This window comes from Microbacterium sp., from assembly GCF_047972865.1.
Lineage (GTDB): Bacteria > Actinomycetota > Actinomycetes > Actinomycetales > Microbacteriaceae > Microbacterium.
The window spans coordinates 1-42,643 of the sequence record NZ_JBKEAY010000084.1; the positions used below are offsets into that span (position 1 = coordinate 1).

At 69.0% G+C, this 42,643-nt stretch carries 35 protein-coding genes; 8 read left to right on the forward strand and 27 right to left on the reverse strand.

Annotated elements, in window-relative coordinates; genetic code table 11:
• Positions 1-1,210: S8 family serine peptidase (locus tag ACK5KK_RS05285; RefSeq protein WP_416889044.1), on the reverse strand; the 1,210-nt coding region annotated here is incomplete at its 3' end.
• 341 nt (positions 1,211-1,551) lie between these two features.
• Here ACK5KK_RS05285 and ACK5KK_RS05290 point away from each other — a divergent pair.
• A complete protein-coding gene (locus ACK5KK_RS05290) occupies positions 1,552-3,714 on the forward strand; it encodes a leucine-rich repeat domain-containing protein (protein ID WP_416889045.1) in 2,163 nt (720 codons plus the stop codon).
• A gap of 81 nt (positions 3,715-3,795) precedes the next feature.
• On the opposite strand, the gene ACK5KK_RS05295 is transcribed toward ACK5KK_RS05290, so the two are convergent.
• Positions 3,796-4,797, reverse strand: coding sequence for a glycerophosphodiester phosphodiesterase family protein (locus tag ACK5KK_RS05295; RefSeq protein ID WP_416889046.1), 1,002 nt, complete (start codon positions 4,795-4,797; stop codon positions 3,796-3,798).
• Positions 4,798-4,953: 156 nt separating this feature from the next.
• On the opposite strand from ACK5KK_RS05295, the gene ACK5KK_RS05300 reads away from it, so the two are divergent.
• The gene (locus tag ACK5KK_RS05300; RefSeq protein ID WP_416889047.1) at positions 4,954-5,844 is read left to right on the forward strand and encodes a Bax inhibitor-1/YccA family membrane protein; all 891 of its coding nucleotides are present in this window, start codon (positions 4,954-4,956) and stop codon (positions 5,842-5,844) included.
• Positions 5,845-5,912: 68 nt separating this feature from the next.
• On the opposite strand, the gene guaA is transcribed toward ACK5KK_RS05300, so the two are convergent.
• The 5 genes from guaA to guaB form a co-directional block, all read right to left on the reverse strand.
• Entirely contained in the window at positions 5,913-7,493 is a 1,581-nt protein-coding gene (guaA, locus tag ACK5KK_RS05305) for a glutamine-hydrolyzing GMP synthase (protein ID WP_416889048.1), read from the reverse strand.
• Positions 7,490-8,035 carry a DUF3817 domain-containing protein gene (locus ACK5KK_RS05310; protein ID WP_416889049.1) on the reverse strand — a complete coding sequence of 182 codons (546 nt, stop codon included), beginning with the start codon at positions 8,033-8,035 and terminating at the stop codon, positions 7,490-7,492. Before ACK5KK_RS05310 ends, guaA begins: the two co-directional genes overlap by 4 nt.
• Before the next feature lie 9 nt (positions 8,036-8,044).
• The gene (locus tag ACK5KK_RS05315; RefSeq protein ID WP_416889050.1) at positions 8,045-8,860 is read right to left on the reverse strand and encodes an SURF1 family protein; all 816 of its coding nucleotides are present in this window, start codon (positions 8,858-8,860) and stop codon (positions 8,045-8,047) included.
• Positions 8,857-9,978 carry a GuaB3 family IMP dehydrogenase-related protein gene (locus tag ACK5KK_RS05320; RefSeq protein WP_416889076.1) on the reverse strand — a complete coding sequence of 374 codons (1,122 nt, stop codon included), beginning with the start codon at positions 9,976-9,978 and terminating at the stop codon, positions 8,857-8,859. Before ACK5KK_RS05320 ends, ACK5KK_RS05315 begins: the two co-directional genes overlap by 4 nt.
• A 183-nt stretch (positions 9,979-10,161) precedes the next feature.
• Positions 10,162-11,664: an IMP dehydrogenase gene (guaB, locus tag ACK5KK_RS05325; RefSeq protein WP_416889051.1), complete on the reverse strand. Its 1,503-nt coding sequence runs from the start codon at positions 11,662-11,664 to the stop codon at positions 10,162-10,164.
• A gap of 265 nt (positions 11,665-11,929) precedes the next feature.
• Between guaB and ACK5KK_RS05330 the strand changes: the two genes are divergently transcribed.
• From ACK5KK_RS05330 to ACK5KK_RS05345, 4 genes are read left to right on the forward strand one after another with little or no spacing between them, the layout of a single operon-like run.
• Positions 11,930-13,171 (forward strand): branched-chain amino acid ABC transporter permease, encoded by a 1,242-nt coding sequence (locus ACK5KK_RS05330; RefSeq protein WP_416889077.1) that lies wholly within the window; start codon positions 11,930-11,932, stop codon positions 13,169-13,171.
• A 6-nt stretch (positions 13,172-13,177) separates the two neighbouring features.
• Positions 13,178-14,161 carry a branched-chain amino acid ABC transporter permease gene (locus tag ACK5KK_RS05335; protein ID WP_416889052.1) on the forward strand — a complete coding sequence of 328 codons (984 nt, stop codon included), beginning with the start codon at positions 13,178-13,180 and terminating at the stop codon, positions 14,159-14,161.
• Positions 14,151-15,143, forward strand: coding sequence for an ABC transporter ATP-binding protein (locus ACK5KK_RS05340; protein ID WP_416889053.1), 993 nt, complete (start codon positions 14,151-14,153; stop codon positions 15,141-15,143). The genes ACK5KK_RS05335 and ACK5KK_RS05340 overlap by 11 nt, the downstream gene beginning before the upstream one ends.
• Positions 15,140-15,871, forward strand: coding sequence for an ABC transporter ATP-binding protein (locus ACK5KK_RS05345; RefSeq protein ID WP_416889054.1), 732 nt, complete (start codon positions 15,140-15,142; stop codon positions 15,869-15,871). Before ACK5KK_RS05340 ends, ACK5KK_RS05345 begins: the two co-directional genes overlap by 4 nt.
• Before the next feature lie 74 nt (positions 15,872-15,945).
• On the opposite strand, the gene ACK5KK_RS05350 is transcribed toward ACK5KK_RS05345, so the two are convergent.
• From ACK5KK_RS05350 to groES, 3 genes are all read right to left on the reverse strand, one after another.
• Complete coding sequence (locus ACK5KK_RS05350; protein WP_416889055.1) at positions 15,946-17,298, reverse strand: ABC transporter substrate-binding protein; 1,353 nt, start codon at positions 17,296-17,298, stop codon at positions 15,946-15,948.
• Positions 17,299-17,442: 144 nt separating this feature from the next.
• Positions 17,443-18,372, reverse strand: a complete 930-nt coding sequence (rarD, locus tag ACK5KK_RS05355; protein WP_416889056.1) for an EamA family transporter RarD — start codon at positions 18,370-18,372, stop codon at positions 17,443-17,445.
• A 103-nt stretch (positions 18,373-18,475) separates the two neighbouring features.
• Positions 18,476-18,772 (reverse strand): co-chaperone GroES, encoded by a 297-nt coding sequence (groES, locus tag ACK5KK_RS05360; protein WP_416889057.1) that lies wholly within the window; start codon positions 18,770-18,772, stop codon positions 18,476-18,478.
• 171 nt (positions 18,773-18,943) lie between these two features.
• Between groES and ACK5KK_RS05365 the strand changes: the two genes are divergently transcribed.
• Positions 18,944-20,131, forward strand: a complete 1,188-nt coding sequence (locus ACK5KK_RS05365) for a THUMP-like domain-containing protein (protein WP_416889058.1) — start codon at positions 18,944-18,946, stop codon at positions 20,129-20,131.
• Positions 20,132-20,245: 114 nt separating this feature from the next.
• Here the strand turns inward: ACK5KK_RS05365 and ACK5KK_RS05370 are convergent, their stop codons facing one another.
• From ACK5KK_RS05370 to coaA, 9 genes are all read right to left on the reverse strand, one after another.
• Positions 20,246-20,671: a hypothetical protein gene (locus tag ACK5KK_RS05370; RefSeq protein ID WP_416889059.1), complete on the reverse strand. Its 426-nt coding sequence runs from the start codon at positions 20,669-20,671 to the stop codon at positions 20,246-20,248.
• Positions 20,668-21,723, reverse strand: coding sequence for a tRNA (adenosine(37)-N6)-threonylcarbamoyltransferase complex transferase subunit TsaD (gene tsaD, locus ACK5KK_RS05375; protein ID WP_416889060.1), 1,056 nt, complete (start codon positions 21,721-21,723; stop codon positions 20,668-20,670). Before tsaD ends, ACK5KK_RS05370 begins: the two co-directional genes overlap by 4 nt.
• Complete coding sequence (rimI, locus tag ACK5KK_RS05380; RefSeq protein ID WP_416889061.1) at positions 21,720-22,289, reverse strand: ribosomal protein S18-alanine N-acetyltransferase; 570 nt, start codon at positions 22,287-22,289, stop codon at positions 21,720-21,722. Before rimI ends, tsaD begins: the two co-directional genes overlap by 4 nt.
• Positions 22,286-22,939, reverse strand: coding sequence for a tRNA (adenosine(37)-N6)-threonylcarbamoyltransferase complex dimerization subunit type 1 TsaB (gene tsaB, locus ACK5KK_RS05385; RefSeq protein ID WP_416889062.1), 654 nt, complete (start codon positions 22,937-22,939; stop codon positions 22,286-22,288). The genes rimI and tsaB overlap by 4 nt, the downstream gene beginning before the upstream one ends.
• A gap of 61 nt (positions 22,940-23,000) precedes the next feature.
• Entirely contained in the window at positions 23,001-23,459 is a 459-nt protein-coding gene (gene tsaE, locus ACK5KK_RS05390) for a tRNA (adenosine(37)-N6)-threonylcarbamoyltransferase complex ATPase subunit type 1 TsaE (RefSeq protein WP_416889078.1), read from the reverse strand.
• A gap of 47 nt (positions 23,460-23,506) precedes the next feature.
• Positions 23,507-24,628, reverse strand: a complete 1,122-nt coding sequence (gene alr / locus ACK5KK_RS05395) for an alanine racemase (protein ID WP_416889063.1) — start codon at positions 24,626-24,628, stop codon at positions 23,507-23,509.
• On the reverse strand, positions 24,625-24,984 hold the full coding sequence (locus ACK5KK_RS05400) for a holo-ACP synthase (protein ID WP_416889064.1): 360 nt from the start codon (positions 24,982-24,984) through the stop codon (positions 24,625-24,627). The genes alr and ACK5KK_RS05400 overlap by 4 nt, the downstream gene beginning before the upstream one ends.
• Before the next feature lie 9 nt (positions 24,985-24,993).
• Complete coding sequence (gene glmS / locus ACK5KK_RS05405) at positions 24,994-26,844, reverse strand: glutamine--fructose-6-phosphate transaminase (isomerizing) (RefSeq protein WP_416889065.1); 1,851 nt, start codon at positions 26,842-26,844, stop codon at positions 24,994-24,996.
• A gap of 61 nt (positions 26,845-26,905) precedes the next feature.
• The gene (coaA, locus tag ACK5KK_RS05410) at positions 26,906-27,856 is read right to left on the reverse strand and encodes a type I pantothenate kinase (RefSeq protein WP_416889066.1); all 951 of its coding nucleotides are present in this window, start codon (positions 27,854-27,856) and stop codon (positions 26,906-26,908) included.
• Positions 27,857-27,898: 42 nt separating this feature from the next.
• Between coaA and ACK5KK_RS05415 the strand changes: the two genes are divergently transcribed.
• The gene (locus ACK5KK_RS05415) at positions 27,899-28,843 is read left to right on the forward strand and encodes a Ppx/GppA phosphatase family protein (protein ID WP_416889067.1); all 945 of its coding nucleotides are present in this window, start codon (positions 27,899-27,901) and stop codon (positions 28,841-28,843) included.
• A gap of 8 nt (positions 28,844-28,851) precedes the next feature.
• On the opposite strand, the gene glmM is transcribed toward ACK5KK_RS05415, so the two are convergent.
• From glmM to ACK5KK_RS05455, 8 genes are all read right to left on the reverse strand, one after another.
• Positions 28,852-30,195 carry a phosphoglucosamine mutase gene (gene glmM, locus ACK5KK_RS05420; RefSeq protein WP_416889068.1) on the reverse strand — a complete coding sequence of 448 codons (1,344 nt, stop codon included), beginning with the start codon at positions 30,193-30,195 and terminating at the stop codon, positions 28,852-28,854.
• A gap of 8 nt (positions 30,196-30,203) precedes the next feature.
• Complete coding sequence (rpsI, locus tag ACK5KK_RS05425) at positions 30,204-30,692, reverse strand: 30S ribosomal protein S9 (RefSeq protein ID WP_416889069.1); 489 nt, start codon at positions 30,690-30,692, stop codon at positions 30,204-30,206.
• Between the two features lie 31 nt (positions 30,693-30,723).
• Positions 30,724-31,170, reverse strand: coding sequence for a 50S ribosomal protein L13 (rplM, locus tag ACK5KK_RS05430; RefSeq protein WP_416889070.1), 447 nt, complete (start codon positions 31,168-31,170; stop codon positions 30,724-30,726).
• A 148-nt stretch (positions 31,171-31,318) separates the two neighbouring features.
• Positions 31,319-32,017: an endonuclease/exonuclease/phosphatase family protein gene (locus ACK5KK_RS05435; RefSeq protein WP_416889071.1), complete on the reverse strand. Its 699-nt coding sequence runs from the start codon at positions 32,015-32,017 to the stop codon at positions 31,319-31,321.
• Positions 32,018-32,029: 12 nt separating this feature from the next.
• Positions 32,030-32,911: a tRNA pseudouridine synthase A gene (locus ACK5KK_RS05440; RefSeq protein ID WP_416889072.1), complete on the reverse strand. Its 882-nt coding sequence runs from the start codon at positions 32,909-32,911 to the stop codon at positions 32,030-32,032.
• Entirely contained in the window at positions 32,908-33,795 is an 888-nt protein-coding gene (locus ACK5KK_RS05445; RefSeq protein WP_416889073.1) for a PfkB family carbohydrate kinase, read from the reverse strand. The genes ACK5KK_RS05440 and ACK5KK_RS05445 overlap by 4 nt, the downstream gene beginning before the upstream one ends.
• 26 nt (positions 33,796-33,821) lie before the next feature.
• The gene (locus ACK5KK_RS05450; protein WP_416889074.1) at positions 33,822-34,862 is read right to left on the reverse strand and encodes a GNAT family N-acetyltransferase; all 1,041 of its coding nucleotides are present in this window, start codon (positions 34,860-34,862) and stop codon (positions 33,822-33,824) included.
• Positions 34,863-35,494: 632 nt separating this feature from the next.
• Complete coding sequence (locus ACK5KK_RS05455) at positions 35,495-42,106, reverse strand: SdrD B-like domain-containing protein (protein WP_416889075.1); 6,612 nt, start codon at positions 42,104-42,106, stop codon at positions 35,495-35,497.
• Positions 42,107-42,643 lie beyond the last annotated feature (537 nt).

Consider the following 42,643-nt stretch of genomic DNA (forward strand, 5'->3'; position numbering starts at 1 on the left):
CGTTCGTCCCGTCCACAGAGATCTGCACGCCTGGGAAGCTGGGGCTGCTGTCGACGGCCGACACCGAGATCACACCTTCGCCTGTGCCGGGCGAGCCGGTGATGTAGGGCGAGGGTCCCGCGTTGCCGGCGGATGCGACGACGACGACGCCCGCGCCGACCGCGTTGGTGGCTGCGATCGCTTCGGGAGTGTCGGCGCGTCCGAACGTGGAGCCCAGCGACATGTTGATGACGTCCATGCCGTTCTCGACGGCCCAGTCGATCGCCGGCACCACCACGTCGGTGGTGCCGTCGCAACCGAAGACCCGCACGGCGTACAGATCGGCTTCCGGCGCGACGCCCGGGCCGACGATGAAGTCGTGCGATGCCGTCTCCGAGTCGTACGGCCCCTCGAACGTGGAGCCCGAGGAGAGGAGCACGCCGCTGCCGGCGGCAGTCCCTGCCACGTGTGTCCCGTGGCCTCCGCAGTCCAGCGGGTTGTCGTCCGGCACAGGCACCCGGCTGGTGGCGGATCCCCCGGCGTCGTAATCGTCGCCGACGAGGTCGATGCCGCCCTTGACTCGGGGAGCATCCGGACCGAACAGTGCGGGATCAGCCGGCTCGGTGGAGGTCCCGGCCGCCTTTTCGAACGCCGCGACGGTGCCCGGACCGCCGAAGTCGGCGTGGGTGTAGTCGATGCCCGAATCGATGATCGCGATCTTGGTGCCCGCTCCGGTGTAGCCGGTGTCTTCCCAGACCTGCGGCACGCCGAGGAACGGGACGGAGGTCGCGTTGTCCTGGGTGAACGTCGTCGCCGGGTGGATCGCGACCACGCCCGGGAGATCGGCGAGGGTGTCGATCGCCTCCGCCGGCACCGAGACCTGCATGCCGTTGTAGGCCGACTGCATTTGGGCCTGCACGTCGCCGCCGAGCGATTCGACCGTCTCGGCGATCGGCTGCTGGGATTGCTCGAGGTCACCACGGATCGCATCGCGCTCGGCCTGTGTGAGGTCACCGTCGGAATCTGCCTCCACGACCGCGACCGGATCGCCGGACAGCTCCACGATGACGTTCGTGTGACCATCGGAACCGACGACCATCGACTCGAACGACGAATCGATCGTCCCGCGTGAGGGTGACGTCGCGAACGACGAGGTCGGGTCATCGCTCTCGGTTGCAGCAAACGCCGCAGTCGCCGGGAGGGTGAGCGCGATCGCTCCCACCACTGCCATGGTTCTTCTAAGCACCTATGGGCCGCCTTTCGGTACGGGGAAGTGGTAACCCGCCCGAAACCAGACCGGACCCCCCTGTGTACTGGCCAGGTTATTCGCCCGCGCGGGGCGGGCATAAGAAGGGAGGGTGGGGATGAGAGGATCCTCATCTTGCCGCCACCCCACGAGAATCGGCATCGCGGTGAGCAAACGGGAGGCGATGTGTTAGGTTCGGGACGGGCCTGCGCGCGACTGTGAGCCACTTCACGAAGGCCGGACGCGCTGCGCACCGTGGGGGTGCACACAGCGGAACGTCATGTGGTGAAGCGCACAGTTCGACCTTGCTGGGGACAAGATTGGGGATGAGCAGCACGATGCTCGACATCGGAACGACCGACGACTCTGCACCGAACCGACGCCGGCGGACGCCGCCGATCGCACCGGTCGCCGCCGCTGCGGCCATCGCAGCGCTGACACTCGCACCGACACCCGCCTTCGCCGCGCCCGACGATGCGGTGGTCTTCGACGATGTGAACCTGAGGACGTGTGTCACGGAGTTATTGGGCGTTTCCCCGGAAGTGGACATCACCGAGGACGACATGGCGGAGCTGGACTTTCTGGATTGTCGAGGGAGGGGCGTGACCTCTCTGGAGGGGCTGCAGTACGGGACCTGGCTCTCCAGCATCCGCCTCGACGCGAACTCGATCAGGGACATCTCTCCGCTGTCCGGCCTCACCTTCGTCCACGTGCTCTCCCTCAGCCAGAACAGAATCTCCGATATCTCGTCGATCCCGAACGTCGCCGACATCCTGAACCTCGAATACAACCGGATCGAGGACATCTCGCCGCTCGCAGGCCAACGGATCGAGACACTGCGGCTGAACCACAACCACATCACGGATATCAGCGCCGTGGAAACGATGGGCGAGCTCGTCGAACTGCAGGTCAGCGACAACGACATCACCGACATCTCCCCGGTCACCGGCGCGACGCTGCTCGAAGAGCTGGACGCCGCCGGTAACCACATCACCGATCTCAGTTCGCTGGCGGACACCGTCGTGGGCAGCACGGTGGACCTCAGCCGGCAGGTCATCGACGGCGGTCCGCTCGTGGTCGATGTGCCCGCCCCGATCGTTCCGGTCACCGATCCGGCCGGTGCGCTCGTCCCGCTGACGGTCGCCGCTGGCGACGGTGTCCTGAGCGACGAAACGGTCACCTGGCCCGGTACGGCGGACCCGAGCTGGCTGAGGTGGGAGACGGAGGTCACCCTCGAAGCTGCCACCGGCACGTTCGGCGGACGGATCGAATATTGGCTCCCTGAGCCTGTCGGCGTGATCGTGGAGTTCGAAGATGCGAACCTGCAGGCGTGCGTCGCGGAGGCGTTGGGGATGCGCGCGGATGCCGACGTCACCGAGGAGGCGATGCAGAATCTGAGCTTCCTGTCGTGCGAAGACAGGGGCGTGGTTTCGCTGGAAGGTCTGCAGCATGCACGCTGGCTCTACAGCCTGAGCGTCGATGACAACGAGATCAGCGATCTCTCACCGCTGGCCAATCTCACGTTCGTCCACATCCTGACCATGAGCGGCAACCAGATCTCCGACCTGTCCGACCTCCCAGGAGGTCCCCTGGAGGTCTTGGACCTCTCAAACAACCTGATCGAGGACATCACGCTGCTGGCAGGCCGGTCACCCGAAACCCTGATGCTGAACAACAACCGACTCACCGACATCAGCGTGGTGGCGGAGATGGGCGGACTCAGTGCGTTGCTCGTCGACGACAACGAGATCACCGACATCTCTCCGGCCGCAGGACCGATGCTGCTGAACGTGCTCAGCGCCGCCGGCAACCGGATCACCGATCTCAGTTCGTTGGAAGACGTCTGGGTCACCACCAGGCTGAACCTCACCCGGCAACGCATCGACGGCGGGCCCGCCATCGTCGACGTGCCCACCGCGACGGTCTCGGTGACCGACGCCACCGGCACGGCCGTCCCCGTCGCGGTCCGCACCGGCAGCGGTACCGTCGGTGACGGAACGATCACCTGGCACGACACCACGAATCCGAGCGTGCTGAACTGGGCGACCGAGGTCACCCTCGATTCCGCCACGGGCACCTTCAGCGGACAGATCAGCTATGTCCCCGCCGCGGCCCCCGAACCCGGCGACGGCGACGGCGACGGCGACGGTAGCGGCAGCGGTAGCGGCGACGGCGACGGTAGCGGCGACGGCGACGGTAGCGGTCGCGGCGACGGCGACGGCGACGGCGACGGTAGCGGCGACGAAGCCGGCAGCGGAAGCGGTAGCGGCGACGAAGACGGAAGCGGTCGCGGCGCCGCAGCCGGCAGCGGCAGCGGGAAGCCGGCGACCGGGGCGGTTACCACCGCGACCAGTGTCACCGCGAACGCCGACGCGAGGCTCGCTGCGACCGGGAGCAGCGCTGCGCTGCCCATCGGCATCACCTCCGTCGCGGCACTCGCGATCCTCGTCGGCCTGGCCGTGACACGACGGCACCGCCGGCAGACCTGACGCCGACACGAATCATGACGATGGTGCCGCCCGCGACGGGCGGCACCATCGTCGTCCGTGCGCCCGTCGCCGGCGCTGCGGCTAGCGGAAGAACGCCGCCCCCAGGTCGGGATGGTCGACGAATACCCCGTCGACGGCGGCATCCGCGATGATCCGCCACTCCGCGAGGTAATCACCGAAAGCGGCGCGGTCCCTGCCCCGACGGAACTCCCCCACCAGGAACGCATTCTCCGGACGACATGTCCACGTATACACCACGAGCCCCCGCGCGTGGGCATCGGCGACGACCTCGGTCGGTCCGTGTGAACGACCGAGCCGATCCGGTGCGAGGATCATCTTCTTGTCCACGCTGATGCCGTCGACCTCACCGACCAGGCGGTCCAAGCCCTCCGGCGTCACGGCGTCGCGGTAGCTCGGCGCACGGCTCCCGTGCGCCGACACAAGATCGGCGGGACGCCCGTCGGATTCGAGGAGGTAGACGTACCGGCCCGCGACCTCGCGGGCGCGCAACTCGCGCAGCACCGTCGACTCGAACGACTCGAACGTGAGCGGGCCACCGGTCCAGCCGGCGTCCGCGATCTCGGATTCCAGGAGCGCTGCGACGTCGAATCCCCGCGATGCGAAATGCGTGGCGTGCTTGATCTCGAGCACCACCCCGACCTCGCGTCCACGATCCACGGACGCCGCGCGCACGAGATCGAGCACGTCGCGAAGCCTCAGCACCGGCTGCTCGTCGTCGAAACTGGCGCTCGCGGCACGCAGTCGTGGCAGCCGCTCCCGACACCGCAGCGTCGCCAGCTCCGTCCACGTGAAGTCCTCCGTGAACCATCCGGTGTGTTCGGTCCCGTCGATCGTCTTGGTCGTTCGCCGCGCCGCGAACTGCGGACGATCGGCGACATCGGTGGTGGCGGAGATCTCGTTCTCGTGCCGCACGACCGCGACGCCGTCACGGGAGAACACGACGTCGGGTTCCACGGCATCGACCCCGAGTTCGATGGCCAGCGTGTAGGAGGAACGGGAATGCTCGGGTCGGTACCCCGGTGCGCCGCGGTGGCCGATGATCAGCGGAGGGCGCGACGGCATGCCGTCAACGCTACCGGCAGTGCCGGGCTGCTGTTCGCGCGGGGCGGAACGAAGGTGAGCGCACTCTCAGGTGGAAACCAGCCCCACCGTTTCACCCGTCCGATAGCCTGGAAGGGCGCAGCACACCGCTGCCCCACGACTTGGAGTAGAGAGACCATGGCCTCTGGCAACTTCGCATTCAGCAACCCGGCGTTCCAGGAGCAGCGCCCCGGACTGACGCCGCCGGTCGCGCCCGGCGCGCAGACCCAGGCAGCGTCGGCCGCGCACCAGTCCGTCGACGCTGCCGCCAACGCACAGTTGGAGGGCATGTACACCGCGCCCCCGGCAAACGCCATTCAGACCGGTCGGATGACCGTCGAAGACACGGTGCTGAAAACCCTCGGCCTGTTCGCGATCCTGCTGGTGACCGCGGTCGTGGGCTGGATCTGGACGATGTCGCCGGTCGCGGCCACCGCTCAGCCGACGATCATGCCGTGGATCCTCGGAGCCCTGGGCGGGTTCGTTCTCGCGATGGTCGTCATCTTCACGTCGCGCAAGAAGGTCCGTCCCGGCCTGATCTTCGCCTACGCCGCGTTCGAGGGACTGTTCGTCGGCGGCATCTCGGCATACTTCGAGATGATCTGGCCCGGCATCGTGATCCAGGCCGCGATCGGTACGCTCTCGGTCGTGGGCGTGACCCTGGCACTGTTCGCCAGCGGCAAGGTGCGCGCCTCCAAGCGCGCCAACAAGATCTTCCTGATCGCGATGGTGGGCTACCTGGTGTTCGGCCTGGTGAACCTGGTCCTGATGTGGACCGGTGCCACCTCGGGCATGTTCGGTCTGTACAGCGCCACGATCGCCGGCATCCCGCTGGGCCTGATCATCGGCGTGCTGGTGGTCATCATGGCCGCGTACTCCCTGGTGCAGGACTTCGACCAGATCCAGACCGGCGTCCGCAACGGCGCACCCCGCCAGCTCGGCTGGATGGGCGGCTTCGGCATCATGGTCACCGTCGTGTGGCTGTACATCGAGATCCTGCGTATGATCGCGATCCTGCGCGGCAACTGACGCAACGCGAAAGGCCGCCCGGTACGCCGGGCGGCCTTTCGCGTGTCACCGCATCGCGTGCCGGCGCGTCACTCCCACTCGATGGTGCCGGGGGGCTTGGAGGTGACATCCAGGACGACCCGGTTCACATCGCGCACTTCGTTGGTGATGCGGCCGGAGATCTTCGACAGCACATCATAGGGCAGCCGGGTCCAGTCGGCGGTCATCGCGTCCTCGCTGGAGACGGGCCGCAGCACAATGGGATGCCCGTAGGTCCGGCCATCGCCCTGCACTCCCACCGACCGCACGTCGGCGAGCAGCACGACGGGACACTGCCAGATTTCGACATCCAGTCCGGCACGCGTCAGCTCTTCACGGGCGATCGCATCGGCCTCCTGCAGAATCTCGAGGCGGTCCGCGGTGACCTCGCCCACGATGCGAATACCCAATCCCGGCCCCGGGAACGGCTGCCGGGCGACGATCGCCTCGGGAAGCCCCAGGTCGCGACCGATCGCCCGCACCTCGTCCTTGAACAGGGTGCGCAGCGGCTCCACCAGGTCGAACTGCAGATCTTCGGGCAGCCCGCCCACGTTGTGGTGGCTCTTGATGTTGGCGGTGCCGGTGCCGCCACCGGACTCGACGACATCCGGATACAGCGTGCCCTGCACGAGGAACCGAACCGGCTCCCCCTCCGCCGCCGCCTCGGCGACGAGGTCCGCCTCGGCCTGCTCGAACACGCGGATGAACTCGCGCCCGATGATCTTGCGCTTCTGCTCGGGATCACTCACCCCGGCGAGCGCCGTGAGGAACCGCTCGCGGGCATCCACCGTCACCAAACGGACGCCGGTGGAAGCCACATAGTCCTGCTCCACCTGCTCCCGCTCGCCCTTGCGCAGCAGACCGTGGTCGACGAACACCGCGGTGAGCTGATCGCCCACGGCCTTGTGCACGAGCGCGGTCGACACCGCCGAGTCGACACCCCCCGACAGTGCCGAGATCACCCGTCCGGATCCGATCTGCGCACGAATCTTCGTCACCTGCTCGGCGATGACGTTGCCGCTGGTCCAGTCGCAAGCGAGCCCCGCCGCCTTATGGAGGAAGTTCTCCAGCACACGCTGGCCGAAATCGGAATGCTTGACCTCGGGATGCCACTGCACCCCGTAGAACACGCGCGCATCGTTGCCGAACGCGGCCACCGGCGTCGCCGCGGTGCGCGCGAGCACCTCGAACCCGGGCGGAGCCTCCGAGACCTGGTCGCCGTGGCTCATCCACACGTTCTGCTCGACCGGCTGGTCCCCGAGCAGGACCCCGCCGTGGATGACGGTGGCATCCGTGGCCCCGTACTCACGCAGCCCCGTGTTGGCGACGACACCGCCGAGCTGGCGGGCCATCACCTGGAAGCCGTAACAGATGCCGAGGGTCGGGATGCCGAGCTCCAGCACGCCGGGGTCGAGCGCCGGCGCTCCCGGCTCGTAGACCGAGGAAGGACCGCCCGACAAGATGATGGCGACCGGGTGGCGTGCCGCGATGTCGTCGGCGGAGGCGCTGTGCGGCACGATCTCGCTGTACACCCCGGCTTCTCGCACCCGCCGGGCGATGAGCTGCGCGTACTGCGCTCCGAAGTCGACGACGAGGACGGGCCGCTGTGCGGTCTCGGTCTGGCTTGTCACCGCTTGTTCTCCGTGGGGATCTCGTGGGTCAAAGATGAGCGGACGGCGTGTGAGTGGAGTTCCTCGCCCTCGCGTTCGGTGAGGTAGCCACGCACCTCACGGGCGACCCGGGCCTCCATCACGAAGGACAGGAAGGGGATCACGCCACCGAGGGCCAGCAGCAGGAACCGCGGGAAACGCCACCGCATGAGGCTCCACAGCCGGAAGCACGCGAACAGGTACACGACGTAGAACCAGCCGTGGACGACGAGGATCGCCAGCGAGATGTTCGCGCCGTCGCCCGCCGACGTCATCTCGCAGCCCATCCCGCCGGGAACGAACAACGAGTACCACTGGCAGTCGGCGTCGACGATCACCGGCGCGAACCACAGGAATCCGCCGGACCCGCCAGCGAACAGCTCGAGGTGGATCGGCGTGTACTTCAGGATCATCTCGGCGAGCAGCAGCAGCAGGCCGATACCGGTGATGATCGACGCGATCTGGTAGAACCTCAACGCCGATCGGATGGCCGGAAACGTTGCGAGTTTCGGCGAAGAGGGCATGCGCCCAGTCTAGTCGGCCGAATCCGGTCGCCCGTCCGAGAAGTCCTCGAGCTCCTTCTCCCAGGCATCCTTCGCCAGCCGGTACCACATGTAGAAGGCGAAGCCCGCGAAGATCACCCACTCCACGGCGTAGAAGATGTTGAGCCAGTTGATGCCGGATCCCTCCTCCGGCGCCGCCGCGACGATCGTCTGCAGTCCGGGCGTCTCGCCGACCGACACGAGGTACGGACGGTAGACGTCCAGCCCGTCGATGTCATGCCACCAGCCGAGCAGGGCCGCCGGCGACATCCGTGTCATCTCGGTGATCGGCGCGGCCGGCGACGGTACGGCCGGCCCCTCGTCGGCGATGAGTCGGCCGCGCAGGGTGACCTCCTGCGGCGGCGCGTCGTTGAGGGCGGATGCCGCGGCATCCGCGGCGGCGCGATCGGGCGTCCACCCCAGGGCGACGGCGAGCGAGGTCGGCTCGGCCGTGTCGGCCACGCGCAGCTGGCCGCTCACCCAGAAACCCTCGATGCCCTCGTTGAACCGCGACGAGACCACGAGGAAATCACCCGCGACGAACGTCCCGCTCGCCTCGACCCGCTGACCGACGAACGGCTCGGGCAAGTACTCCCCCGGCGCGGTGACCTCCGCGAGCGGCCGGACCGCTTCGGTCATGCCCGGCGGCGGCGGGTCGGTGTCGATCGCGTTGCCGAGCTGCCACTGCCCGAGCCACGCGAACACGCCCGCGACGACCATCGCCACGGCGAGCATCCCCAGCCACCAGGGACGCAGCATGACCTCGCGCAGGGTGGGCGGGAACTCCTCGCGCGCGGGCGCGGTCATCGACGACTGCGGTACGGCGCGACGACGACTTCGACCCGCTGGAACTCCTTGAGGTCGGAGTATCCCGTGGTCGCCATCGATTTGCGCAGCGCCCCCATGATGTTGGTGGTGCCGTCGGCGACCGGGGCCGGTCCGAACAGGACCTGCTCAAGCGGCACGACCTGGTCCACTTCGACGCGGCGCCCGCGCGGCAGCGACGGGTGGGTCGCCTCCGGACCCCAGTGGTAGCCGCGACCGGGGGCGTCGGTGGCGCGCGCGAGCGCGACGCCGAGCATGACGGCATCCGCCCCCATCGCCAGGGCCTTGACGATGTCCCCCGAGGTGCCCACCCCGCCGTCGGCGATCACGTGCACGTAGCGCCCGCCGGACTCGTCGAGGTAATCGCGGCGAGCGCCGGCGACGTCGGCGATCGCGGTGGCCATCGGCGCGTGGACGCCGAGGGTGACACGGGTCGTGGATGCCGCGCCGCCGCCGAAGCCGACCAGCACGCCGGCCGCACCGGTGCGCATGAGGTGCAGCGCGGCGGTGTACGTGGAGGCGCCGCCGACGATGACCGGCACGTCGAGATCGTAGATGAACTTCTTGAGGTTGAGCGGCTCGGCCACGCTCGACACGTGCTCGGCCGACACCGTCGTCCCCCGGATGACGAACAGGTCGACGCCGGCGGCGACGACGGTCTCGTTCAGCTCCTGGGTGCGTTGCGGGGTCAGGGCCCCCGCGACGGTGACGCCGGCATCGCGGATCTCGGCGAGCCGGTCGCGCACCAGTTCGGGCTTGATGGGCTCGGCGTACAGCTCCTGCATCCGCCGGGTCGCCTCGTCGGAGGGAAGCCCCGCGATCTCAGCCAGCATCGGCTCGGGGTCGTCGTACCGGGTCCACACCCCCTCGAGATCGAGTACGCCGAGGCCGCCGAGCCGCCCGAGGCGGATGGCGGTGCGCGGGCTCATGACGGAGTCCATTGGCGCTCCGAGCACGGGAATCTCGAAACCGAACGCGTCGATCGACCACGCCGTCGAGACGTCTTCGGGGTTGCGGGTGCGGCGCGAGGGAACCACGGCGATGTCGTCGAAGGCATACGCCCGTCGCGCGCGTTTGGCTCGACCCAACTCGATGTCCATACTCACCCGCCCAGCCTACCCGGCGCGCGCGTCGTGCTCGCCGCGCGCCCGCCCCGTCGCTGACTCGGGACTCGAGACGTTCGTCCCGGCCCGGCTGCACTGGCTGAAACGTCCGATGATGTCCCCAGCGTGGATCCTCGGTCGCCCGGTGGATCTGCTCATCGGCGACCGGCTGACAAAGGCCTACTTCTTGTAGTTCGGTGCCTCGACCACGATCTGCACGTCGTGCGGGTGCGACTCCTTCAGACCCGCCGAGGTGATGCGCACGAACTTGCCGCGCGACTTCAGTTCGTCGATCGTGCGCGCCCCGACGTAGAACATCGACTGACGCAGCCCGCCGACCAGCTGGTAGGCGACCGCCGACACCGGTCCGCGGTACGCGACCTGGCCCTCGATCCCCTCGGGGATGAGCTTGTCATCGCTGGGCACGTCGGCCTGGAAGTAGCGGTCCTTCGAGTACGACGTCTTCTTGCCGCGTGTCTGCAGGGCGCCCAGCGACCCCATGCCACGGTACAGCTTGAACTGCTTTCCGCCCTGGAACACCACCTCACCGGGCGACTCATCGGTGCCGGCCAGCAGCGACCCCAGCATCACCGTGTCCGCTCCGGCGACCAGCGCCTTGGCGATGTCGCCGGAGTACTGCAGACCACCGTCGGCGATGATGGGGATGCCGGCCACCCGCGCCGCGAGCGAAGCCTCATAGATCGCGGTGATCTGGGGCACGCCGACGCCAGCCACCACCCGCGTCGTGCAGATCGAGCCCGGCCCGACACCCACCTTCACGGCATCCACCCCGGCGTCGATGAGAGCCTGGGCCCCCTCGCGCGTGGCGACGTTGCCGCCGACGACGTCGATGTGCGCGAACGATTCGTCCGCCTTGAGGCGCCGGATGATGTCGATCACGCCGGCCGATTGCCCGTTCGCCGTGTCGACGACGAGGACGTCGACCCCGGCATCCCGCAACGCCTCGGCCCGCTCCCACGCGTCCCCGAAGAACCCGATCGCCGCGCCCACCCGGAGTCGGCCCTGGTCGTCCTTGGTCGCGAGCGGGTACTTCTCGCTCTTGTCGAAGTCCTTGATGGTGATGAGCCCCACCAGCTTGCCGTCGTCGTCGACGAGCGGCAGCTTCTCGACGCGGTGCTGCGCGAACAGCGCGATCACCTCGTTGGCGCCGATGCCCGCGCGCCCGGTAACGAGCCCCTCGCGGGTCATGACGTCGCGGACCTTCGTCGAGTGACGCTCAAATCCCGACACGAACCGCATGTCGCGGTTGGTCACAATGCCCACCAGCCGGTCGTCCTCGCCGATGACGGGGAGACCCGAGATGCGGTACTGCGCGCACAGCACGTCGACCTCGTCGATCGTCGCGTCGGGGGTCGTGGTGACCGGGTCGGTGATCATGCCCGACTCGCTGCGCTTGACGCGATCGACCATCGCGGCCTGGTCGGCGAGGGCGTGGTTGCGGTGGATGATGCCGATGCCGCCCTCCCGCGCGATCGCGATCGCGAGCCGCGCCTCGGTGACGGTGTCCATGGCGCTCGACAGCAACGGGAGCGCAACGGTGATGCGACGGGTGACCCGCGTCGACGTGTCGGCTTCGGAGGGGATGACATCGGTGTGCCCCGGCAGGAGCAGCACGTCATCGTACGTCAGCCCGACGAAACCGAACGGGTCATTGTGCTCCACGGGGCCTCCTACACAAGCGGACTCTGTAGATTCTAAGCTGTTCCGCTTTCCTCGAATTCCCCCACAAACCTGAACGAGCGGTTGCGCTCAGGAAACACTCAGGCAACAATCTGTGGATACGGTTGGTGGCGCCGAGGTTGCCACCTGTCCCGGCTCCGACTGCCTCACAAAGGAGGTGCCAGTGGCGATCACCCGAACGCCGCCCACTGACAGTCGAAGACGGCACACGCTCGTCGCCCTGTTTGCGAGTCTGTTCGCCGCCTTCATGCTGTTCGCCTTGGCCGCGCCGTCAGTGGCGACGACCGACGACACCGCACCGGAGGACCTGCCCTACACCATCCAGGGCAACGTCCGCACCGGTGGCCAGCCCGTCGTCGGCGCCACGGTCACCGTCACCGGCCCGGGCTACAATGCCGAGACGACCACCCAGGACAACGGCTCGTTCCGCCTGGGCGTACCCAACAAGGACGACACCTGGACGCTGGAGCTGGTCTCCGGTTCGCTGCCTGCCGGAGTCGAGGCTCCGTCGGACTTCTCATTCACGCGCGAGGTGACGTTCGGCCGCACCCACACCGCCACCTGGAACTTCACGCTCACCGCCGCGGAACGCACGACCACGAGTTTCGCCGATCAGTTCCTCGCGCGCGTCGTCAACGGGCTGAACTTCGGCCTGATGCTCGCCCTCGCGGCGATCGGCCTCTCGCTCGTGTTCGGCACCACCGGGCTGTCGAACTTCGCCCATGGTGAGATGGTGACGTTCGGCGCGTTGGTCGCGCTGCTGCTCACCGTCGGCCTCGACATGTCGATCTGGATCGCGCTCCCTGTGACGGTGATCGCCAGTGCGGCGTTCGGCTGGGGAATGGATGCCGGGCTCTGGCGCCCCTTGCGCCGCAAGGGGCTCGGGACCGTCCAGCTCATGATCGTCTCGATCGGGCTGTCGCTGGCGCTGCGCTACATCTTCCAGATGCTGATCGGCGGACGTACCCAGCAGCTTCCGGGTGCTGCCCCCGCCCTCATCCCCGGCCTCGGCCCCATTCGCTTGAGTGTGACTGACCTGCTCAGCATGTCGCTCTCGCTCGTGGTGATCCTGATCTTCGCCTGGTGGCTGATGCGCACGCGCATCGGACGGGCGACCCGTGCGGTGTCGGACAATCCGTCGCTGGCCGCAGCGAGCGGCATCGATGTCGATGCCGTCGTGCGCGTCGTCTGGATCGTCGCAGCGGCCTTGGCCGGGCTATCCGGCGTGCTGTGGGCGTACTTCCGCCCGGGCATCAAGTGGGACATGGGCACGAGCATCCTGCTGCTGATCTTCGCCGCCGTCACCCTCGGTGGCCTCGGCACCGCGTTCGGAGCCCTCATCGGCTCGCTGATCGTCGGCCTGCTCGTGGAGGTGTCCACCCTGTGGATCCCGTCCGACCTCAAGTACGTCGGCGCGCTGGTCGTGCTGATCGTCGTGCTGCTGTTCCGCCCACAGGGCATCCTCGGACGCCGAGAGCGAATCGGGTAGGTAACGATGAACGTCCTTCAAATCCTCTCCAACACACTGGGACAGATTCTCGCCCCGGCCACCCTCGGGTACGCGCTGGCGGCGATCGGCCTCTCGGTGCACTTCGGGTTCGCGGGCCTGCTCAACATGGGTGTCGCCGGCTTCATGGCGATCGGCGCCTACGGTTTCGCGATCTCCATCCTCACCTTCGGGGTGTCGTGGTGGCTCGCGGTACTCATCGGCCTGGTCGCCGCCGTCGGGTTCGCCCTCATCATGGGTATCCCCACGCTGCGCCTTCGCGGTGACTACCTCGCGATCGTCACGATCGCGGCCGCCGAGGTGCTCCGGCTGCTCTTCCTCACCTCCACCTGGCGCACCTACACCGGTTCGGCGGACGGCCTGTTCAACTTCCACACCGGTTTCCGCGGGGCGAACAACCCGATCCCGCCGGGTCGCTACGGTTTCGGGCCCTGGACCTACACGGCCAACCAGTGGTGGGTCATCATCATCGGACTGGTCACGATCGCCATCGCGATGCTGCTGGTGTGGCTGCTCATGCGCAGCCCGTGGGGCCGTGTGATCCGCGGCATCCGCGAAGACGAGGATGCCGTGCGGTCGCTCGGCAAGAACGTCTTCGCGTTCAAGATGCAGGCCCTGATCGTCGGTGGTGTCATCATCGCGGCGGGCGGAATCGTCACGGCGATGGGCACCAACGTGAATCCGAACGTGTACGTCACGTCGCAGACGTTCTTCGTGTGGACGGCGCTCCTCCTCGGCGGCGCGGCCACGATCTTCGGGCCGCTGCTGGGCGCCATCCTGTTCTGGGTGGTGCGAGCGTTCCTCTCCAACCTGTTGCCCGCCCTGGTGGACATCGGCTGGCTGCCGTTCCTGACCGCCGAGCAGGCGCAGCAGTTGGTCTTCGTGCTCGTCGGCCTGGCGCTCATGCTGCTGGTGATCTTCCGCCCGCAAGGCATCCTCGGGAGCAAGAAGGAGTTGACCTTTGTCCGCTGACGCCGCACCGCCGACCCCCCGCCCGAAGTCCACCGGACTGCACAAGGGCGAGGCAGGCCCCGGGTGCGCGAAGGTCGACCCCATCATCGTCGCCGACGGCGTCAAGCGCGAGTTCGGCGGGCTCGTCGCGGTGGATGTCGACCACCTCGAGATTCCGCGCGGTGCCATCACGGCGCTCATCGGTCCCAATGGCGCTGGCAAGACGACGCTGTTCAACCTGCTGACCGGTTTCGACAAGCCCAATGAGGGTTCGTGGTCGTTCGACGGCACCAACCTCGCCGGCATCCCCGCGTACAAGACGGCGCGAATGGGGCAGGTGCGCACGTTCCAGCTGACGAAGTCTCTGGGCCTGCTGACCGTGCTCGAAAACATGAAGCTCGGCGCCACCGGACAGAGCGGGGAGCACATCTTCTCCAGCATCCTGCCGTTCCTGTGGCGCGCCCAGGACAAGCAGATCGAGGTGAAAGCGCGCGATCTGCTCACCCGGTTCAAGCTCGACGCGAAGGAGAAGGACTTCGCCGCGTCACTCTCGGGCGGCCAACGCAAGCTGCTCGAGATGGCACGCGCGCTCATGAGCGACCCGACGCTGGTCATGCTCGACGAGCCGATGGCGGGCGTGAACCCGGCGCTGACGCAGTCGCTGCTCGACCACATCCTCGACCTGAAGGACGAGGGCATGACGGTGCTGTTCGTCGAGCACGACATGCACATGGTCCGTCATATCGCCGACTGGGTGGTCGTCATGGCCGAGGGGCGGGTCGTCGCCGAGGGGCCGCCGGAGACCGTGATGAAAGAACGGGCCGTCATCGACGCCTATCTCGGCGCACACCAGGACGTCGATCTGGGCGTCGTCACGGGGCGGTACGAGGGCGAACTGAACACGGCGGCCATCCAGATGGTGGGCGAGACCGAGGCGCTGGACAGCGCCATCGCCGCCGAGCAGCGCGAGCAGCGCAAGCAAGCGACGGAGGACGACGCGTGAGCGAGAAGAGCACGAACGTCGTCGAGCTCAACCAGGTGGTCGCCGGATACCTGCCGGGGGTCAACATCCTCAACGGCGCCAACCTGACCGCTGCCAAGGGTGAGCTGATCGGCATCATCGGCCCGAACGGCGCCGGCAAGTCCACGATGCTCAAGGCGATCTTCGGTCAGGTGAAGGTGCGCGAGGGCAGCGTCATCCTCAACGGGGAGGACATCACGGGGCTGAAGGCGAACAAGCTCGTCAGCAAGGGCGTCGGGATGGTGCCGCAGACCAACAACGTCTTTCCCAGCCTGACCATCGCCGAGAACCTGCAGATGGGCGCCTACCAGTCGCCGAGACTGTACGACGAGCGCGTCGGGTTCGTGACGTCGATCTTCCCCGAGCTGGGCAAGCGGCTGCAGCAGCGAGCCGGCTCGTTGTCGGGCGGCGAGCGGCAGATGGTCGCGATGAGCCGTGCCCTGATGATGGACCCGCACGTGCTGCTCCTGGACGAGCCGTCGGCCGGACTGTCACCGTCGCGGCAGGATGAGGCGTTCCTCCGGGTCTCCGAGATCAACAAGGCGGGGGTGACCACGATCATGGTGGAGCAGAACGCCCGGCGCTGCCTGCAGATCTGCGACCGCGGTTACGTTCTCGATCAGGGGCGGGATGCCTACACCGGCACCGGCCGCGAACTGCTCGAGGACCCGAACGTCATCGGCCTGTACCTGGGTACCCTCGGCGCCTGACCTCCTCGCGATTTCCGTGGCCGGGGGACGGCGAACGGCCCCGGTCCGAGGACCGGGGCCGTTCGTGCGGGGCATCAGCCGGCGTTCAGCCAGCTGTAGTTGTTGTCCTCGCCGTACTGGAAGATGCCGATGGTGGCCTCGGTCGGGTCGCCCACATCGTTGAACGTGATCGGCCCGGAGACGCCGTCGTAGTCGGCGGTCTCACCGGCGATGATGAGGTCGGCGCACTCGCTGTAGCTCGTGCACTTCGTGCCGCCGTCGCCGCCGGAGACCGACATCAGGTTCGCCGCCACGTCGGGGCCGGCCGTCGAACCGGCCTGCAGCGCCGCCAGCGCGAGCAGGATGACCGCGTCGTACGACTCGGGACCGTAGGTGAACTCGTTCAGCGGATCCTGGCCCTCGTCGGCCAGGAAGGCCTGCAGGTCGTTGCGGAACGTCTCGGTCTGCGCCGGGTCGACCGACGGGTACGTGCCCTTCGCGCCGGCGAGCGTGCCGGGGTCGAACTCGTCACCGAAGTTGGCGAGGTTGCCGTCGACGAAGTACAGCTTGCTGGCGTCGTAGCTGGCGACCAGCTCGGGAACCATCGTCTTGACCTCCTCGAACGTGATCAGCGCGATCGCGTCGGGGCTGGCGGCCAGAACGTCCTCGATCTGCGACGAGAAGTTCGTGTCACCGGTGTTGTACATCGTCGCGGCGACGATCTCACCGCCGGCTGCCTCGTAAGCGGCCTTGGTGAAGCACGCCAGGCCGGTGCCGTACGAGTCGTTCAGGATGATCATGCCCAGCGTCTCGGCGCCGTCACCGGCGATGAGGTTGCCGAGCACTTCGCCCTGCAGCGTGTCGGACGGTGCGGTGCGCCAGTACAGGCCCTTGTCCTCGTAGGTGGTGAACGCCGCGGAGGTGTTCGCCGGCGAGAACTGGATCGCGTTGTCCGCGATGACCTGGTCGATGAACTGCAGCGACGTGCCGGACGAGGCCGCACCGATGATCGCGGTCGCGCCTTCGCCGAGCAGACGCGGGATCTCGGTCTCGTAAGCCTTGTTGTCGGTGTCACCCGAGTCGCCCTGCTTGAGGTCGATCTGGACGCCCTGGTCGGCCTCGTTGACCTCGGCGGCCGCGGACTCGGTGCCCGCGATCTCGGGCGGGCCGAGGAAGGCGAGGTTGCCGGTCACGGGCAGCGCCGTGCCGATCGTGTAGGTCAGGTCGGTGCCCGGACCCGTGGAGGTCGAGGTGTACTCGGGGGTGTAGGCCGCGCCGGCCTCGGCCTCACAGTCGACCGGGAACTCGAAAGCCGAGGTGCTGGGCGCTGTCGTCGCCCCGCCTCCGCCCGTGTCTCCCGCGCAACCGGCCAAGACGAGGGCGCTGGCGCCGACCACCGCGAGTGCGCCGGTGACCTTGGCTGCGCGTGAACGTGTCAGAACGCTCATTGTTCTCCTTGCTGTTAGGGACGCGGCAGGCTCGGGTGCCGCGCCGGTTGCACCCAACCTACTTCCGATGGCGCTCCGCCGTGGTTGCGAAGTGTTAACGGTGTGTAACGCGACCGAATCGTTATCGAGCGCGGATGCCGGCGTTCACACGACCGGGCCGACCGGAGCTGTCCGCGCACGCCGCGCGAACCGCAGTGAATCCGCCGTCAGCAGAATCAGCGCCACCCACACCAGCGCGAACCCGATCCATCGCTCCAGCGGCATCGGTTCGCCGAGCACCCACACCCCGGTGACGAACTGCAGGATGGGCGCGACGAACTGCAGGATGCCGAGGAGGGTCAGCGGTGCGCGGCGCGCACCGGCGGCGAACAACAGCAGCGGAACGGCCGTCACGGCGCCCGCCGAAGCCAGCAGCACCGTGTGGAGCGGTCCCAGCCGTCCGAGGGTCAGCCCCGTGGTCGCCGCGACGATCGTCAGCTGCACCACCGCGACCGGCAGGAGCCAGAGCGATTCCAGGGTGAGCCCACTGACGGCATCCACCGACGGTCCGATCTTGTTCTTCACGAGCCCGTAGAAGGCGAAGCACGCGGCCAGGATCAGCGCGATCCAGGGGAACGTGCCGTAGCCGACCACGATCACCACGACCGCCGCGCCGGCAATGCCGATCGCGATCCACTGCAGCGCCCGGAGCCGTTCCCGCAGCACCAGCACCCCCAGCAGCACCGTGAAGATCGGGTTGATGAAGTAGCCCAGGCTCGCCTCGATCACCCGACCGGTGAGCGTGGCGATGAGGTAGGTCTGCCAGTTGACGTAGATGAGGCTCCCGGCCACGATCGTCCACGTCACCAGCCGCCGGCTGCGGAGGATCGCCCTCACGCGGCGCCACGTGCGCATGACGGTCAGCAGCAGCACACAGAACAGGAACGACAGGATGACTCGCCAGCCGACCACCTCCCACGAGCTCGTCGGGGCCAGCGACAGGAAGTAGATCGGGAGGAACCCCCACAGCACGTATGCCGCGAACGCGTACAGCCCGCCGACCGCGTGTTCACGGGCGGGGTCGGCGGCTGTCACAACTGTCAGCCTACGGGCTCGCGGGCCGGCCGGATCCGGCCCCGGAACACGACGAGGGGCTCGGATGCCGCGGCATCCGAGCCCCTCGTTCCCAACGCTGGTGTCAGCGGATGACGACCGCCAGGACGTCGCGGGCCGACAGGACGAGGAACTCGTCGGCGCCGAATTTGACCTCGGTCCCGCCGTACTTGCTGTACAGCACGCGGTCGCCGACGGCGACGTCGAGCGGCACGCGGTTGCCGTTGTCGTCGATGCGACCCGGGCCCACCGCGACGACCTCGCCCTCCTGGGGCTTCTCCTTCGCGGTGTCGGGAATGACCAGGCCACTCGCGGTGGTCTGCTCAGCCTCGACCTGCTTGATGACGATCCGGTCCTCGAGCGGCTTGATGGAAACCGACACGGCTTACCTCTTTCTTGTTCGTGCTTGGGGTTGTTGCTTGCGGGGGTCTTCGGAGAGACTCGTCAGCACTCTCACCCCGAGAGTGCTAACGCCAGTCTAGGGCGCCGCTGGCACTCACGCAACGCGAGTGCCAGTGCGCCTCGTCCCCGGCGCGCACCGTACGCTGGACGGGTGGAACGGAGTGCACTGGCGGTCTTGCTGACGCCGGAGGGGTTGCGCCTGGTCGACGGTGTCGGCGAGGTCGGCTCGACGGCCGACGTCGCCGGTCTGGTGACGCGGTTGCGCCGCGACGGCCACTCGCCCGATCTGGTCTCGGCCGTGATCTCCCAGGCGCGCCTGCGCACCAGGGCGGTCGCGAAGTTCGGGCCCTTCGCCCAGCGGATGCTGTTCACCCGCGCCGGTCTCGAGCAGGCCACGCGCCTGGAGGTGGCCGCCCTCCACGCGGCACGGTTCCGCGACGCAGGGCTGGCGCGGGTCGCCGACCTCGGCTGTGGCATCGGCGGCGACGCGATGGCGTTCGCCGGCATCGGCCTCGAGGTGACGGCGGTGGATGCCGACGAGGTGACCGCCGCGGTCGCCGCGTACAATCTGGCACCGTTCGGCGACACGGTTCGGGTGCGCCACGACACCGCCGAAGGCACCGACCTCGGCGACCGGGACGCGGTCTGGCTCGATCCGGCCCGCCGCGCCGCGGGACACGACGGCACGACCCGGCTGCGGCCGGAGGATTGGTCGCCGCCGTTGACGTGGGCCTTCCCGCTGTTGGCGCGGCTCCCCGGCGGGATGAAGCTCGGCCCCGCATTCGGGCGGGACGAGGTCCCCGAGGGGTTCGAGGCGCAGTGGGTCAGTGTCGACGGCTCCACCGTGGAGCTCGTGCTGTGGTCGGGCGTCCTGGCCCGGCCGGGCGTGACACGGGCCGCCCTCGTCATGCGCGACGGCGTCCGGCACGAGCGGACGGCGGTCGGTGACGCCGTCGACGCCGAGGTGCGGGAGCTGGGCGCGTTCGTGCATGAGCCGGCCGGATCGGTCATCCGCGCCCACCTGATCGGCGATGTCGCCCGCGAGCTGGATGCCGGGATGCTGGCCGAGCGGGTCGCCTATCTCACCGGCGACGCCGCCCTGACCAGCCCGTTCGTCCAGTCCTTCCGGGTGCGCGAGCGACTGCCCGCGGACGTCGCGCGGCTGTCGAAAGCGCTGCGAGAACGCGGCATCGGCACGCTGGAGATCAAAAAGCGCGGCGTCGACATCGACCCGGCAGCGCTGCGACCGCGGCTCAGGCTCCGCGGTGACGCGCACGCCACCCTCATCCTCACCCGCATCGACGGCGCACGGGTCGCGATCCTCGCCGATCGCGTGTGACGCGGGCACCGAGCCACCCCGGCACGCCGGTGACACCGAGCGGCGCACACGACGCCGGTCACACCATGCGGCCTACTCGAAGCCGCTCACACCAAGCGGCTCAGAGGAGACAGATCACACGAACAGGTCGCGCTGCGACCACGCCCACCACAGCCACCCGGCGCTGTACACGAGCGACAGCGCGCTCAGACACAGCGCCCACACCGCCACGCCGCGCGCCTCCCACGGGCGGCGCAGCGCGATGATCGCCAGCACGAGTCCGGCCACGCCGAGCGGAATCCCCCAGCCGACCACGAGTGACACCGCGAGCGCGACCACGGCGCACAGCAGCGCCCAGCCGGCCGCCCGCGGCAGCGGCGGCGGTGACGACGGCGCCCATTGCGCGTCGTCGTGGATGTCGGTGTGCACGGGTACGGTCACCGGCACCGGCGCGGTCAGCTCGCGCCGGTATCCGCCGCGGTGCGCGCCCGGCAGCGGCGCCGCCTCCTGGGGTGTCTCGAGGTCGTCCCCGCGCGGGGTGACAGCGCTCGGATCGGTCATGCGCGCACCGCCACCTGGATGTCGGTGACGGGCAGCGTCGAGTCGGCCCCGAAGTCGAAGGTGGATGCCGCGCGCCCCGCCATGATGAGTTCCGCCGCGAGTCCCGCGATCATGGCGCCGTTGTCGGTGCACAGCGACAGCGGCGGGATCCGCACCTCGACGCCCGCCGCCTCGGCGCGCGCGAGCGCGACCTCCCGCAGCCGTCGGTTGGCGATCACTCCCCCGCCCAGCAGCAGGCGCGGCACGCCGTGACGCGCGCACGCGTCGAGCGCCTTCGTGACCAGTACGTCGACCACCGCCTCGCGGAACGACGCGGCCACGTCCGGCACCGGCACCGGTTCGCCGGCCGCCTCGCGCTGCTCCACCCAGCGGGCGACGGCGGTCTTCAGACCCGAGAAGGAGAAGTCGTATCGATGGTCGGCCATGTCGGATGCCCGGGACAGCCCGCGCGGGAACCGGATGGCCTCGGGGTTGCCGGCAGCCGCGGCCCGGTCGATCTCGGGGCCGCCCGGATACGGCAGGCCGAGGATACGCGCGATCTTGTCGAACGCCTCGCCGGCGGCATCGTCCATCGTTTCGCCGAGCAGTTCCACGTCGGAGACGAGGTCACGCACCAGCAGGAGGGAGGTGTGGCCACCGCTGACCAGGAGCGCGACAGTGGGGTAGTCGACGGCCTCGCCGGTGAGGACGTCCGCGGCGAGGTGCCCGACGAGGTGGTTGACGGCGTACAGCGGCACGTCCAGCGAGACGGCGAGCGCTTTGGCGGCGCCGACACCGACCATGAGCGCCCCGGCCAGACCGGGCCCGCTCGTGACGGCCACGGCATCCACCTCGGCGAGCGTCACGCCCGCTTCGGTGACGGCGGACTCGATCGCCGGGTGCAGCGCTTCCAGGTGCGCGCGGGCGGCCACTTCGGGGACGACCCCGCCGTAGCGGGCGTGCTCGTCCATGGACGAGGCGATGACGTTCGCGAGCAGGGTGCGTCCGCGCACGATACCGATGCCGGTCTCGTCGCAGCTGGTCTCGATGCCGAGCACGAGCGGTTCACTCACGAGCGATCCTCCCCCAACGCCGCAGATTCGGACACCGGCGCCGGATTCGGGTGCCGAGGCGCGGACGGTCCGAATCCGGCGATATCCTCCGAATCCGAGAGCCGGTGCGACGCGGACCAGCCGACCAGATCCAGCCGCATCACGACCGCGTCGACGTCGTCGGGCTGGTAGTAGCGCGGGCGGTGGCCGACCTCGACGAATCCCTCCGAGGCGTAGAGCGCCCGGGCCACCGGGTTGTCGGCGCGCACCTCCAGGAAGGTCTCTCGCGCGCCGCGCTCGCGGGCGGTCCGCAGCAGTTCCCGCAGCAATGCGCGGCCCCGGCCGTGCCCGCGCACGTCCGCCGCGAGCGCGATGGTCTGGATGTCGGAGTCGGCGCTGCCCGCGACGACGCGCACGCCCCCGTATCCGACGACGGCGCCGCCCTCGATGTCGACGAGGTAGCGGCCGTGGGGCGAGGCCAGTTCGGCCGCCATCATCGCCTCGCTCCACGCGTCCGCGGGGAACGAGGAGCGTTCGAGTGTCATGATCGGGCCGAGGTCGGTGGCCGTCGCCGCGCGCAGCGTCACGTGCCGACCTTCTTCCTCGCCGACGGCAGCGACACGTCCGGCGCGCGCAGGTAGAGCGGTTCGGGACCGGTGAGGGTACGACCGGCGGCGATCGCCCGGGCGGCGGCGGCCGCGAGCATGGCCGCCGACACCGCGGTGACGTCACGGCGCGCGGCACCGGCGCGCGCCAGGACGGCGTCGAGATCCGCGCGCGGCGCGAGCGCGGCATCGGCCACCCGCACCGGCAGACCGTCGTCGTCGAGACCGGCGTAGACGGTGTAGGCCTCCTCACGGCGACGCGCATCGGTGACGACCGCGAAGCGCTCCGAGGGCGCGCGCGGATCGGCCCGAAGGATGCCGAGTGCCGCAGCATCGTGGCTCGGCACCGCGATCACGGGGACCCCGCGGCCCAGCGCGAAGGCGCGGGCGGCGGCGATCCCGACACGCAGCCCCGTGAAGGGGCCCGGGCCCATGCCCGATGCGACATGCGTCACGACGGCGGAACCTCCCGACGGCGCGACGGCCGCCTCGGCGAGCACATCGCGCAGCAGGTCGCCGATGACCTCAGCGTGCCCGAGGGGATTCGGGCTGGCGCGCTCGGCCAGCACGGTACCGCCGTCGCCGACCGCGGCGACGGCGGTACCCAGGGACGTATCGATGCCGACGATCACAGCATCCAGGGTAGCCGCGCCCGGCTGAACGCCGGCTCTCCACGGATGCCGCGGCCCGGTGTCAGGGGCGGCGCGTGAGGGTGACCCGGCGCGGGGAGCGGTCCTCCAGGTCCGACACGTCCAATTCGCCCGACGAGCCCGCAGCGTCCGACGCGTCCGACGGGCCAGTACCCGCCTCACGGTCGATGTCGACCTCCCACCAGGTCTCGACGAGCTCGTCGACCATGCCGCGGCCCCACTCGACGATCGTCACGGCGTGGTCGAGGTCGAGGTCGAGGTCGTCGAGCTCGACCGCCGACCCCAGCCGGTAGGCGTCGACGTGGATGAGCGCGGGCCCTCCCATCAGCGACGGGTGCGTGCGGGCGATCACGAACGTGGGGCTCTGCACCGGGCCGCGCACCCCGAGACCGGACGCGATCCCCCGCGTGAGGGTGGTCTTACCGGCCCCCAGCGGACCGTTCAGGACCACCAGGTCGCCGGCGCGCAGCTGCGCGCCCAGCCGCCGCCCGAGCGCTTCCATGTCGCCGGGCGTGGCGACCTCGCGCCGTCCGATCAGCTCGTCCGGGATCACGCCGCCGCCTCACGGCGCGGCACCCGCGGCCCGATGCGTGTCACGATCTCGTAGTTGATGGTGTCGGCCGCCTCCGCCCAGCCCTCCACGGGCGGTGCGCCGACGGCGGGGTCACCGAACAGCACGGCGTCATCGCCGACGGCCACCGGATGATCGCCGACGTCGACGACGAACTGGTCCATCGCGATCCGGCCGGCCACCCGGAACGTGCGACCCGCCAGCTGCACCGGACCGCGCCCGGAGGCGTTGCGCGGGATGCCGTCGGCGTACCCGAGCGGAATGAGCGCGAGCGTCGTCTCCTGCCCGGTGCGGTGCGCGTACCCGTACGACACCCCCTGCCCGGCGGGAACCCGCCGCACGGCGGCCACCGCTGCGTGCAGCGTCATCGCCGGGCGCAGCCCGAGGTCGGCGGACGTGCGATCGTCGAACGGCGAGAGCCCGTAGATCGAGATGCCGACCCGCACGCAGTCCAGGCGGGCCTCGGGCAGCGCGATCGCCGCGTGGGATGCGGCGATGTGGTGCAACCGCGGTCGCAGTCCCTGCGCGGCGGCGGCTTCCGAAGCGACGTGGAACCGCGTCAGCGCGCTGCGGTCGTCGGCCTCGCTGGTGTTGGAGAGGTGACTGAACAGCCCGATCACCTCGATGCGTCCGTCGCGTTCCAGGCGCGCCGCCTCGGCGAACGCCGCGCGGTAGTCGGCCGGGGCGATGCCGTTGCGCCCGAGACCGGTCTCGACTTTCAGGTGCACCCCGACCGCGCCCGTGCCGGCGGCCCCGGCGGCGGCGTGCAGTTGCGCGATGCTCGAGATCCCCAGTTCGACGCGCGCGGCGGCCGCTGCGGCGAACGAGGCCTCGGGCGGGTGCAGCCAGGCCAGCAGCGGCGCGTCGATCCCGGCGTCGCGCAACGCCAGCGCTTCGTCGACGTCGGCCACGGCCAGCCGGTCGGCGCCGCCTGCCAGGGCGGCCCGAGCCGATCGGATCGCGCCGTGACCGTAGCCGTCGGCCTTCACGACGGCGATGAGCTCGGCACCGGTCACCCGCCGCAGGTGACGCACGTTCGCCGTGATCGCGGACGTGTCGATGACCGCCTCGCGCATGTGACCGCCGGGGAGCGCGCTCATGCGTCCGGCCCCTCGGCGACCACGTACGCGGTGGCCAGCCCCGCGTCGTGCGAGAGCGACAGATGCACGGCGGTGATGCCGCGGCTGGCGACCACGGCCGCGGTCGATCCGGTGAGGGAGAACACGGGGCGCCCGCTGGCCGCGGAGGTGACCTCGATCTCGCGCCAGTGCACACCGTCGGATCCGCCCAGCGCCTTGATGAGCGCCTCTTTCGCGGCGTAGCGCGCCGCGAGCGAGCGGGGCTTGAGCGCGCGTTCAGCGGGCGAGAAGAGCCGTTCCCCCAGCCGCGGCGTGCGCGCCAGCGACCGCTCGAACCGAGGGATGTCGACGAGGTCGACGCCGATGCCGACGATCACGGGAGCGGGTCACTCCACCGTGACGGACTTGGCGAGGTTGCGCGGCTGGTCGACGTCCAGGCCCTTGGCGGTGGCTAGGCCCATCGCGAAGATGTGCAGCGGCACGACGGCCAGGAGCGGCTCGAACATGGCGCCCGCGAGCGGGATGCGCAGCACCTCGTCGGCGAACGGCAGCACGGCCGAGTCGCCCTCCTCCGCGATGATGATCACGCGGGCGCCGCGCGCGCGGATCTCCTGAATATTCGAGACGACCTTCTTCTGCAGCTCGGCGGAGTGGCGCGGCGACGGGACGATCACGAACACGGGCTGGCCCGGTTCGATCAGCGCGATGGGGCCGTGCTTGAGCTCGCCGGCCGCAAAGCCCTCCGCGTGGATGTAGGAGATCTCCTTGAGCTTCAGCGCGCCCTCCAGCGCGATCGGGTACCCCACGTGCCGCCCGAGGAACAACACCGAGCGGGTGTCGGCCATCCAGCCGGCGAACTCTTCGATGTGGGCCTGCTCGGCATCGAGGATGCGGGCGATCTTGTCGGGTACCTCTTCGAGCTCGCGCACGTGGAGGGCGGACTCCGTCTCGGACAATTCGCCGCGGATCCGGCCGACGTGCAGCGCCAGCAGGTACAGCGCGGTGATCTGCGCCACGAACGCCTTCGTGGAGGCCACCGCGACCTCGGGACCGGCGTGGGTGTAGACGATGGCATCCGACTCGCGGGGAATGGTCGCCCCCTGCGTGTTGCAGATCGACAGGGTCTTCGCGCCCCGTTCGCGCGCGTATTTGACCGCCATGAGCGTGTCCATCGTCTCGCCCGACTGGCTGATGGACACGACGAGGGTGTCGGTCCCGATCACCGGGTCGCGGTAGCGGAACTCGTGCGCCAGTTCGACGTCGACGGGGATGCGGGCCCACTGTTCCAGCGCGTACTTACCCACCATGCCGGCGTAGGCGGCGGTGCCGCACGCGATGACGATGATGCGGCGGACGTCGGCGAACAGCTCGTCGAGACCGTCGAGTTCGGGGATCACGACGGCGGCGTCCTTGAGCCGCCCGCGCAGGGTGTTGGCAACCGCGGCCGGCTCCTCGGAGACCTCCTTGGCCATGAACGAGGGCCAGCCGCCCTTCTCGGCGGCGGCGGCGTCCCACACCACCTCGAACGGCTCCACCTCGACCGGGGCGCCGGTGAAGTCGGTGACTTCTACTCCGCCCGGCGTGATCGCGACGATCTCATCCTGCCCGATGGCGAGCGCGTTGCGGGTGTGCTCGACGAAGGCGGCCACGTCGGAGCCGAGGAAGTTCTCCCCCTCGCCGAGGCCGATCACGAGCGGCGAATTGCGCCGCGCGCCCACGACGAGGCCGGGGTGGTCGCGGTGCATCGCCAGGAGTGTGAACGCGCCCTCCAGGCGGGCCACGACCGTGCGGAACGCCTCGGTGAGGTCTCTGCCGGCGGCATACTCGCGCCCGAGGAGCACGGCGGCGACCTCGGTGTCGGTCTCGCTGCGGAACGTGTAGCCCTGTGCGAGCAGTTCGTCCTTGAGCTCGGCGAAGTTCTCGATGATGCCGTTGTGGATGACGGCCAGCCCGTCGTCGTCGGCGAGGTGCGGGTGGGCGTTCGCGTCGGTGGGTCCACCGTGCGTGGCCCAGCGCGTGTGTCCGATGCCGGTCGTCCCGTCGGACATCGGGTGCGCCTCGAGGTCGTCGCGCAGCGTCTTCAGCTTGCCGGCGCGCTTGCGCATGGCGAGCCGCGACTCACCGTCGATCACCGCGATCCCGGCCGAGTCATACCCCCGGTACTCCAGCCGCGCCAACCCCGCCAGCAGAATGGCCTGGCTGTCCCGCGGTCCCACATACCCCACGATTCCGCACATGACCACCATCCTATGGCGGCGCCGACGGCTCCCGACGCACGCCCGGAACCGCGCCGCCGGGCTACAGTTTGCGCAGCAGGACGGTCTCCACGATGTGGTCGGCGCCCTTGCGCAGCACCAGGTTGGCCCGGTGCTGGGTCGGCTCGACGTTCTCGCGGAGGTTGGGCAGGTTGATGTCGTTCCAGAATCCCAGGGCCGTCGAGACGGCATCCTCGTCGGACAGGTCCGCGAACACGTTGAAGAAGGAGTTAGGGTTCGCGAACGCCCCCTGGCGAAGCGCGAGGAACCGAGTGACGAACCACTGCGCGATGTGCTCGACGTCGGCGTCGACGTAGATCGAGAAGTCGAACAGGTCGCTGACGGCGACGTCATTGGGCGTCGGCGGCGGCGCGAGCACGTTGAGACCCTCCACGATCACCACATCGGGGCGGCGGATCGTCACCTGGGCGTCGGGCATGATGTCGTAGCGCACGTGCGAGTAGAACGGCGCGCGCACCTCCGGCTCGCCCGACTTCACCTCGGACAGGAACCGCACCAGCGCGCGGCGATCGTAGGACTCGGGGAACCCCTTGCGGTCCATGATGCCGCGGCGCTCCAGCTCCGCGTTGGGGTAGAGGAAGCCGTCGGTGGTCACCAGTTCCACCCGCGGCGTCCCGGGCCACCGGCTCATCAGTTCCCGCAGCAGCCGCGCGACCGTCGACTTACCGACCGCCACCGAGCCGGCCACGCCGACCACGAACGGCGTGGTGACATCCGCTTCGTGCAGGAAGGCCGCCGTCTCCGCACCCAGTCGCCGAGTGTTCTCCGCGTAGGTCGACAGCAGCCGACTCAACGGGAGATACACCTCACGGACCTCGATAGGATCGAGCCGGTCGCCGAGCCCGCGCAACTGGACGATCTCGGTCTCGGAGAGCGGATTGGCCACGCCGGGGGCCAGCCGCGCCCACTCGGCACGGTCGATCTCGCTGTACAGCGAATCGAGGATCGTCGCGGTCGGGTCGTCGAGGGCCACGCGCCCACTCTATTGCTTCCCGCGAGGCGGTACCCTGAAGCGGTGCGCCTGGGAGTCCTCGACATCGGCTCGAACACCGTCCACCTGCTCGTCGCCGATGTGAGGCCGGGCGGACGGCCGCTGGCGACGACCAGCAAACGCACCGTGCTGCGGCTGATGCGCTACCTCGAGCCCGACGGCTCGATCAACGACGATGGCGTGCGCGCCCTGGATTCCGCCGTCGCCGAGGCGCGCGCCGTCGCCGACGACGAGAACGTCGTCGAGCTTCTGGCCACCGCCACCAGCGCCGTGCGCGAAGCGAGCAACGGCGCCGCCGTCATCGCGCGCATCGAAGCGGCGCTCGGACAGGAGCTGCAGGTGCTCGGGGGCGAGTCGGAGGCGCGGTTCACGTTCCTCGCCGTACGCCGCTGGTTCGGCTGGTCCGCGGGGCAGATCCTGCTGTTCGACATCGGCGGCGGATCGCTGGAGCTCGCCGCCGGAAGCGACGAGCTGCCCGATGTCGCCGCGTCCGTGCCGCTCGGAGCCGGGCGCATGACGATCGAGTTCCTGCCCGACGACCCGCCCGGCGAGGATGCCGTGGAGGTGCTGCGGGAACACGCGACGCAGACCCTCGGCCCCGTCGCCGAGATGATGTCGAGCCAGCCGCGACCCGACCACGTGGTCGGGTCGTCCAAGGCGATCCGCTCGCTCGCCAAACTCGCCGGCTACCCCGTCCCGGGCTGGAGCGGCAACCAGCGGATGCTGTTGCCGCGCACCGCCCTTGGGTCGTGGATTCCGCGCCTCGCGCGCATTCCGGCCACGGCGCGTCAGGAGCTTCCCGGCATCACCGCAGACCGCACCTTCCAGATCGTCGCCGGCGCCGTCGTGCTGCACACGGCGATGACGGTCATGCGCGTCGATGAGTTGGAGGTCTCGCCGTGGGCGCTGCGCGAGGGCGTCCTGCTGCGCTACATCGAGTCGCTGGCCTGGAACGAGCCGTCGGCCTGACCCGGGCCTCAGCCGCGCACGACATCCGCGAGCCTCCCGGCGATGCGGTGGGCGGTGGGTTCGTCGGCGGCCTCGACCATGACACGGATCATCGGCTCGGTGCCCGACGGACGCAACAGCACCCGGCCGGTGTCGCCGAGTTCCGCCTCCGCGGCCGCCACGGCGACGCGTACGTCGTCGTCGGTGGCGCGCGAGCGTTCGACGCCCTTGACGTTGACCAGCACCTGCGGGAAGACCGTCATGATCGAGGCGAGTTCGGCCAGGCTCTTACGCCGCGCCGCCACTTCGGCGCACAGGTGCAGTCCCGTCAGCAGCCCGTCGCCGGTGGTGGCGAACTCGCTCATGATGACGTGGCCGCTCTGCTCACCGCCGAGGCCGAAGCGCCCCTCGTTCATCCGTTCCAGCACGTAACGGTCGCCCACGGCGGTCTGTTCGACGCGGATACCGTGTTCGGCCATCGCCCGGTGCAGCCCCAGATTGCTCATGACGGTCGCGACCAGGGTGTCGTCGGGGAGGGTGCCGCGGCGTTTCATCGCCACGGCGAGGATCGCCATGATGTGGTCGCCGTCGATGACGTTGCCGTCACCGTCGACGGCGAGGCACCGGTCGGCATCTCCGTCGTGGGCGATCCCCAGGTCCGCGCCGGTGCGGATGACCTCGCCGGCCAGGTGGGCCAGGTGGGTGGACCCGACACCGTCGTTGATGTTGAGTCCGTCAGGGTCGGCGCCGATGACGGTGACCTTCGCCCCCGCGTCGCGGAACGTCTCCGGCGACACGCCCGCGGCGGCGCCGTTGGCACAGTCGAGCACGACGTGCAGCCCGTTCAGCCGGTGCGGCAGCGAGGCGAGCAGATGCACGACGTAACGGTCCTCGGCATCGGCGAACCGGCGGATGCGGCCCACGCCGCCGCCCGTCGGCTGCAGCTTGGGGCCGGCCATCGCCTCTTCGATACGGCGCTCGACGGCATCGGGCAGTTTCACTCCCCCGCGCGCGAACAGCTTGATGCCGTTGTCGGGTGCGGGGTTGTGCGAGGCCGACACCATGATGCCGAAGTCGGCGTCGATGTCACTGATGAGGAACGCCGCCGCGGGGGTGGGTACGACACCGGCGTCGAGCACGTCGACACCGGAGGAGGCCAGGCCCGCCGCGACCGCGGCGGACAGGAACTCCCCCGACACCCGCGGGTCCCGCGCCACGACCGCGGTGAGCCGCCGCCCGGCCGCCGTGCGCGCATCGGCGATGCGTCCCCGGCCCAGGACGACCGCGGTCGCTTGGGCGAGGGTGAGCGCCAGATCGGCGGTGAGGGGGCCGTTGGCCAGCCCCCGCACGCCGTCCGTTCCGAACAGCGCCATCGCGCGGTTCAGCGCTTGGAGTACTGAGGCGCCTTGCGGGCCTTCTTGAGTCCGGCCTTCTTGCGCTCCTTGACGCGGGCATCACGGGAGAGGAAGCCGGCCTTCTTCAGCGTCGGGCGGTTGTTCTCGGCGTCGATCTCGTTGAGCGCACGCGCGATGCCCAGGCGCAGCGCACCGGCCTGGCCGGAGGGGCCGCCGACGGAGATGCGGGCGATCACGTCGTACGCGCCGGTGAGGTCGAGCACGGTGAACGGGTCGGTGATCAGCTGCTGGTGCAGCTTGTTCGGGAAGTAGTCCTCGAACGTGCGGCCGTTGACGGTGATGGTGCCCGAGCCCGGGATCAGGCGCACCCGGGCGATGGCCTGCTTGCGGCGGCCGACAGCGGCGCCGGGCACCGATAGCACCGGGCGGGGCGCGGCCTGCTCGGTGTCGACGGCGGGCGTCTCGGTGGTGTAGTTCTCGGGAGTCTGGTCGAGGGAGTCAGCGATCTTCGCCATCAGATGTTTCCTTTACGTGGATCGGCGGCGCTTACTGGGCGACCTGGTCGAAGCTGTACGGGGTGGGCTGCTGCGCGGCGTGCGGGTGCTCGGCACCGGCGTACACCTTGAGCTTGGACAGCTGCTGGCGACCCAGGCTGTTCTTGGGGAGCATGCCGCGGATGGCCTTCTCCACTGCGCGCACCGGGTTGCGGTCGAGGAGCTCCTCGTAGGACACGGCCTTGAGCCCGCCCGGGTAGCCGGAGTGGCGGTAGGCCATCTTCTTCTGGAGCTTCTGGCCGGTGAGGGCGACCTTTTCGGCGTTGACGACGATGACGAAGTCACCGGTGTCGATGTGGTTGGCGAAGGTGGCCTTGTGCTTGCCACGCAGGAGTGCCGCCGCGTGCGAGGCCAGTCGCCCGAGGACGACGTCGGTCGCGTCGATGACGACCCACTGACGCTGAACGTCGCCGGGCTTGGGAGTGAAAGTGCGCGTCACGATAGTGCTGCTTTCTTGAGTCGAACGGAGATGTTCGTGAATCCCACTCCGGGGCTCGTGTCCGACCGAGGGCCGGGTACGTCACCGATGGAGGGCTCACGTTCGCGGTGCCGACCAGCTGATCTGCGCACCAAAGAGACATCCTACGTCAGCTCGACGGCGATGCCAAACCGTGCGCGAGCGGCGGCGTCACCGTCACCAGGATCGGGAGGTGGTCGCTGGCCCCCTGCGGCAGCGTCGTGATCTCGCGGATCTCGAACCCGACCGAGGTCGCGAAGTCGTAGTGACCGCGGAAGAACCGGTACCGCGTGTACGTGTGCGCATCCGACAGGTTCATCTCGTAGCCGGCGTCACGGATCATCTCACCGAGGTGCTCCTTGAACATCGGGTAGTTGTAGTCGCCCACCATCAGCACCGGCAGCCCCTCGCCCAGCGCGCCCAGTTCGCGGAGAGCAGCGTGGATCTGCGATCGTCGCAGCGAGTTCAGCGCAGTCAACGGCGCGGCGTGGAAGCTCGCGACGATGAGGTGGGCGTTGTGGTCGATGTCGCGCAGGCGGACGCCCAGCACGCGTTCGGCGGCGGGCTTGAGCACCCTGTCGTGCAGCGACTTCTTCAGGGCCAGGGCGCGGACATCGACGGCCTCGAACGTGTTCTGACGGTAGTACACCGCGAGTCCGAGCCGGTTGCGGTGGGTCGCGTCGGCGAGGCGGAGCCCGGCGATGTCGGCGGGCAGTACCGCGGTGTCGGCCTCCTGCAGGCAGAGGACGGCCGGCGCGTGCTTGTCGACGAGCGCTTCCAGCTCGCCCGCCGCGCGGTGTTTGCGCAGGTTGTAGGAGATCACCTTCATGACGCGCCCAGCCTATGCTCCGCGCCCGCGGAACTCGCCATCGTCCGCCTGCCGGCGCGCGCGCGTCTGCTCGGCGCGCACGCCCAGCAACTCGTCGGCCGGGTAGCCGACCTCCGTCAGTGTCAGCCCGCGAGCGGCGAGCACCTTCACCTCATTGGTCCGCACCCGGGCGTCGCGGATGTCGATCAGGTCGGCCGGGTCGAGCTTGCCGTCCCCGACCGCGACGCAGCCGCCGACGAGCGCCCGTACCATGCTGTGGCAGAACGCGTCCGCCTTCACATTGGCCACGACGACGCCGTCGGCGTCGCGATGCCAATCGAACTCCAGCAGGGTCCGGATCGTCGTGGCGCCCTCGCGCGGTTTGCAGTACGCGGCGAAGTCGAACAGCCCCCGCAGCCCGCGGGCTGCGGCATCCATCGCCTCGACGTCGAGCACGGCCGCCACGCTGGTCGTGCGCCCCCGGCTCAGCGGGTCGTAGCCGGTCGTCCGGTCGGCGATGCGGTACTCGTAGCGGCGCCACACCGCCGAGAAGCGCGCGTCGAAGCCGTCGGGGGCTCCGGCGACGCGGTGCACGGCGAGATCGGGGTACTGCCCCAGCACGCCGTTCAGGCGCGGTGCGAGGGCGATCGGGTCGGGGGTGCGGGACCGAGCCAGGCGCGCCCGCTGCACCCCGGTGAGGTCGAGGTGGGCGACCTGACCGGTCGCGTGCACGCCGGCATCGGTGCGACCGGCCACGACCAGGCGCGGGTCGCCGCCCAGCAGGCGCGCCAGTGCCGCCTCGAGCGTGCCCTGCACGGTGCGCAGCCCCGGTTGACGCGCCCAGCCGCGGAACCCGCCGCCGTCGTACGCGAGGTCTAGCCGCAGCCGCGTGGGCTCACCGTCCGGATCGTTCACAGCGCGGCATCCACCTCGGCGCGGGTGGGCGGGTTGGCACCCGAGCGGGAGACGGTGATGCCGGCGGCCACCGCGGCACGGCGCATGGTGCGGGCCAGCGCCTCGCCCGAGGTCAGCAGCTGCGGATCGTCGAGCGCGCTGGCGATGAGACTCGACATGTAGGCATCGCCCGCACCGATCGTGTCGGCGACGGTCACCGGCCATGCCTCCGCCTCGACGAGCCCCTCGGGGCCCAGGCCGAGCGCACCGGCGCCGCCCCGGGTCATCACGACGACGCGCGGGCCGTGCGCGGCGACACGGGCGAGCACGTCGGTCGGCGACAGGTCGGGGTACAGCCACGCAGCATCTTCGTCGCTGAGTTTGACCAGATCGGCGGCGGCCGCCGCTGCCGCGAAGCGCTCCTGCGCCGCGACGTGGTCGCCGACCAGTGCGGGACGGATGTTGGGATCGACGGTGACCATGGAGCCGGCACGGGACGCGCGCGCCAACCGGTCGACCACCGCCGCCGCCCCGGGCGCGAGGAACAGCGCGATCGACCCGGTGTGCACGACGTCGGCGACCACCGCCGTGTCGGGGACGGTCCAAGCGATGTCGAACACGTACTCGGCCGATCCGTCGGGCTGCAGCACGGCGCGCGCGGTCGAGGTGGGTTCATCGGTCCAGGACTCGGTCGCGAGGGCAGCACCCGACGAGGCGAGGTGCTCGGCGATGCGGATGCCGCGGTCATCGCGCCCGATCCTCGTCAGCAGCGTCGCGCCGACGCCGTGCCGCGCCAGGCCGACGGCGACATTGGCTGGGCTTCCGCCGACGAACTCCGACGCGCCGTCGCCGGCGTCGACGATGTCGATCAGCGCCTCGCCGATCACCAGCACCTGTGCCGTCACGTCTGCTCCTGCCCTTTCGTGGTTGCTCACACGCGCTCGACGAGAGCGAGGGAGCGTTCGGTCGCGACGAATCCGAGGCGCTCATAGAGCGTGTTGGCGCGGGTCGGGCTCTCGGTGTCGACGTCGAGCACGGCCTTTGCCAGTCGCGCGTCGCGGATCGCGGCCAGGGAGTGCGAGACGACCAGCGGTGCCGGGCCGCGTCCGCGGTGGGAACGGACGACGCCGATGAGGTCGATACACGAGTTGCTCGCGCCCAGCGTCTCCCAGTCGTCCTCGTTCACCGAGGCGAGGCAGAACCCCACGATGCGCCCGTCGTCGAGCACGAGGCGCGACAGGTCAGGGCGGAAGAACTCGCTTCCCACGAACTGCGCCCACCGCTCGGCATCGGTCGGTCGGCTGCCCCAGTGATCGCGGAACGCGTCGTTGCGCGCGCGCAGGGTGTCGAGGTCGCGCGCGGAGGTGTACGCCGTCACCTCGAAACCGTCCGGGACGGGGGGCAGGACTGGGGCGTCGGCGAGGTCGCGCACCATGGTCGTGAACCACCGGTCCACCCCGAACCCGAACGATTCGGCGAGCGCACGCAGGCCGACGTTGGCCTCGTCGGCGAAGATGGTCATCTTCCCCACCGCACCGCCGCCCTCGAGGGTCGCCGCCGCTTCGGCGAACTGTTCGCGGGCGCGCTGCCGCTCCCATTCCAGCAGCTTTGCGCCGATCCCGCGGCGCCGATGATCGGGATGCACCGTCCCGCTCGGGAAGCCCGTGAGCCGACCGTCGTCGCGCGCCGGATGCAGCAGCACCACCCCCACAGCGAGAAGCGCTCCGTCCCGGTCGACAGCGACCAGGGTGTCGCGCTCGGGATCCAGATGACGCAGCGCGAACTGGTCGGCGATCTCTTCGCGGGGCGTCGTCCAGGTCGGGTGGTCGACGCGGTCGGCGGCGACCGTGAGCGCATGGATGCCGTCGATGTCGGTCCGCGACACACTGCGCCACACGGCGACATCCGGGTGCACCGGAACCCGCGGCGCGGCGACGGCGCCGAGGCGTTCGGCCAGGCTCGTGTCGGTCACCCGCCTACCCTACTCGCGCACGCCGCACGATGGCTGCGGGCTTGTCTCCGGCGACGGCCCGGTCCGGCGAGGGGCCCGGTCGGGACAGGGCTCGTCGGCGCGGGGACGGATCGAGCCAGCAGGGCGCGTCCGCGCGAGGTGGGGGCGGCCAGCGCCCGTGCCGGAACGCCCAAGCCCGCGTCCTCGAGCGGGCGCGGGCTTGGGCGTATGACAGCAGGAGCCGTGTTACTCGGCCTTCTCCTCGGACGCGTCGGCGTCCTCAGCGGCGGCATCCTCGGCAGGCGCGTCACCAGCGGCGTCCTCAGCGGGAGCCTCGGCGGCGGCATCCTCAGCGGGCGCGTCGTCGACGGCATCCTCAGATCGAGCCGGCGTGCACGACGCGCGGCAGGGACGCCGGTGCCGAGATCGCCCACTCGATGTCGAAGGTGTACTGCGCAGATCCGTCCGGCTGGAGTCGGGCACGTGCCGTGGAGGTGACACCGGTCCCCCACGACGCTGCGGCCAGCGCGGCGCCCGACGACGCGACGTGTTCGGCGATCCGGCGACCGCGATCGTCGCGACCTCCCGCGGCCGCAACGGCACCGGGGCCGGATGAGCGTGGTGCTCATCCGGCCCCGGTGATGTCAGGGACCTCAGGCCTCCTGACGGCGACGGTGCATGCGCAGGGCACCGAGGCCCAGCAGCAGGAGCACTCCCGCGATCCCCAGCGGCAGTGCCACGTTCAGCACACCACCGGTCACCGCGAGCGGCGTGTAGATCGAGGCGATGTCGTGGTCGTCCTCATCTCCGGTCGCCGGCGTCTTGTTGATCTCGTCATCGATCAGCTTGTCGTTTCCGTTGTCTTGATCCGGAATCGAGTCGATGTCGACGAGGTCGAGCGGGTTGCCGTTCTCATCGATCGGTGTCTGCGCCGAGATCTCGGCGAAGTTGTCGATCGTGCCACCCGTGAGCACCTCGAATGTGATCGGAACCTGGATCGAGTCGCCCGGCTGCAGCGTCCCCGGAATCCGGATGGTCGCCTGGTCGGTTCCCACCGCGGTCCAGTCATCGTCGGCCAGCTTCAGCTGGCTCGGGATGTAGTCGGTCACCTCGATGTCGGTTGCCGCCACGTCACCCTGGTTGAACACGGTGATCGCGAAGGTCGCTTTGTCTCCGATCTGCACCTGCGGGGACTGTCCCGCAGCAAGGGTCTTGCGCAGCGCGAGGTCGAACACCGGCGGGGTCTTCCCGTTCCAGTCGTCCTCATCCACGACCGGGATGCCGGTCTCGGCACCGATACCGGTCACCCGGGCGGTGTCGGAGTGCTGCTCGTTGTACCCCATTGCGGGCAGGGTGGCGACACAGTCGAAGCTGTCGCCGACCTCGAAGGGACCGTCCCACTCCAGACCCGTGCTCGGACCGCCCAGGGCGGAGAAGTCACAGGTCAGTCCGGTCATGTCCGGACCGTCAGTGGTCTTGTCGCTGACCACGATGTCGGTCAGCGCCTCCGAACCGGAGTTGGTGATCGTGAACGACACCTCGACATCCTCCTCGGACGCAGCCTCGTAGTAGTCGCGGTCGTGGTCACCGGGCACGAGTCCCTCGTTGGTGTTCCACTTTTCGATGTCGATCACCGGCGGCGTGTGCACCGAGGCGATGTCGTGGTCGTCCTCGTCGCCGGTGGCCGGCGTCAGGTCGATCTCGTCATCGATCAGCACATCGGTGTCCTCCTGGTCGGGCACCGAGTCGACGTCCACGATCGGCTCGCCCTCGCGGTCGGTGATCACGTCGCCGTTCTCATCCACAGGGGTCTGCTCCGAGATCTCCGCGAAGTTGTCGATCGTCCCGCCCAGAACCACGGTGAAGGTGATCTGCACCACGGTCGACTCGCCCGCAGCGAGTGTGCCGGGGATCTGGATGGTCGCCAGGCCGTCGCCGGCTGCAGTCCAGTCCTCGTCCGCCAGCGCCAGCTGCTCCGGGATGTAGTCGGTCACCTGGATGTCGGTCGCGTCGACCTCACCCTGGTTGAACACCTCGATGTCGAACGTGACCGTGTCACCGAGCTGCACCAGGTCGCCCTGGCCCTCCGCGAGGGTCTTGCGCAGCGCGAGGTCGAACACCGGCGGGGTCTCCGCGTTCCAGTCGTCCTCGTCGGTCACCGGCACTCCGCTGGTCTCGCCGACACCGGTGACGGTGGCGGTGTTCGAGTGCTCGGCACTCCACCCCATCGCCGGCAGCGTGCCGACGCAGTCGAAGCTGTCACCGATCGCGAACGGACCCGCCCACTCGGTTCCCGTCTCCGGGCCGCCGAGGGTCGAGAAGTCACAGGTGAGACCGGTGATCGCCGGGCCGTTCGTGGTCGAGTCGGACACGACGACGTCGGTCAGGGCTTCCTGCCCGGTGTTGGTGATGGTGAACGTCACTTCGACGTCCTCATCGGCCGCGGCCAGGTAGGAGTCGGTGTCGTGATCGCCATCCACCGGACCCTCGTTGGTGTTCCACTTCTCGATGTCGATCACCGGCGGCGTGTAGATCGAGGCGATGTCGTGGTCGTCCTCGTCGCCGGTGGCCGGCGTCAGGTCGATCTCATCGTCGATCAGCTCGTCGTTGGTGTTGTCCTGATCAGGAACCGAGTCGACATCCACGATCGGCTCTCCGGTGACGTAGGTCACCGTCTCGCCCGACTCGTCGACCGGGGTCTGCTCGGAGATCTCAGCGAAGTTGTCGATGAGACCACCGCTGACCACCTCCAGGGTGATCTGCACCACGGTCGACCCGTCCGGGGCGAGCGGACCGGGGACCTGGATGGTCGCCTGGTCGTCGCCGACCGCCGTCCAGTCCTCGTCCGCCAGCGCCAGCTGCGCCGGGATGTAGTCGGTCACCTGGATGTCGTCGCCGATCACGTCACCCTGGTTGAACACCGTGATGTCGAAGGTGACGAGATCGCCGATCTGCACCAGCTCCGCCTGACCCTCGGCGAGGGTCTTGCGCAGCGCGAGGTCGAAGTTCGGGGTGTAGAACCCGAAGTCCACGGTCAGGTTCGACCGGTTGTCCTCGTTGGTGTCGTTGGTCGGGTCCTCGCCGGTCGGCTCGGCCTGCTGGCCGAGGGTGACCACACCGGACCACACCTGACCGCCGTCGACGATGCCGTTGTCGTTGTTGTCGACATCGGCGTTCGGGTCGGCCTCGGTCGGGTCGGACGAGCGCGTACCCTCCAGCGCACCGCCCTCTGCGAAGTTCGAGGCCGGGATGCCGACGATGTAGTCGCCGGGCTTCAGGTTCTCGAACAGGTAGAGGCCGTCGTCGTCGGTCGTGTCGGTCGCGATCGCGTCATCCGAGTCGATCACGCCGTCGCCGTTGGTGTCGTCAGGCTGGCCGTCGCCGTCGAGGTCGGTGTAGAGCTCCACCACGACCCCGCCGATGACGTCTTCGCCGTCGTCGATGGTCCCGTTGTTGTTGGCGTCGAACCACACCTGGTTGCCCAGGCTGTACGGCGGGCACTCCACCATCGCCGACACGTCGTTGGAACGGATCGGCAGACCGATCTGGTCCACCCGGCCGCCGAACGTGTTCGTGTAGAGGTCGTCACACTGTGCGTTCTCGGTGTCGAGGGTCATCGTGACCGTCTTGGTCTCACCGGGGAGCAACCGCTCGGCTGCCACGGGCGGAGAGGCCGTCGGGTCGGCGACCGCCTGCGCGACGATGTACACCGCGGTGACGCCGAAAGCGGTCTGCGGGCATTCCGTCCCGGGGCCGGACACGACCGCACCCGCGGTCTGGGTGCCCTCGTCCCACTCGCACCACGTGTTGCCGCCGGTGTTGTCGCCGGTGAAGGTGACCAGCGGGTCGCGCGACACATCGATCGCCGGGTCGGCGGTGACGTAGTAGCGATCGGCACCCGAGATGCTCACCAGACCGAGATCGCCCGAGAACGACGAGCCGGGGGTACGTGCGTCACCGATCGTCGCCGGGGTCAGGTTCTGCGCTGTCGTGGCCGATTCCGGCTCCGTGTCACCGTCGTTGTTGTTCGGCAGCACATCGACGAACGTCATCCCGCTCAACCGGGTGTTACCGAGGTTGGTGTAGTTGAGCGTGAAGTGCACGTTGCCGTCGCCGTCGGTCAGGGGTGCGTTCGAGTCGACGTCGTCGAAGCCGATCATCGAGCAACGCTCCTGCCAGGCGGTGAGCGCGTCGCCGGTCAGATCGGCGCCGGGCTGGAAGGTGCACTCGCCCTGCTCGGGGTCGATCGTCTTCACGATCGCGCCGCGGTCAGAGCTCAGCGGCAGGTACGAGTACGCCGTCGACTGCGCGTCCTGCATCGGGTCGCTGGTCCACAGCACTCCGTCGGTCGCGAAGCCGCCGGCGCCGTTGTTCAGGCCCCCGTCCCAGGGGCCGCCACCGGTGCTGGTCAGGTGCGCGGTGTTCGCGATGCCGTTGTAGCTGAGGTCCGCCGCAACGCCGCCCTCGACACGCACCGTGATCCGGATCTCATCGGTCCACACGTTTCCGACCAGGCCCGCCGGCAGGTCACCGGTGTCCTGGGTCGGGTCCGGTTCGCTCAGCTGACACTGGATCGTTCCGGTCTCCCCCACGGCCGGCGTCGTACACGTCGCTGCAGCGCCGGGGGTCGAAGGGTACTGGTCGATGCTCACGAAGCGATACTGTTCGGGCAGAGTGTCGGTGAACTGCACGTTGGTCAGCGCCTCGATCGGCGCGCCGATCGCAGACAGCTTCATCGTGTAGGTGACCAGACCGCCGTTGTCGGTGATGTCGAACGCCCCGGCGTCGTTGGTCTTGATGATCCCCGGCCGCACGCTCTTGATGGTGATGCGGTCGTGGTCGAAGTCGCCCTCCCAGTTGCTGCTCATCGCACCCGAGGCGGAAGCATCGTTCGGGAACGTCGACGCGCCCAGGTCCAGCGTGGAGCGCTGCTGCGTCGTCGGCTGCTCCAACTCGTTGTCCTCGTGGTAGCCCAGGTTGCACCAGCCGCGGTACGACGGCACCGTGGTGGGGTCGCCGTCCACGGCGATGTTGAGACTGCGAGTCTGTTCGCCGTCGCCGTAGTCGTTGTTCGACGGCTGGGTCATCACCGTGCAGTTCTCGGTGGTCGGCTTACCGTCGACGAATTCGCCGATTGCGCGCGAGGAGTGCAGGTAGAGCGACTTGTCATCGTGGTTGATGAACTGGTCGGTTCCGACCACGCCCGACACGTTGAGGAAGAAGCCCGAGGTCGCGGCGTTGCCGGACGGGTTCTGCTCGGTGTGACCGGCCACCTGCTGCACGTTCTGCCAGGGGTAGCTTCCCTCGATGCGCACGCGCACCATGTTGTAGTGGTAGAGGCCGTCGCCAAGCGGCGACACCGCCGCCGAGTCGACCCACTGGCGATCGGTGCCGGTCACCGGGTTGGTGTCGTTGCACTCCACATTGTTCTGCAGGACAGTGGCGTTCTCTTTGTCAGCGGTGAGCTGGTTCGCGTTGACGTCAGGGTCGAGCGCGTACTCGATGTGCACCGACATTCCCAGCTCCGCCATGAGGGCTTCGTCGTAGGGATCGATGGGCGCCGTTCCGGTGCCCCACACCGGGTCGGCGATGGAACCGACGTAGAAGTCCTGGAGCGTCCCGTTCGCCGAGTCGGATCCGTAGGTCCACCCGACCCCGCTGGAGTTGCCGTGGTACAGCCGGTAGTTGTAGTCGGGCATGGCCTGCAACTTGATCTGCGCGGCGTTCCAGGTCATGCAGCCCTGGACGGGCGTGTCGATGTCGGTGGACGTCGACCGCTCGCCGACGAACAGTTGCATGTTCACGGCCTGGCCGCGTGAGACGATTCCCTTACCGGTCCACGGGTTGGTGCGCCACCGGTCGAAGGTGTTGAGGTACGCCCACGGGTCGGCGTCGTTCGGATCGAGGGTCGCGGTCTCCTCCAGCGGAACGTGGAAGTTGTGGCTGCTGGATGCGATCGACGTGTGCGCTTCGGACCAGGTGAGGTGGTTGTGTCCACCGGTGTACCGCGTCTGGTAGTAGTCCGACGTCATCGCCGCCCAGTGGGTCGTATACGCGTCGGTGCCCGAGTCGCCACCACCGCCGCTGCTGCCGAAGCTGAGGTCGCTGACGTTGTCGACGGTCGTGGTCTCCGAGCCCACGAAACCGTTGTTGCCCGACACGTCGATCGGGCTGATCGGCGTGGCCTGTTCGGGGTCGGTGATGACCTCATCCGCAGGGTTCGAGCCGATGAGGTTGTCGAAGGTGACACTCGCCGCGCTGCCCTGCGCCTCAGCGATGTCCGCGGTCGTCATCCACACGACGAGCTGGCCGGTGATCACGGTGCCGGCGTCGTCGACGGGCACCTCGGAGTAGCTCCCGCCGGCGATGTTGATCTGCCATACCGGGTAGGTGCCACCGAGGTCGGAGGTGCAGGAACCGGTCCAGTCCGCGTCCGGCGATGCCTGCGGCAGCAGTACCCCGTTGTCGGGGTCGAGCGGGCCGCAGACGGATCCTTCCACGCCTGCTGCCAGCATCTGGTCCGTTGACGCCAGTGCGGTGTTGTTCGGCGAGTTCCAGAAGTGGTCGAAGAACGAGATGTCCGCCGACGGGTCGATGTTTCCGGAGCCCTTGGGCTGGCCGGTCAGTTGCGGCGCGCCGGTGTTGCGCAGCGACAACGGGAAGATGACGACGTGGCCTTCCTCGCCACCCACGGTGACCGTGTCGGACACGACCGGCCCACCCTTGATCCAGTTGCCGGCGGGAGCCTCCGACACGTACGCCGGGTGCGGCGAGGCGGTCGCGACAACCGAGTCCTCCGCGTCCGTCATCGCGACCGACGCCGTCAGCTCGGTCATGTCGATACCAGTACCCAGCTGAACGATGGGCTTGATCGTGCCGTGGGAGCCCTGTGTCTGCGGACCGAGCACGCACGTCAGCGTGAGGCCGTCCGCACTGATCGTGGACGTGTCATCACACCCGGTGAACATCCCGGTCTGGTCGGGGTTCCACGCGATGTCGTTGGTCACGGCGTCGTAGCTGTCGAGCGTCACCGTGAGCACGGCGTTCTCGGTGTCGCGCTCGTTGACGTTCCAGTCGATGCGGTACGCGTACTGGTCGTAGGTACGAACCACGTAGTTCTGACGACTCTCGTCTTGACCGGGGGTGTGGGTCCCGGTCGTGTTCGTCCACGGGTTGTTGGTGGCCGGTGTCGTCGTCTGATCGACCGTGGGGTCTTCGGGGTCGTCCGCCGTGAACGGCGCGACTCCATCCCAGATCAGAGTCATGGTGACTTCGTTTTGAGGCAATGGGGCCTCTTCTGCATGCGCAGCCGGAGCAAGCATCACACTCGTACAGAGTGCCGCCGAGATAATAACAGCTACCCCCGCGTGCCGCTTCCGAGTGCTCATCGGGTTTGAGCGCAGGAAAAAGTTGGGCATAACGCCGGATCCTATCCGAAGCTATAAACCCATAGCAAATCTCACCCATCAACCCGTTTACAGATGAGCGAAACATGTAACCCGAAATGGCACCCCAGTGCCGTTACGGCAGCCAATTTACCAGGGGCGACGCTCATGTTGCGTGAGATTTTCCTCATCTTCATGGCGCGAGAACTTTCCCGGTACTCCGCCGCGCACGCCGCAGGCCCGTTCCGCGCAATCGGGAACGGGCCTGCGGTGTGTTCGCGCGAGCGGTTCTAGTCCCAATACCGTTCAATTAGAGTTGCATCGGTGTAGTTTGGGGGTATGCCGCGTTCTGGTTGGAGGAAGCCCGAGTCGGATCGGTCGTTGCCGGATCTGGTCTCGGTCGGCCTGTTGATGAAG

Coding starts and splice junctions, on each gene's coding strand:
- ACK5KK_RS05290 (WP_416889045.1), top strand. CDS start 1,552: ATGAGCAGCACGATGCTCGACATCGGAACGACCGACGACTCTGCACCG.
- ACK5KK_RS05295 (WP_416889046.1), bottom strand. CDS start 4,797: ATGCCGTCGCGCCCTCCGCTGATCATCGGCCACCGCGGCGCACCGGGG.
- ACK5KK_RS05300 (WP_416889047.1), top strand. CDS start 4,954: ATGGCCTCTGGCAACTTCGCATTCAGCAACCCGGCGTTCCAGGAGCAG.
- ACK5KK_RS05310 (WP_416889049.1), bottom strand. CDS start 8,035: ATGCCCTCTTCGCCGAAACTCGCAACGTTTCCGGCCATCCGATCGGCG.
- ACK5KK_RS05315 (WP_416889050.1), bottom strand. CDS start 8,860: ATGACCGCGCCCGCGCGCGAGGAGTTCCCGCCCACCCTGCGCGAGGTC.
- ACK5KK_RS05320 (WP_416889076.1), bottom strand. CDS start 9,978: ATGGACATCGAGTTGGGTCGAGCCAAACGCGCGCGACGGGCGTATGCC.
- ACK5KK_RS05330 (WP_416889077.1), top strand. CDS start 11,930: ATGCTGTTCGCCTTGGCCGCGCCGTCAGTGGCGACGACCGACGACACC.
- ACK5KK_RS05335 (WP_416889052.1), top strand. CDS start 13,178: ATGAACGTCCTTCAAATCCTCTCCAACACACTGGGACAGATTCTCGCC.
- ACK5KK_RS05350 (WP_416889055.1), bottom strand. CDS start 17,298: ATGAGCGTTCTGACACGTTCACGCGCAGCCAAGGTCACCGGCGCACTC.
- ACK5KK_RS05370 (WP_416889059.1), bottom strand. CDS start 20,671: ATGACCGATCCGAGCGCTGTCACCCCGCGCGGGGACGACCTCGAGACA.
- tsaE (WP_416889078.1), bottom strand. CDS start 23,459: ATGGAAGCGCTCGGGCGGCGGCTGGGCGCGCAGCTGCGCGCCGGCGAC.
- alr (WP_416889063.1), bottom strand. CDS start 24,628: ATGAGCGCGCTCCCCGGCGGTCACATGCGCGAGGCGGTCATCGACACG.
- glmS (WP_416889065.1), bottom strand. CDS start 26,844: ATGTGCGGAATCGTGGGGTATGTGGGACCGCGGGACAGCCAGGCCATT.
- glmM (WP_416889068.1), bottom strand. CDS start 30,195: ATGGCGCTGTTCGGAACGGACGGCGTGCGGGGGCTGGCCAACGGCCCC.
- rpsI (WP_416889069.1), bottom strand. CDS start 30,692: ATGGCGAAGATCGCTGACTCCCTCGACCAGACTCCCGAGAACTACACC.
- ACK5KK_RS05435 (WP_416889071.1), bottom strand. CDS start 32,017: ATGAAGGTGATCTCCTACAACCTGCGCAAACACCGCGCGGCGGGCGAG.
- ACK5KK_RS05455 (WP_416889075.1), bottom strand. CDS start 42,106: ATGACTCTGATCTGGGATGGAGTCGCGCCGTTCACGGCGGACGACCCC.